General features: G+C 43.1%; 43 protein-coding genes and 3 pseudogenes (1 of these 46 running past the window's edge). 6 read left to right on the plus strand and 40 right to left on the minus strand.

The window, feature by feature from the left end:
• The 7 genes from clpB to WMO28_RS08320 all read right to left on the minus strand — a co-directional run.
• A protein-coding gene (clpB, locus tag WMO28_RS08290; RefSeq protein WP_178644464.1) for an ATP-dependent chaperone ClpB crosses the window boundary here: on the minus strand, positions 1–201 show its 5' end (the start). 2,382 nt of this gene lie to the left of the window's left edge; the window shows 201 of its 2,583 coding nt (coding positions 1–201); it begins with the start codon at positions 199–201; the stop codon falls past the left edge of the window.
• Between the two features lie 290 nt (positions 202–491).
• A complete protein-coding gene (locus WMO28_RS08295; RefSeq protein WP_349056650.1) occupies positions 492–725 on the minus strand; it encodes a hypothetical protein in 234 nt (77 codons plus the stop codon).
• A gap of 59 nt (positions 726–784) precedes the next feature.
• Positions 785–2,719: an ATP-binding protein gene (locus WMO28_RS08300; protein WP_349056651.1), complete on the minus strand. Its 1,935-nt coding sequence runs from the start codon at positions 2,717–2,719 to the stop codon at positions 785–787.
• Positions 2,720–3,200: 481 nt separating this feature from the next.
• Positions 3,201–3,746, minus strand: a complete 546-nt coding sequence (locus WMO28_RS08305; protein ID WP_349056652.1) for a hypothetical protein — start codon at positions 3,744–3,746, stop codon at positions 3,201–3,203.
• A 173-nt stretch (positions 3,747–3,919) separates the two neighbouring features.
• Complete coding sequence (locus WMO28_RS08310) at positions 3,920–4,702, minus strand: ZIP family metal transporter (RefSeq protein ID WP_178644468.1); 783 nt, start codon at positions 4,700–4,702, stop codon at positions 3,920–3,922.
• A 205-nt stretch (positions 4,703–4,907) separates the two neighbouring features.
• On the minus strand, positions 4,908–5,243 hold the full coding sequence (locus WMO28_RS08315; RefSeq protein ID WP_178644470.1) for a CHY zinc finger protein: 336 nt from the start codon (positions 5,241–5,243) through the stop codon (positions 4,908–4,910).
• A complete protein-coding gene (locus WMO28_RS08320) occupies positions 5,227–5,811 on the minus strand; it encodes a biotin transporter BioY (RefSeq protein WP_178644472.1) in 585 nt (194 codons plus the stop codon). The genes WMO28_RS08315 and WMO28_RS08320 overlap by 17 nt, the downstream gene beginning before the upstream one ends.
• A gap of 236 nt (positions 5,812–6,047) precedes the next feature.
• Here WMO28_RS08320 and WMO28_RS08325 point away from each other — a divergent pair, with 236 nt between their 5' ends.
• Genes WMO28_RS08325 through WMO28_RS08335 form a run of 3 tightly spaced genes read left to right on the plus strand, consistent with a single transcriptional unit; the run spans position 6,048 to position 7,160 of the window.
• Positions 6,048–6,254: a hypothetical protein gene (locus WMO28_RS08325; protein ID WP_173737344.1), complete on the plus strand. Its 207-nt coding sequence runs from the start codon at positions 6,048–6,050 to the stop codon at positions 6,252–6,254.
• A 28-nt stretch (positions 6,255–6,282) separates the two neighbouring features.
• Positions 6,283–6,633 (plus strand): hypothetical protein, encoded by a 351-nt coding sequence (locus tag WMO28_RS08330; protein WP_349056653.1) that lies wholly within the window; start codon positions 6,283–6,285, stop codon positions 6,631–6,633.
• Complete coding sequence (locus WMO28_RS08335; RefSeq protein WP_349056654.1) at positions 6,585–7,160, plus strand: radical SAM protein; 576 nt, start codon at positions 6,585–6,587, stop codon at positions 7,158–7,160. Before WMO28_RS08330 ends, WMO28_RS08335 begins: the two co-directional genes overlap by 49 nt.
• Here the strand turns inward: WMO28_RS08335 and WMO28_RS08340 are convergent.
• The 5 genes from WMO28_RS08340 to WMO28_RS08360 all read right to left on the minus strand — a co-directional run bounded on the left by WMO28_RS08340 (position 7,122) and on the right by WMO28_RS08360 (position 10,159).
• Entirely contained in the window at positions 7,122–7,421 is a 300-nt protein-coding gene (locus WMO28_RS08340; protein WP_349056655.1) for a TetR family transcriptional regulator, read from the minus strand. The genes WMO28_RS08335 and WMO28_RS08340 overlap by 39 nt on opposite strands.
• Positions 7,422–7,457: 36 nt before the next feature.
• On the minus strand, positions 7,458–8,306 hold the full coding sequence (locus WMO28_RS08345; RefSeq protein WP_349056656.1) for a DegV family protein: 849 nt from the start codon (positions 8,304–8,306) through the stop codon (positions 7,458–7,460).
• Positions 8,307–8,310: 4 nt separating this feature from the next.
• On the minus strand, positions 8,311–9,459 hold the full coding sequence (locus WMO28_RS08350) for an MFS transporter (protein WP_178644478.1): 1,149 nt from the start codon (positions 9,457–9,459) through the stop codon (positions 8,311–8,313).
• Between the two features lie 120 nt (positions 9,460–9,579).
• The gene (locus tag WMO28_RS08355) at positions 9,580–9,762 is read right to left on the minus strand and encodes a hypothetical protein (RefSeq protein WP_349056676.1); all 183 of its coding nucleotides are present in this window, start codon (positions 9,760–9,762) and stop codon (positions 9,580–9,582) included.
• A 34-nt stretch (positions 9,763–9,796) separates the two neighbouring features.
• On the minus strand, positions 9,797–10,159 hold the full coding sequence (locus WMO28_RS08360) for an MATE family efflux transporter (RefSeq protein WP_349056657.1): 363 nt from the start codon (positions 10,157–10,159) through the stop codon (positions 9,797–9,799).
• A 101-nt stretch (positions 10,160–10,260) separates the two neighbouring features.
• Between WMO28_RS08360 and WMO28_RS08365 the strand changes: the two genes are divergently transcribed.
• Complete coding sequence (locus tag WMO28_RS08365) at positions 10,261–11,406, plus strand: aldo/keto reductase (RefSeq protein WP_119239637.1); 1,146 nt, start codon at positions 10,261–10,263, stop codon at positions 11,404–11,406.
• Between the two features lie 55 nt (positions 11,407–11,461).
• On the opposite strand, the gene WMO28_RS08370 is transcribed toward WMO28_RS08365, so the two are convergent.
• The 4 genes from WMO28_RS08370 to WMO28_RS08385 form a co-directional block, all read right to left on the minus strand.
• Positions 11,462–12,073 carry a hypothetical protein gene (locus tag WMO28_RS08370; RefSeq protein ID WP_349056658.1) on the minus strand — a complete coding sequence of 204 codons (612 nt, stop codon included), beginning with the start codon at positions 12,071–12,073 and terminating at the stop codon, positions 11,462–11,464.
• A gap of 177 nt (positions 12,074–12,250) precedes the next feature.
• Positions 12,251–13,606 carry an MATE family efflux transporter gene (locus WMO28_RS08375; RefSeq protein WP_349056659.1) on the minus strand — a complete coding sequence of 452 codons (1,356 nt, stop codon included), beginning with the start codon at positions 13,604–13,606 and terminating at the stop codon, positions 12,251–12,253.
• A complete protein-coding gene (locus WMO28_RS08380; RefSeq protein ID WP_349056661.1) occupies positions 13,596–14,048 on the minus strand; it encodes a MarR family winged helix-turn-helix transcriptional regulator in 453 nt (150 codons plus the stop codon). The genes WMO28_RS08375 and WMO28_RS08380 overlap by 11 nt, the downstream gene beginning before the upstream one ends.
• Positions 14,049–14,197: 149 nt before the next feature.
• Positions 14,198–15,025, minus strand: coding sequence for a MerR family transcriptional regulator (locus WMO28_RS08385; protein WP_349056662.1), 828 nt, complete (start codon positions 15,023–15,025; stop codon positions 14,198–14,200).
• An 83-nt stretch (positions 15,026–15,108) separates the two neighbouring features.
• On the opposite strand from WMO28_RS08385, the gene WMO28_RS08390 reads away from it, so the two are divergent.
• Complete coding sequence (locus WMO28_RS08390) at positions 15,109–16,443, plus strand: MATE family efflux transporter (protein WP_349056663.1); 1,335 nt, start codon at positions 15,109–15,111, stop codon at positions 16,441–16,443.
• Here the strand turns inward: WMO28_RS08390 and WMO28_RS08395 are convergent.
• The 23 genes and pseudogenes from WMO28_RS08395 to WMO28_RS08505 all read right to left on the minus strand — a co-directional run bounded on the left by WMO28_RS08395 (position 16,440) and on the right by WMO28_RS08505 (position 41,161).
• Positions 16,440–17,870: an amino acid permease gene (locus WMO28_RS08395; RefSeq protein WP_349056664.1), complete on the minus strand. Its 1,431-nt coding sequence runs from the start codon at positions 17,868–17,870 to the stop codon at positions 16,440–16,442. The two genes, WMO28_RS08390 and WMO28_RS08395, sit on opposite strands and share 4 nt — an antisense overlap.
• On the minus strand, positions 17,798–18,142 hold the full coding sequence (locus WMO28_RS08400) for an amino acid permease (protein WP_349056665.1): 345 nt from the start codon (positions 18,140–18,142) through the stop codon (positions 17,798–17,800). Before WMO28_RS08400 ends, WMO28_RS08395 begins: the two co-directional genes overlap by 73 nt.
• Before the next feature lie 95 nt (positions 18,143–18,237).
• On the minus strand, positions 18,238–19,611 hold the full coding sequence (locus WMO28_RS08405) for an aspartate aminotransferase family protein (protein WP_349056666.1): 1,374 nt from the start codon (positions 19,609–19,611) through the stop codon (positions 18,238–18,240).
• Positions 19,612–19,755: 144 nt separating this feature from the next.
• On the minus strand, positions 19,756–20,976 hold the full coding sequence (locus WMO28_RS08410) for a PucR family transcriptional regulator (protein ID WP_349056667.1): 1,221 nt from the start codon (positions 20,974–20,976) through the stop codon (positions 19,756–19,758).
• A 48-nt stretch (positions 20,977–21,024) separates the two neighbouring features.
• Positions 21,025–22,236 (minus strand): annotated as a pseudogene (locus WMO28_RS08415) (AAA family ATPase).
• Between the two features lie 241 nt (positions 22,237–22,477).
• A pseudogene (locus tag WMO28_RS08420) lies at positions 22,478–22,750 on the minus strand (cupin domain-containing protein); the annotation flags it as partial.
• Between the two features lie 127 nt (positions 22,751–22,877).
• Positions 22,878–23,192, minus strand: a pseudogene (locus WMO28_RS08425) (carboxymuconolactone decarboxylase family protein); the annotation flags it as partial.
• 25 nt (positions 23,193–23,217) lie between these two features.
• Complete coding sequence (locus WMO28_RS08430) at positions 23,218–23,640, minus strand: cupin domain-containing protein (RefSeq protein WP_015533404.1); 423 nt, start codon at positions 23,638–23,640, stop codon at positions 23,218–23,220.
• Positions 23,641–23,926: 286 nt separating this feature from the next.
• On the minus strand, positions 23,927–24,310 hold the full coding sequence (locus WMO28_RS08435; RefSeq protein ID WP_015533403.1) for a DUF6262 family protein: 384 nt from the start codon (positions 24,308–24,310) through the stop codon (positions 23,927–23,929).
• Positions 24,276–25,793 (minus strand): tyrosine-type recombinase/integrase, encoded by a 1,518-nt coding sequence (locus tag WMO28_RS08440; protein ID WP_015535740.1) that lies wholly within the window; start codon positions 25,791–25,793, stop codon positions 24,276–24,278. The genes WMO28_RS08435 and WMO28_RS08440 overlap by 35 nt, the downstream gene beginning before the upstream one ends.
• On the minus strand, positions 25,786–27,537 hold the full coding sequence (locus tag WMO28_RS08445; protein ID WP_173740157.1) for a tyrosine-type recombinase/integrase: 1,752 nt from the start codon (positions 27,535–27,537) through the stop codon (positions 25,786–25,788). Before WMO28_RS08445 ends, WMO28_RS08440 begins: the two co-directional genes overlap by 8 nt.
• Positions 27,538–27,549: 12 nt before the next feature.
• A complete protein-coding gene (locus WMO28_RS08450; RefSeq protein WP_015533399.1) occupies positions 27,550–28,668 on the minus strand; it encodes a tyrosine-type recombinase/integrase in 1,119 nt (372 codons plus the stop codon).
• A 169-nt stretch (positions 28,669–28,837) separates the two neighbouring features.
• A complete protein-coding gene (locus WMO28_RS08455) occupies positions 28,838–30,814 on the minus strand; it encodes an ATP-dependent DNA helicase (RefSeq protein WP_349056668.1) in 1,977 nt (658 codons plus the stop codon).
• Between the two features lie 21 nt (positions 30,815–30,835).
• Positions 30,836–31,561: a DUF4240 domain-containing protein gene (locus WMO28_RS08460; RefSeq protein WP_055057434.1), complete on the minus strand. Its 726-nt coding sequence runs from the start codon at positions 31,559–31,561 to the stop codon at positions 30,836–30,838.
• A gap of 524 nt (positions 31,562–32,085) precedes the next feature.
• Entirely contained in the window at positions 32,086–32,580 is a 495-nt protein-coding gene (locus WMO28_RS08465; RefSeq protein ID WP_349056669.1) for a DUF3846 domain-containing protein, read from the minus strand.
• 56 nt (positions 32,581–32,636) lie between these two features.
• A complete protein-coding gene (locus WMO28_RS08470; RefSeq protein WP_055057436.1) occupies positions 32,637–33,077 on the minus strand; it encodes an ECF-type sigma factor in 441 nt (146 codons plus the stop codon).
• Positions 33,078–33,349: 272 nt separating this feature from the next.
• Positions 33,350–34,069, minus strand: coding sequence for a winged helix-turn-helix transcriptional regulator (locus tag WMO28_RS08475; protein ID WP_173827895.1), 720 nt, complete (start codon positions 34,067–34,069; stop codon positions 33,350–33,352).
• Positions 34,070–34,214: 145 nt separating this feature from the next.
• The gene (locus WMO28_RS08480) at positions 34,215–35,951 is read right to left on the minus strand and encodes an ABC transporter ATP-binding protein (protein ID WP_349056670.1); all 1,737 of its coding nucleotides are present in this window, start codon (positions 35,949–35,951) and stop codon (positions 34,215–34,217) included.
• Positions 35,948–37,687 carry an ABC transporter ATP-binding protein gene (locus tag WMO28_RS08485; RefSeq protein WP_173827897.1) on the minus strand — a complete coding sequence of 580 codons (1,740 nt, stop codon included), beginning with the start codon at positions 37,685–37,687 and terminating at the stop codon, positions 35,948–35,950. Before WMO28_RS08485 ends, WMO28_RS08480 begins: the two co-directional genes overlap by 4 nt.
• The gene (locus WMO28_RS08490; RefSeq protein WP_173827898.1) at positions 37,680–38,342 is read right to left on the minus strand and encodes a hypothetical protein; all 663 of its coding nucleotides are present in this window, start codon (positions 38,340–38,342) and stop codon (positions 37,680–37,682) included. The genes WMO28_RS08485 and WMO28_RS08490 overlap by 8 nt, the downstream gene beginning before the upstream one ends.
• Positions 38,323–39,816 (minus strand): ABC transporter ATP-binding protein, encoded by a 1,494-nt coding sequence (locus WMO28_RS08495; RefSeq protein ID WP_349056671.1) that lies wholly within the window; start codon positions 39,814–39,816, stop codon positions 38,323–38,325. Before WMO28_RS08495 ends, WMO28_RS08490 begins: the two co-directional genes overlap by 20 nt.
• Positions 39,816–40,556 (minus strand): energy-coupling factor transporter transmembrane component T, encoded by a 741-nt coding sequence (locus WMO28_RS08500; protein ID WP_050004278.1) that lies wholly within the window; start codon positions 40,554–40,556, stop codon positions 39,816–39,818. The genes WMO28_RS08495 and WMO28_RS08500 overlap by 1 nt, the downstream gene beginning before the upstream one ends.
• On the minus strand, positions 40,556–41,161 hold the full coding sequence (locus tag WMO28_RS08505) for an MptD family putative ECF transporter S component (protein WP_015533385.1): 606 nt from the start codon (positions 41,159–41,161) through the stop codon (positions 40,556–40,558). The genes WMO28_RS08500 and WMO28_RS08505 overlap by 1 nt, the downstream gene beginning before the upstream one ends.
• 294 nt (positions 41,162–41,455) lie before the next feature.
• Between WMO28_RS08505 and WMO28_RS08510 the strand changes: the two genes are divergently transcribed.
• A complete protein-coding gene (locus tag WMO28_RS08510; protein ID WP_349056672.1) occupies positions 41,456–42,454 on the plus strand; it encodes a helix-turn-helix transcriptional regulator in 999 nt (332 codons plus the stop codon).
• A gap of 162 nt (positions 42,455–42,616) precedes the next feature.
• Here the strand turns inward: WMO28_RS08510 and WMO28_RS08515 are convergent.
• Positions 42,617–42,760 (minus strand): CHAP domain-containing protein (locus WMO28_RS08515; protein ID WP_349056674.1); only part of this gene is annotated, 144 nt, incomplete at its 5' end.

Below are 42,760 nucleotides of genomic sequence, written 5' to 3' on the forward strand. Positions count from 1 at the left end.
AGCTTTCTTAACAGTGTCAACAAAATATTCCTTCTGAATCTCCATCTTCTCGATCAATTTGAGAATCAGGCTGTCTTCCTGTGTAAGTAATGTATACAGAAGGTGTTCTTCCTCGATCTCCTGGTTGCCATATTCGTAAGCAACCTTCTCCAGATCCTGGACAGCCTGTACGGATTTCTGTGTAAATTTACTGATATTCATAGGCTTTCCTCCTATTCTATGAAAAGCATTTCCGGCACTTTCGTTTCGGAAATGCTGTAGCTTTTTTCTTGTTCTAGGAGAAATATAACACTATTTGTTAGCACTGTCAAGAGGTGAGTGCTAATTATTTTATGAAGAATTTGTGAAGCCTTGATTTTGCAGGCTTCACAGGGATTTTTCACTTGCTTTCGCACTCGATTTTCTTGATTTGACCACATTTTTACGACAAATTCTTGAAAAAATATATTCGTCTGATTTTCTTACCACATTTTACGACAACGACTTCTGGTTTATACCACAGCAGGTATGGTTTCCGGCAGATTCATTTTAGACATCTCGTTTTCCACGTGAGACTTAGCCAATACTTTTGCCAGAAGTTCCGGATCGACTTCATCAGCAACAGGTGCATTATTATTTTCCTGCTGTACATACATCTGTGGATTCAGATTCTTTATCTCATAAAATGCTTCTGCAAAAAGCTCTGCAATTTTCCTTCGGTCATCATTCAGAATATGAGAGTACACATCCTTATCATTTCTTCATCACAATATGGACATTTCATGCTGATTTACCTCCTATAAGTTCAGATAAGATTTCGCATTATAGAGACAGATACCTCATCCATGTTAAACGGCTTTGAGATATGCCCATTCATACCAGAATCCAACGAAGCCTGAATATCTTCTTTGAAAGCATTAGCAGACTGGGCTATGATAGGAATGGTTGCTGCATCCGGACGTTCCCCGCTCATTGTTCGGATTGCCTTCGTTGCCTGATATCCGTTCATTTTTGGCATCATGATGTCCATCAGGATAATGTCATAAGTACCTGCAGGGTTAGATGCGAACAGTTTGACTGCATCTTCCCCATCTACAGCACGAGTTACACACATACCGGCATCTTCCAATAATGTCATTGCCAGTTCAGCATTTAAGTCATTATCCTCAACCAAAAGCACCTTAACGCCATTGAGACTGATATTCTGTACAGTCTTCTGTTCTGGAATTTCTTTTTCATCGGCAAGTTCCATGGGAATTTCGACTGTAAAAGAAGAACCACAATTCTTTTTACTTTGAAACGTAAGTGTTCCACCCATCAACTCCACATATTGCTTGGTAATAGCCATCCCCAGCCCGGTCCCTTTATACTGAGTACGTGCACCATTATTTTCCTGCGAAAATGGCTCAAACAGCTTTTTCTGAAATTCCTCGCTCATACCAACACCCGTATCTTTGACTGTATAGGATGCCACGATATGGCGTTCATCTACTCCTGGACGAGTACTCATTTCAAAAGTAATAGTACCACCATCTTCTGTGAATTTAACTGCATTATTCAGAAGGTTCGTCAATATTTCACGAATTCTGGTGGAATCTGTCATAACATAGAGCATCGATGGTCTGTTGCGATGTACTTCAAAGTTGAGATTTCTATCCAAAAGAAGTCCATCCATGATTGCAATCACACTATCAATTAATACAGGAAGATTCACGGGCTCAGGTGAAAAGGATACTTTTCCACTTTCAATACGACTCAAATCCAGTACCTCATTTAACAACAGCAGTAAATGATTAGAACTTGTTTTGACCTTTTGCAGACTGTCATGAATCTCATTTATATTCTGTTGGTGTAGTGCAATGTCTGTAAACCCAATGATGGCATTCATCGGGGTACGTATATCATGAGACATATTAAGCAAGAAAGAAGATTTGGCTCTGTTGGCAGAATCCGCTTTTTCTGCAGCATCTTCTAATATCATTTTTTGTTTGAGTTCTTCTTCTTTACGCTTTTTACAATAAAAGAAACAACCAATACACAATACTAACAGTACGCATCCGGCGATTATTCCCACAAAAAGAGACACTTGTTTTGTCCGCTCGACAAGACCATATACAGATTGCATATCCATTTCAATGCATAACGCACCAACAACTTCACTGGTTCCATTTGATTCATCTGTTACGGGATAGCAAGCTGTAAAAATAGGACCCCAGTTCGTATCGACGATGTCCTGAGAATAGACGGTCTTGCCAGAAAGTGCTTTTTCGATGTAAGGAATCATCTCATCCTCAATATAATCCCCTGGATGCCGAACATCTTTTGCTGTAGGATCAAGACCATCTACAACATAGATAAGTTTATTTTCTTCATTTTTGGTGGCCATATATAGATATCTGGTCGAATTCAGGGTCCGTATTTCATTTAGATAGGATGAAATATCATGATACATTTTTTTATTTTCATCGTCTTTGTTGCGAATTTCGGTAAACTCTTTCTTTCCAAGTCGTTCATTTACCAGCTTATGTATTACACCAGCACTTGCCGTGTCACGCTCAATTTCTGTCTCAAGTGCAATATTAGTGTATGATTTATGCAGAATAAATGTATATGCGGATGCTAATAAAATAATAGCAAGCGTCAAAAACGCAAAAAAGCCTACCGAATCCTTCTTAATTTGGGGCTTATATATTTTTCGTGGAGTGTGGGTCTTCCAATTTTCTTGCTCATTTTCCATCATACATACCTCATTATTTTTTATCTGTCATTGTTCCATATTTTCAGATCTGACACAATATAGAGCTTGTTCTAACTAAGAAACTGTGCCATGGTTAATCGCATTTTTATATTATATTTCAACTTTCTCATAAATGTCAACACACAGTGCTATCTTCGAATGTACATTTACTCCTTATTCTGACAAACAAGAATTTTACATTTCAATTACCATTCCATAACCATACTTAACATTTGGTAATTTCTGAAATCCAAACTTCTCATAAAATAATTCTTTGCCTTCTCTGACTTTTTCCCAATTATGGGAAAACTTTTTTTCGCTCCAAATAAAAAATGCATTCTGCCCTTTCCTTTCGGAATCAACAAAATGCCCTATATTTCCAGATCACTGGAACGTGATTTTCCTTTATTCAGTTGTTTTCTCTCAGCTTCTTCTCTTTCAATTTTTGCTACATTCAGTGCAAGCTTTTCCCGAATGGACGGCTTTACTTCTTTTTCTCTGGCAGTTTTAACTGACGGACAATTTTCCCTACTGCTTTTTCCATCGCATTTTCAATTTTCCTTTTCAGACCATCCAGCCTTTTTACCGCATACTCTTTTTCTTTCCGGGATGCTTTCCGTTCTGGACTCTGAATCCACTTTTTAGAATCTTCTGCCAGATATATATCATCCTTTCTGGTAGCCAGTACCACTTCCCTTGCAACTTGCTCCACCGCCTTGTCATATGCCTCACTGGATACCTCATCAAGCAGCGCCTCTACATCTTCAATACGAAGCGTTAGCTGTTTTAACTGCTGTTCCTGTTCTTCGATCAGATCACTCTGTCGGAAAATCCGGTCAGAATTAGAAAGGAATTTTTCTTTAAATTCATTCTCCTGCTGAACCAATTTTTCTTCCTGTTCCTGTATTTTCTGTTCATTTCCCCTGACCATAATCGACTGCTTTGCAATATCCAAGCGGTTGGCATTCACAATGTCAATCTGCTGTTCAATCGTTTCCTGTTGCTCTGCAATTTCTTCTTTCTGCTTCATGCGGATGCCCTATAAAAAATAGGGACACCCGCTTTTAACAAGTATCCCTATAATCTATCAATGATCTGATATCTCTCACTTCTTTGATCGTCATAGCACACCTCCCTGATATTAGGATACAACTTGGAGTCAGCTCCAGGTCAAGAGCTTTTTCACACGATCGCAAAATTTTATTACCCCAACGCCACATCCAGCACCATCATCAGTGAAAAGCCAACAGCAAAAAATATCGTTCCTATATTGGAGTGTTCTCCTGTGGACATTTCCGGGATAAGTTCTTCTACAACAACATACAGCATGGCTCCTGCCGCAAAACTCAGAAGATATGGCAGTGCCGGGACGATGAGTCCGGCTGCCAGAATCGTGATCACCGCTCCCACAGGTTCTACAACTCCGGACAGCATTCCTCCCACAAAAGCTTTTCCCTTTCCCATTCCTTCGGAGCGCAGTGGCATGGAAATAATCGCGCCCTCCGGGAAATTCTGGATCGCGATTCCAAGGGAAAGAGCCATCGCTCCCATCATGGTGATCTTCGAATTGCCGGTAAGATATCCGGCATAAACTACACCTACTGCCATTCCTTCCGGAATATTGTGCAGGGTTACTGCCAGCACCAGCATGGTCGTTCTCTGAAGTCGGCTTTTTGGTCCTTCAGCCTGATCACTGTTCTGATGAAGATGCGGAATTATATGGTCAAGCAAAAGCAAAAAAAGCACTCCTGCCCACAGTCCCACAACTGCCGGTATAAAAGAAAGTTTTCCCATTCCGTCCGACTGCTCGATCGCCGGAATAAGAAGACTCCACACCGAGGCCGCAACCATAACTCCTGCCGCAAAACCGGTAAGCGCCCGCTGTACCTGTTCGTTCAGATTTTTCTTCATAAAGAATACGCAGGCTGCACCTGCCGAAGTTCCCAGAAACGGGATCAGAATTCCATAAAACACATTCACATTCATTTATTTCCCCCTCCTTTTTTATTTCATATGAAGCAAAAACATATCGTTTGAAGCAACAACTTATTGTTTCTCACTCTATCAGTTAGTTATTTCTAACTCTAAATAAAGTATATCAGATTTTTATGCAAATAAAAAGAGCATACAGAACTTTTTTTCAAAATTCCATATGCTCATATATCACTATTCTTTTTTATTCGAATGTGCTCTATTCCCCACAGGCAAAATAAATATTTTCATGTAAGCTGCACCGAGGATTAAAATCGGCATGGCAGTAAGGGCAGCTGCCTTGCTTGTATTCCCCGCGGGTGAGCTTCCTCTTACAGCTTCCGCAGAGAACCGGATATTCTTCTTCCGGCGCTGTCGCTGCAAAGGGATGATCTTCGATTTCGTCATGACAGGAATAGCATGCATAATATTTTCTGCATTCTGCACAGAGTAATGCGGCTATATCAAGGCTGGTATGGTAATGCCTGCATCGTCCTTCTTTATCAAGTCCGATGCCGTGAATCTTAACATATTGTTTCTTATCTGTTTCCTGCATTGTTGATTCCTTTTCGGATCGGAATTGCAAGTAATACAGCAAGAACTGTAATCACGATATCTTTTGGAATGAAAGCAGTTAAAGAATATACAGCAATTGCTGAAATACTCATGGAACCGCCAACAAAATGCCACTGTAAACCACCGATGATCTCAACGAGCAGAAGACCGATCAGCGAAAATCCGATTGAGATCGCCAGATTTTTTGTTTTATTATCAGTCTTCGGACGGATTCCGCTGAGCCATGTCATAAACGGCCATGCCCAGATATATCCTCCGGTAACACCTACAATACTGCTGATTCCACCGGTGAAATTAGCAAAGATCGGAAGTCCGATCGCCCCCAACAGAACGTAAACCACAGTTGCCATCGTTCCAAGTCTGGAACCAAGCACTGCTCCTACAAGTGCCACACCGAATACCTGAATCGTGATCGGAACACCTGTCGGCATTGGCAGTGATATCTGTGAGATTACTGCCAGAACTGCTGCAAACATACCAACCAGTACCATCTCTCTGGTTGTAAACTTTCGCTCTGAAGCAGAGCTTTCTGCATAAGACTGATTCATAATAATGTCTCCTCTTCCCGTAAAGATTATGTGTTATGACTTTCTTTTTATATCACAACCGGAAAGAATTGTCAACCCGAGTTTTAAACTATGGTTTACATTCTTTAGTTGTAAACCTGGTAAATATAGACAAATCATCTCTTCATGTCTGGTCTTCAGATATCCCAGTCCCATTTGTCCATTGTTCATCCTAGACTTCTGCCTTAATATGTCCACATATTCATTGAACGAACGAGGTGATATTTCTGAAGCAGATAAAAATTGCATGTACCGGCTATATTCTGGTGTCCGGCGCTTTTGGCGTTATAGTGATCTTGAAAAATACACTTTTCTTTGCAGGCTGTGCACTTCTGGCCGAAGGATGTATGCGCCATTACATTGTAAAACATACCGCCCAGCTGCCTGACTATCATTATCTGAATGAGAAACAGCTATCAAAATAACTAATTTTTTACAAAGGAGAATATCATTATGAATGCAGCAAACACCTTAAAAAAGCTTGGAATCGAGCATACCTTTAACTACATCTACAAAGATCCCGATAAGAACATGTCAAAGCTGATGGACTGGGCAGATAAATTTTCCAAAGGTGGATTTCCTTCCCAGCGAAAAACGATCCGTGAAGCAATCGAAAACCCGGAACATCCTTATTATTCCTATATCCGCAAAATTTTTACAGATGTTGACCCTAATGTTGCCAAAACTCTTGCTGTCAATTTCTTTATTAATGCTACACTGGTTGGCTGGCCAAAGGAAAAAAGCTCGGTGTCTACATGTACATCTATACCGGTGGCGAACCGCTTGTACGAAAAAAAGACCTGATCCGTCTCTGCGAAAAGCATTCTGACTGCGTATTTTTATGCTTCACAAATGCCACTCTCATTGACGAGGAATTCGCTGACGAGATGCTCCGGGTAGGAAATTTTGTTCCTGCCATTTCTCTTGAGGGATTTGAAGAAGCAACAGACGGCCGCCGTGGTGACGGTGTTTACCCGAAGGTGACAAACGCCATGTCTCTTCTCCGTGAGAAAAAACTGATCTATGACATTTCCTGTTGTTATACCAGTGCAAACTATGAATCCATTACTTCAGAAGAATTCTATGATTCCATGATCGATCTGGGAGCATATTTTGTATGGTATTTTCATTATATGCCGGTAGGAAATGACGCTGCACCGGAACTCCTCCCCACTCCGGAGCAGCGGACCGGTGTTTACAAAAAGATCCGTCGATTCCAATATCCGCGAAAAAACCTTACTGGAAGCTCTGCGCTCCACGATGATGATAGCTTACCACCAGAACCAGCCAGTCTAACAGGCTTCCCACAAATATACATTTATAGGACTTGATTTTCTTTTCATGCACTCCTGTGCCATATAGGTGAGACAATCTGCCGGCGATTCAAGTGTTCCGTATTTTTGAATTACATCCGCCATCCAATCCTCGATAGAATCTATCATCAATGTCGGAATATCCTGAAAATGATAATAAAATGTATTTCGGTTAACCTGACAGCGATTTACAATATCCTGTACCGTGATCTTATTGTACGGCTTTTCTTCCGGTATTTCCCAGAATGTTTCCTTGATTATCTTCTTTGTATGAACCACACCTTCTACCTTCCTTATTATTTTCAGGCTTTGACTCTATTGCGAAATAAACAGCACGCCCAGAGTACCCGGTCCGCAGTGACAGGAAATAACTCCACCTGCACGTGTCTCAAGGACTTCTTTAAAAACTCCAAGATTTTCAAGATATGTGCGTACTGCTTCCACAACTTCTCTGTCACAACCGGAATGTGTAATAAAGACGCGGTCAGGACGGGCAGCCTTCAGTTCTTCTTCCATATCTTTCACATACGCTGTAATCACCTTTGAAAGTTTTCCACGATATTTCTTGGAAGCATCCATTGCACCATTTTCCACAACGATCTTGGGATGCAGCTTCAGAACACTTCCCGCCATGGCCGAAACAGCATTGCAGCGCCCGCCACGATAAAGATATACCAGCGTATCCACCACAAAACTTGCGCGTACTTTTGGCTTCAGATCTTCGATTACTGCTGTGATCTCTCCGGCAGTTTTTCCTTCCTGCGCCATGATCGCTGCTTCAATAACGAGAAGACCGATTCCTGTAGAAAGATTTGCCGAATTGATCACTGTCACAAGATCGGAGGCCTCCAGCTCTTCTGCTGCCAGACGCATAACATTCCCGGATGTGGACATACCATAGGAAATGGAAAAGCAGATAACCTCTCTCTGTTCACTGACATAAGGCTTCAACATCTCCACCGCATCCATAAGCGACGGTGCAGAAGTCTTCGGAGTTGTCTTATTCGCATCGGACCACGCAAATATCTCATCCGGAGTGATATCCCTGCCGTCCCTGTATTCCTTTTCTCCAAGCAGAATGTGAAGCGGCAGAATATCAATATCATACTTTTGTAAAAGATCCGGTGAAAGATCGCAGGTACTGTCTGAGATTATTTTTACCATAAAATTATTTCCTCCTGTTCAATAATTCATGCATATATGTCATTAACACAAGCAGGATCAGCAGATATACCGGCAATAACCGGATAGATATGTGATTTGCAATCAGACCAAACAGTGGCGGCATCAGACAGGTTCCTATGTAAGCACTTGCCATCTGCACCCCAATGATTGCCTGGGAACGTTCCGCTCCAAAATGTTCCGGTGTGGAATGAATGATACATGGATATACCGGCGCACAGCCAAGTCCGATCAGGGAAAATCCAATCAGAGAAGCGGTTTTTCCAAAAGGAAGCAGCATGATCAGGATTCCCGCAAAAATAATTGCCTGTCCCATCCGGATCATCTGTGCATCTTTAAGCTTCATGGCAATAAAACCATTGATACCACGTCCGATCGTAATACCAATGCAGAACATTCCCGCAAAAGAAGCGGCTGTTTCTGCATCCACACCTTTTGCCAGGTTCAGATAGCTGCTCGCCCAGAGCATTGTTGTCTGCTCCACTGCACAATAGCAGAAAAAACAAAGCATGATTGCCTTTGCCCCTGGAATGGCAATGATCTCACGAAGTGAAAGAGACTTGCTTTTTGCCTGTTCCTCTTCTGATCCACTCTGTTTCTTCCATTTTGGAAGGCTGAATACAAGAACAGCTGTGAGTACGATCTGCAGCAGAGATATGATCCGGTATCCACTGTTCCAGGTCGCACCTCCGGTAAGCACTGCTCCCATAATGTATGGTCCCAGTGTCGCGCCAACGCCCCACATGCAATGCAGCCAGCTCATATGCTTACTTGCATAATGTAAAGCCACATAGTTGTTCAGAGAGGCATCTACACTTCCTGCGCCAAGTCCATACGGTATCGCCCATAAACACAGCATCCAGAAACTGTGGCTGATTGAAAATCCCCACAGTGCAAAAGCTGTGATTCCTACACTTACTGCGGTTACTTTGCCTGTCCCGAATTTCTTCGTAAGACGGTCACTCTGCAGACTGGAAATGATCGTTCCAAACGCAATGATCATGGATATCATTCCCGCGTAAGATACCGGAACCTGGAATTCCGGATACATATCCGGCCATGCCGCTCCAAGAAGCGCGTCCGGAAGCCCAAGGCTGATAAATGAAAGATATATGATTCCTAATAACAAACTCATTTTTTGTTCCCCTTATTTTTTCATTTATATTTTGTTATTATACCTGATTTATCCAAGTAAATACAACCCTTACGGTAATATATGCCTCATATCTTCCACACATATTATTCTTTTCCTGCCTCAGATCATCTGGAAATTTTTCCACTTTCCGGATTTCTGTCTCCACAGGAAGATCACGGCTCTGACGATCCAGTCACTTACCATTGCAAGTGCAATACCAATCACTCCCATGCCAAATACGATGCCGAGAAGCCAGGATAAAAAGAGCCGCACTACGATCGTGGAGATGATTGAAACATACATGGTAAACTTCACATCCCCTGCTGAGCGCAGTCCGTTACTTAAGGCACCCGAAAAAGGATACGCTGTCGCATTGAAAACATTGTGGATCAGTACCAGCCAGATTACCAATGGTCACATTTGTCTTTCCAAGGTTTCGATACACAGCTGCACCGGCATTGTATATCGCCAGAGCCGGATAAGAATAGGCAGAGATTCGAAGATAAGTCACACAGGCATCCATTACAGGAGCCTCTACCTTTCCGAACAGAAGCTGCAGCATCCACCGGTTTCCCACCAATACAAACAGCATTATCACAACAGAAAAGCCAACTGAAAACAGCAGCAGCTGTTCCAGAAAAAGTGGAATGATCATCTCTTTTATTTTCTGATCTGTAAAAAGTAATGTTTTCTGCTCCATTTCTGCTTTCCTTTCTCTGTCTTTATGTTTTGTGTATCTATCTGAATTCTTACTTTTATGGTACAATAAAAATATTCTTGTACATAAGGAGGAATTCGATAATGAAAACCCGCAGATTAGGAAAAACAGATCTCCAGGTAAGCGAGATCGGCTTCGGCGGCGAATGGCTGGAGCGGCATCCGGAGGAGGAAAGCATTGAACTGATCCACTATGCCTCCTCAAAAGGAATCAACATTCTGGACTGCTGGATGGCGGACCCGAAATCCAGAGATATCATCGGAAAAGGAATCAAGGATAACCGCAGTCAGTGGTTTATCCAGGGACATATTGGTTCCACCTGGAAGGATGAACAGTATTTTCGTACCAGAGATATGAAATATGTCCGCCCTGCATTTGAGGATCTGTTAAAACGTCTGCAGACGGATTATATTGATCTTGGAATGATCCACTATGTTGATTCTGAAGAGGAATGGGAACAGATCCAGCATTCCGATTATCTGGACTATATCATGGAATTAAAGGACAAAGGTGTGATCCGTCACATCGGCATGAGCTCCCATAATCCGAAAGTAGCAGTCAAAGCAGCCGAATCCGGATATGTGGAGATGATTCTTTTCAGCATCAATCCTGCTTTTGACATGCTTCCTGCCAGTGAAAATATCGATACCATGTTTGCTGAGGAATTTGACTCCCAGCTCAAGGGAATCGATCCGGACCGTGCACATTTATATAATGTCTGCGAACAGAATGATGTGGGAATCACTGTTATGAAGGGCTTTGCCGGAGGCCGGCTTTTTGATGAAAAACGCTCTCCGTTTGGAGTAACCCTGACACCGATCCAGTGTATCCACTATGCGCTGACACGTCCTGCTGTCTGTTCCATTATGTGCGGATATGACACAAAGGAACAGATCGATGCTGCCACTGCTTATGAGAATGCTTCCGAAGAGGAAAAGGACTATGCATCCATACTTGCCAATGCACCACTGCATTCCTACCGCGGAGAATGTACCTACTGTGGACACTGCAAGCCCTGCGTATCTGACCTGGATATCGCAATGATCAATAAATTCTATGATCTGGCTACCATGCAGCCTTCCGTGCCTGCAACCATCCAGTCTCATTACGAGCTTCTGAAACATAAAGCTTCTGAATGTATCGGATGTCAGGCCTGCGAATCCCGCTGTCCATTCGGCGTTCCGATCGCAGAGCGCATGAAAAAAACAGCCGAATTATTCGGCTGCTAAATAATCCAAAAGGGTGCGAAGCTTTTTTGAACTTCTCACCCTTTATCATTATTGTTTACTTACTGCACAGCTCCACAAAATCTGCCGCAGCTTCCTTCTCATCCGCGCAATCTCCTGCTATATATTTATTCACACAGGAATACCATTCTTCCTGCATGGCAAAGGTAATCGTTCCTTCATTATAATCGTCCTGAAAATTATAGCCACGTATATATTCAATAAAATTCTGCGATCTCATAGATGCCGACCGCCCTGGACTTGGTCTCCTGCAGACGATATTTACCAAGGATTTCAAACCTGTCCCCTGTTCCTCACCTTTTGGATAATAGGCCGAATAAGCCTCATAGGAATCCATATCTATAATATGAACAAACCGTTCTTCATTGGTATTAACGCTGCGTAAAAAATCCAGAGCTTCTTCCATAGTCATATCATGTTCTGAAATATAGGCCGCCCAGTCCTTCACATAGCCCTTCTCTTCATTCAGATAATTCTGTGATACCCGCTTCATGGATTCAATTGTTCTTATAAAATCTGTTCTCTTGATCTCTGACTGCGATTTCGATATATATCCGGAGTAGATCCAGACCGAAATGATCATCGCCAGGATCAGGAAAATATTACACAGCAGCAAAACTGCCCGTTTCTTTTTATTTTTGAAATCCAATACTTTATCCCTACTTTGCGCTTTCGCTTAATATTTTTTAATTATACCATACGTATCTGTAAAAAATAACATATTCTATATGTGAATATAACGCCAAAAGCCGCACATTCCATACGGAACATGCGGCCTTATACACAGCTTCAGAGAACTGAATTTTATAAATAACTGTGCGAAAAATTACTGCTGTTTTTCGCTTTCCCTTCTCTGGGAACGGGTGAAATATATAAAAAATCCCACATTAAGTATGATTCCCACTGTTGTAGATACCGGCGCTGCCAGACCAATCTTTGTAAGGCTTGCATTCGGCTGAATACTCATAAAATATGCCAGCGGCAGTCGTACCAGAAGCGTCTGGATCATTCCCTGTGTCATAACCCAGATCGTTTTATTATTTCCGTTAAAGTATCCGACCATACTGAACATAATCGCCGTTACGATAGTCTCCGGCGCAAAACCTTTCAGATAATCGTATCCATTCTGGATAACTGCCGGATCGGTTGAGAAAAATCCTGCCAGAAGGTCACCTTTCAGCATGACAAGCATAAATACCAGGCAGCCTACGACCAGCCCCACCCCGATTCCGGTAAACATGGATTTCTTCGCACGTTTCGGTTTTCCGGCTCCTACATTCTGTGAGACGAAGGATGCCATGGACTGCATCAGGGCACTTGGCACCAGCATGGCAAAGTTTACGATCTTGCAGGCAACTCCGTATCCGGAGGATGCTTCCAGTCCAAGACGGTTGACAAAAGCACACAGTGCCAGGAAGGATACCTGTGTCAGAAACTCCTGAAGTGCCAGCGGCAGTCCGATCGCCAGAAATCTTTTACACTGGGAATTCAGACGGAAATCTTTTTTAGTAATTGTAAATGGCAGATCCTTTTTGAGCAAAAGAACGATCGCAAATACAACACTGAGCGCCTGTGCCAGAACCGTTGCAATCGCAGCACCTGCCGCATCCAGATGAAGTCCGGCAACCAGGATCAGATCTCCGAACACGTTTACGATACATGCGATCAGCACAAAAAGAAGTGGTGATTTACTGTCTCCAAGTCCTCGGAATATGGCAGCCAGAAGGTTGTATGCTACAATAAAGAAAATACCTCCACCGCAGATCCGTACATAGCTTGCAGTCAGATCAACAGCCTCTGCCGGTGCCTGCATAAGCACTGAGATCGGATGTGCAAAGCATACCATAACGAAAAGCAGTACAACAGAGATCATTGCAAATACAATGGCTCCGCCGCCGATGACCGCCCCGATCTGCTGTGTTTTCTTTTCTCCCAAATAACGGGCAATGAGAACAGTGATTCCCATTGCGAACTGGACAACTACAAAAGTAACCAGGTTCAGTACCTGACTTCCTGTGGAAACGGCGGAAAGTCCTGATGTGGAACCAAATCTTCCGACTACTAAAAGGTCCACAGCACCATAGGCCGCCTGCAGGATCAGCGCGCCAAGCACCGGCATCATAAATGCAACCAGTTTCTTCAGGATACTTCCCTGGGTAAAATCTGCTTTATCATTTGTCATAATGTTCCCTCCTCTCACACATCACCTGATAAAACTTCTCAATGGTGCGGATCATATTGTCTGCTTCCTCCTCTGAGATTCCTTCCAGATAAGGAACCAGGCCATTAAAGTAATTCTCGTTATACTTCGCGGAGAGCTTTTTCCCCGCATCTGTGACGGATAGGTAAGTGACACGTCCATCTTCTCTGGAAGCAGTTTTTTCCAGATAGCCTTTTGCTTCCATTTCTTTTACGGTTCTGGTAACTCCCGGTCTTGGGAGCTCCATGGCCTCACTTAAATCTGAGGTTCTTACCTGCATTCCTTTTTTCTCCAGCATCTGAATAAAATCCAGATAACGGATATACGATGGCATGACACCTTCCGGCAGCGGCGGAAGCATTTCCCGGATCCGCTTCGCCTGATAACAGGCATCAAGCATCTGCTTGATCTTTTCGTTTGTCATCTGCAAAAGCTCCTTATATAGTTATCTTTGTTAATTACCATTGATAATTATATTTGTTTTTCCTATTTTGTCAATATAAAAAAGCAGCTCTGCACAGATATTGGTTATCCGTATAAAAGCTGCTTTTCCATATTTGATTCTTTTATATTTTATTTATCTGCTTTTTCTGCGATCTTTATGGAAATTTCCGTGACATAATCTTCGATGCCTTTTGCCGTAAAATTATCTACAACATAGTATTCCAGATAATTTCCCTCTGTACATATATGATGCCCTTCCCTATACATATCCAGTCTTTTATACGCTTCGCCGATCGTCTCCCAGTGTCCGATATGATAAGCTGTGAGATACTCTCCCTCCGGCAGTACCCGAATCTGCGGATCCCGGATTTTCTTTGACAGAAGAAGAATCGCATTGTGGTATCCATCATAGATTCCCTGATTGATCTCCTGTGGATACTGCATATAGGCAACATCATAATCACACTCCGTATCCTGTCGTTCCAGCCTTTCCACCAGCTCATTGATCTTCAGGAAAAAGCCTTTATCTGTCATTTCCGTGACATCCTCATACAGATAATATCTTCTGGGATGATGGATCGTTCTGAGCTCCGAAAAATCACAGTTCTGTGCATACTGGATCTTATTTTTTCTCTGTGTCATCCATTCCTTCATAGACTGAAGCCGCCGGATCTCCCGGTCGATCTCCCTTTGTTTGATCTCAAAGGTCTTTATAAAATTATCCGCGCTTCTTTTTTCCAGAAAGGCTTTGATCTCCTGAAGCGACATTCCTGTTTTTTTCAGCAGCAGAATAGTGTCCAGGGTTTCCATCTGATAGATTGAATAGTAACGGTATCCGTTCTCTCCCAGTGCTTCCGGGCAAAAAAGTCCGATCTCATCATAATGAAACAATGTGTGTTTGGATATCTTCATCAGCTTCGCAAACTCTCCGGTCGTCATATAGGTATCACGAATCATAAAAATTTCCTCCTTGACTATAGGGTTACCCTATAGTATATGCTAGGAAAAGTCAAGAAAAAATATCATATAAGGAGGTTCCTATGAGTTCATCTATAAATCAGGATTTCACGGCCAAAGGCCTGTTGAAATTCGCTATGCCGTCTATCATCATGATGGTGTTCATGTCATGTTACACCATTGTGGACGGAATTTTTGTTTCCCGTTTCGTCGGAAGTAATGCACTTTCTTCCCTTAATATCGTATATCCGGTCGAGGGACTTGTTGTTGCGGTAGCTACTATGCTCTCTACTGGTGGCAATGCCATTATCAGTAATTATCTTGGGCAGGGAAAGCCCAAAGAATCCCGGGCGTTTATGACACAGTTTGTCGTGCTCGGACTTCTTTTCAGTGTCCTGATCATGGCCATCGTGTTTATTTTTCTCACCCCGATCTGCCGTGCACTTGGCTCTACAGATGCATTGCTCTCTGATGCTCAGATTTATCTGAAGATTCTGATTCTGTTCGCGCCTGCCTGCATGCTTCAGACCTTTTTCCAATGCTTTTTTGTCACTGCCGGAAAACCGCATCTCGGGCTTTTTCTTATGATCGGGGCCGGGATATTAAACGCTGTACTGGATTATGTTCTGATCGTACCGCTACATATGGGAATCGGCGGCGCTGCCCTTGCCACAGGAATCGGCCAGACCTTACCTGCTGTTGTGGGAATCATTTTCTTTTTCACACGCAGCACAGAACTGTATTTTACACCTTTTAAATTCAACCTTAAGATCATCGGTGAAGCCTGCTACAACGGTTCCTCCGAGATGGTGAGCCAGCTTTCCAACTCCATTGTAACCTTTTTGTTTAATATTATCCTGATCCGCCTTGCAGGCTCCGCAGGAGTTGCAGCTATCAGCATTCTTTTATACGGACAGTTTCTGTTTAATGCTTTTTATCTGGGACTGTCCATCGGGGTCAGTCCGGTGATCGGTTTCCAGTATGGAGCCGTTCAAAAATCCCGTCTCCGGAAAACCTATAAGATCATTATGATGTTCACCTGCATCTCCTCCGTAGTGATCGTAAGCCTCTCGCTTATCTGCTCACGCCCTATTGTATCCGTATTTACAAAAGACCCGGATACCTTCCGGCTTGCAGCGGATGGTTTCCGGATCTTTGCGATCAACTTTTTATTCAGTGGAATTAATATTATTTCATCAGGAATTTTCACAGCCCTGTCCAATGGAAAAATTTCTGCGATCCTTTCCTTTTCCAGAACCCTGTTCTTTCTGGTAATCTGCCTGTTTACGTTCCCGTATTTTCTGGGAATCACAGGCGTATGGCTGGCAGTTCCGGCAGCGGAATTCCTGACCCTTATCTTAAGCGGACGGATGCACTGGAAATATTTTCTTCAGAAAAATGAAAGTACATATTTCTAAGCTTCCTTCAGAAGTTCTTTCTCATCCTTCAGATCAAACTTCCGCTCTACCAGTTCTTCAATAAACTGAGCGGTTGCTTCCCAGCCAAGAAGACTGCTGTTTAAAAGGACATCGCGGGTATGACGGTCACCACGTTTTTTGCCTGTGATGTACTCGTGTCTTGCGTGCTGGGATTTTTCTACATTTTCCCATTCTTCCTCAGCTTTGTGCTGATTTAAGCCGGTCTTTTTCATTACGGCCGCAATCTCATCAGTCTTCGGTGCATAGATGAATATGTTCATCACATCCTGGCTGTCTTTCAGGATATAATCGCTGCTTCGTCCTACGATCACGCAGGAATTCTTTGCAAATTCATGGATAGCCTGGAACTGAGCATCAATAACTCGGTTGGAAAGGTTTGCGTAACGGACACCATAGGAGGTATCAAACGCATAACGGACACCGATCCTGGTATCTGCTTCCTCTACCAGTCCCTTGTCAACACCGATTTCCTGAACAACTTTATCTACCAGGTCTCTGTCGTAATACTCTATTCCGAAATAATCTGCAACCATTCTGGCGATCTCCGGACCGCCGCTTCCATACTCACATCCAACCGTAATAACAAAATGTCTGTCCGGATACTTTGCGTCAGGCAGTGCCACCGGTTCTTCCGGTGCAGCCTTTGTCTCATCTACAATAAAGATATCGCGGCCAAATTCCTCGCCGTATTTTTTCTTGGAATAAAAGTAGAAAAATACGCCAAGTGCAAGCCAGATTCCTACTACGACCCATTCCTGCCATACCAGTGCTGCGGAGAAGGATGCAGGAATGATATAGAGAAGTGTCATGAATCCGGCCATGATCACAGCCATCGCACCTACAAAGCCACCGGCTTTTACCTTGTATGGTCTTTCCATCTCCGGTTTCTTTTTCCGGAGAATACAGAAGGAAATGGACACAAACATATAGGCAATCACGCAGCCAAAAGATGCTGCATCAACCAGCCATACAAGAACGCCTCTTCCGAAGAACGGAGCTGCCACGCAGGCGATTCCGCAGAAAATGATCGCGGCTCCCGGAGTTTTGTTTTTTCCAAGCTTTCCGATCTTCTTATAGGGAACATCGATCTCCTCGGCTGCCTGTGGGATAACATCAAATCCAATGAAAAGGAACGGTGTCATGCAGGCTACCTTAAACACACTTCCCAGTGTATTTCCTGCTCCGCTTTCCCACATCTGGCCTGTAATATTTCCGGCATCTCCATTTACGGCAGAACCAACTACCAGAAGGATTCCGGCGATGGCAATGATGGCTGTCAGAACAGTCTGGAGGATCGCTGCTGTTTTTGCACCCTTGATATTGATGATCGTGATCAGGATCGCAACGCCCACACCAAGAATAATGGTCGTGTTGCCACATATCCCAGAATGATCATCCAGGTACAAACAAAAGACCCTGTAGGTCCCATGGCGCGGTAGCTGAACACATGCTCACCACCGCACTGCGGCATTGCAGATGTCAGCTCTGCATAGATGAGTCCCACAAAGAATACCATCACTCCACCGATCAGCATGGCGATCATGGAGCCGGCAAAACCGGCTGTTGTGATCCAGTCTCCGGAGTTAATGACCCAGCCCCATCCGATCATCGCTCCGAAAGCAATGACCAGGATGTCCCAGGCACCCATTACTTTATCAAACTTTGATTTCTGTTCCATATAAAACCTCCTCTTTTTCCCATCTATACAGACAAAAATCCGCTGCTCATTTTCCTGCATCCTTGCAGGCAGAACAGCGGATCTTCAGATTTTATTTATGCTTCCATTGCTTCTTTCAGAGATGCCTCGAAAATCTCCAGCCCTTTCTCCATCTGCTCATCTGTCATGGTAAGCGGTGCGAGGAAACGAACTACATTGCCGGCTGTTCCACAGTTTTCAAGGAGAAGTCCTTTCTGGATCGCATTCTGGATCAGTCTGGCTGCGAGCTCTGTAGCAGGCTCTTTTGTCTCTTTGTCTTTTACAAGCTCGATACCGATCATCGCGCCAAGTCCACGGACATCACCAATAACCGGATATTTTTCCTGAAGCTCTTTGTAGCGTTTCATCACAACTTCGCCGATGTGTCTTGCTTTTCCGGCATAGTCGTCACGTTTCATCACATCCATAACAGCCAGAGCTGCTGCACAGGAAACCGGGTTACCGCAGAAGGTTCCGCCGATGGTTCCTGCCGGTGCTGCATCCATGATCTCTGCTCTTGCTGTGATCGCTGAGATTGGAAGGCCTGCGCCAAGGGATTTTGCTGTTGTGATGATATCCGGTGCTGCACCTGCCTCTGCCCAGTACTCAGATGCGTAATATTTACCGGTTCTGCAGTTACCGCACTGAACCTCATCTGCGATCATCAGGATTCCGTTATCATCACAGATCTTGCGGACCGCTTTGACCCACTCGATCGGTGCCGGGATAAATCCGCCCTCGCCCTGGAATGGCTCTACGATCATACATGCGATCTCGCTTGCCGGTGCTCCCTCGTCAAAAATTTTCTGGAGCTCATCTATGTAATACTGGATTGCCTCAGCCTCTGTGTAGCCTTTTGGTGCACGGTAAACATATGGATATGGTGCACGGAAGATTCCTGCCGGGAACGGTCCCATGCCAATGGCATATGCTTTTTTCGCGGTCAGTGCCATGGTCAGGTTTGTTCTTCCATGGAATGCACCTGTGAAGCAGATCACGCCGCTTCTCTTTGTAAATGCTTTTGCGATCTTGATGGCGTTCTCATCACACTCGGCTCCTGAGTTTGCAAAATATGTTTTCTTTTTGTCTCCCTTACATGGCATGATCTCATTCAGTCTCTCTGCCAGTGTTACATATCCGTCATGTACATATACATTAAAGATCGTATGGAAATATTTCTCGGTCTGTTTCTTTACTGCCTCGATTACTTCCGGATTAGAGTATCCGATATTCAGAACACCGACACCACCGACCCAGTCAAGGAATTTATTTCCGTCCAGGTCTTCAAACATTGCTCCTGATCCCTGTTTGATGCAGATCGGATATGTTTTTCCACATAATGCTTTCGGGATTGCCTCATCTCTTCTGTCCAGAAGCTCTTTTGATTTCGGTCCTGGTACCTGTGCGGTTACGATCTCTGGTAATGCGGTTGCTAATTCTGCTGTTGTCATAATGTACTCCTCCTTCTATCTCCCGAAACAAAAAACAGACGCCAGATAAGTAATTATCTGACGCCTTTGTCATTTGTCTGTTGTTCTTTTTTGATTTAGCTAAATTATAGCACTTTTCTATTTGAAAGCAATATGCCCGGGGTATCATATTTTTTGTGCACGGTGCACAGTGTTTCGATATCTTCTGATCAGAAATGCCAGCTTCAGCCCAAGGCATGTGTCCAGATCTTCGAAATCGCAGTCCAGTATCTCACGGATCTTTTTCAGTCTGTAATTCAGGGTATTCCGGTGGAGAAACATTTCTTCTGCTGTTTTTTTGGCATTACAATTGCAATTTAAATAATTCTCCAGTGTTTCACTTAAGTTTCCGTTATTAAGTTCATCTGCTTTGCGTAGCTTTCCAATCTGTTCTTCCATATACGCATCCAGAATTCTGGGATCATACACATGCGAAAGCAGGGTGTAGATTCCCTGATTTTTAAAAAAGAATACCTGCCCTTTTGCCCCCGACGCTGCTGCAGCTCTGATTGCTTCTGAGGCCTCATTACGACTTTTTCTTACTTCATCCAGATAGGCCGTGCTGTTTCCCACTCCTATCGTGAGAAGCATTCCATATTCTTTTAGTGCTTTATCCGCAATTCTGTAAAGAAGTTTTTTTATCTCTTCTTCGGATTCTCTTTCTGGAATCAGTGCAAGAATGGAGCCTGCCTGTGGAAGGATCAGAAGCTCTTCTTTGATAATATCGGAAAATTCGCTTCGGATCATTCGCTTCACATTCCGTCCCACAGTCAGAGAATCTTCACTCTCACATCCGTTTTCTGTATTGCTTTCAAACGCAAACTCAGCCACAAAAAAGCTTCCCTCAAGATCAATGTTCAGGTATCTGGCCTGAGCCAGCACCCGTTCCCGGCTTAAGTGCTCCGCATCCAGAATGGACGAAAACAACTGTTCCGAAGCATTCCTGTCATTTTCTTCCAACACAAGCCTGCGGCAAATGATCTGTGACAGATCGATCAAGGGATATTTCTCCGGAAGTTCAAAAAGCGGGAGGCTTTTTTTCTCGCAATACTGCATCAGCTCTTCTGATATCTGCCCTTCATTGATTCCAAGGGCAGTAATACCATGTTCACACATCTGATGAATCAGTGACATTAATTTCCGGTGGTCATCCGTGACGCTTGGATTGGTCAGAACCACAAATTCACCGCCATGGATATAGTTTTCGATTCTGTATTCGCTTTTGACACATTGCAGACAGTCCGCAAAATAGATCCAGCGGACTAACTGGTGAAGGCCGCTCTTTCCTGCTTTCAGTTTCAAGTGTTTTGAAAGCTCCGGAATCTGCATCATCTCCTCACAATTCACGTTTGTTTCTTCCTCCTGACTATGCACTTCTCCGGTGAAACTGCATTATTATTTTGAATATTTTTCTATTATACATTCGTGTTCTTTTGTTTTTGTATCATAATTGACACCGACCAGCAGAAGGTTTCCCTGATATTCTTCCAATGCCCTGCAATACTCTTTGTTTTTTATCTGAGCAATTGCTCCTCTGGCATTTTTATTCCATTTTAATTCTACAACAAGTGCCGGTTTTTCTCTGAATTTCTTTCGAGGAATAAAAACAAGGTCTGCAAATTCCTTTCCGCCTGCAAGCTCACGGTGTACCGTATAAAAATTCCTCGCTGCATACAGGGCCAACAAAATGGTGTACCTTAATGCATTTTCATCATTGTACTGAATATGTGAAGTTTCGAAATGTGCCTGTCTGATTCCAGTAATTTCCAATCCTTCCAAATCGCATACAGCTGACCACCGATCTCGGACTGTAAACAGACAGATTCTTCTCAAAAGAATACCCGTCATACCAGCTTCTGATTTCTGTCAGATCCATATGGTACTGATCGCATAATTCCCGGACTTCCTCTTCTGTAAATCCGACATAACGTGCCAGTGGACCTGGATTGATCATGGAAAACTCGTCAAACATATTCAAAGCTGAATGTGTTCCATATTTCTTTATGGGAAGAATTCCTGTCATATATGCAAGATGAATATATGACTTGTCTTTCAAAAGATCTCTCAGAAAATCCAGATACTTCTCCTGTGCTTCCTTATCTTCTTTATATTCTCTGAAAATGCAGTCCCATTCATCAATAATGATCACAAATGACTGTTTTTTCTGAGCATAGATATCCTGCATACACTGGGCCAGATCTGTATCATCAAAATAATCTATCTGCGGAAATTCGGCTTTTAATTCCCGGATAATGAGAGCTTTAAATCTGTGGATCAGTTCATAAATATCCTTACTTCTGCTCAGAAATTCCAGCATATTAACCGAAATTGTATTGTAACGATTCAGATATCTTTCGAACTCACTGTTCTTTACAATCTCAAACTCCGAAAACAGTTCTTTTGAATTGCAGCCACAGCTGTAATATGCGGTGAGCATGTTCGCAGCAATTGATTTTCCAAACGTCTCGGACGGCTGACACAAATATACTTCTGCATCGTATGCAGGACTGAATTGGTATACGCAAGCAATCCTGTTTTATCAATATAAATGTCAGAATTGACAGCTTCTTCGAATTTACTGCTGTCCGGATTCAAATATATTCCCATTTGTGCGCCTCCTGTCACCGATATGTTTTCCACTCCATATGATCCATAACCTGTCATATTTCTGATATTTCACTTGAAAATATTTTACTATTTACTCAATAGAGTTACAACAAAAAAAGGCCGGAAGTATATACCCGAGACCATTAAAATATCATTTTCTGGAAACTCTGTCATACACTTCCGGCAATATAGTTATCGCCATCAGTGATTCAACTGTCTGTATAATTCGTTGATTTGTCATTTATTTTAATTTCCCATACTCTTCATCCGATACCGGCTCGCACCACTCATTGGAGCCTCCCTCACCTGGTACTTCCACTGCAAGGTGACTGAACCAGCTGTCCGGTGCTGCGCCATGCCAGTGTTTCACTTCTGCCGGAATATTGATGCAGTCGCCTGGTTTCATCTCAATGGCTTCTTTGCCTTCTTCCCGATAATATCCGCGCCCTGCAACACAAACAAGGATCTGTCCGCCGCCGGATTTTGCGTGATGGATGTGCCAGTTGTTACTGCATTAAACTGGACTCCCCCTCCGCAATCCCTTGTAGTTGCTAGCTTTAACGGCATACACATTTGTGCTTTGTGCGAATCTTTTCTGACGAGCAGTTTCTACCAGGTTATTTTTCTATTTCTTCCTCGTTCCAAACCTCTTTTGCAAGGTTGAATACTGCCCATCCCTTTGGCCATCCTGCATAGAATGCTATGTGGGTGATAATCGCTGCGATTTCTTTCTGTGTTACTCCATGATCCTTTGCATTCTGTAAATGGAATTTTAAAGAAGAATCTGTAATTCCCTGTGCCATCAGTGCTACGACTGTGATAATGCTTCTTGTCTTTAAATCAATATCTTCGTTGTTCCAATTCTCTCCGAACAGAACATCATCGTTGAAATGTGCAAACTCCGGTGCAAATGTTCCCAGAGCATTTCTTCCTGCTGTCTGTGTGATCTTTGCCATGATATCAACCCTCCGTCTTTCTTATTTATGGTAATTTGTCATACTCTTCTTCCGGTAAAAACTCAAGCCATTCATTGGAAGCTCCCTCTGCTGGAACTTCAACAGCCAGATGCTGGAACCAGCTGTCTTTCGCTGCCCCGTGCCAGTGTTTTACTTCTGGTGAAATATTTACTACATCTCCAGCTTTCAATTCACGAGCTGGTTTTCCTTCTTCCTGGTACCATCCTCTTCCACCAGTAACCAGAAGGATCTGTCCACCTTTATGATGGATGTGGTATGCATTGATTGTTCCCGGAGCGAAAGTAACCAGACCAACTGGTACTCTCTCTGTTGTAAGCATATTCAAATAGCATTCACCTGTAAAATACTTTGCGAATGCTACGTTTTCTTCACCGATTGGAAATACGTTACCTCCACCTAAGTCTTTTTTCATCTGTTCGATATCCATAAAAAATTCCTCCTTGCTCTTTTTATTTTATGGTACAACCTGAAGTAAGCTCTAGGTCAATAGATTTTGCAACTTTTTACATAAAGTTCATAATTTTTCTGTGACAGTTTGCATTTCAGGTACACTCTATTTCTTATCGGTATCATCATACTCCCATATTGCTTTCTATGTCCAATACCCATTATTATGGGTTGCTTAATGCCTTTTAAGCATAATCTGTTTCTATATCACAATGCAAAACAGATCTGCTGTATTCTGGCAGACCTACTTTGCATTATGATATAGCTTAAATCTGTTTGATAAGATTCAACTCTTTCTTGGATAGTGCTTTTTTTAACTTCTGGTTTTCCTTTATTAGATTCTCATTTTCGCTTTTCAGTTTCTGTAGCTGTTGCCGGAGCAGATTCATTTCCGCTTCCATCGCCTGACTGATAATGTTTCTCCTTGGATCCACCATACCAGCCTGCTGTTCCATTGCTGCATCAATCTCACCTCTTACAATCGGATTCTTGTAAAAGAATCCTCTAGATAAACCAGTCTTTTGCATCAGTGCTGGTACGGACACCTTTTCTCTCTCCAACACCATTGTCCGTATTGTCAGGACTGCCCGTTCCACTTTTTCTTCGCTCTTTCTTTTATTCAATTCCAGCATCTTGTCGTATTTGCTCATATTCTTCTCCCCATCCGTCCAGATTTGCTAAGATAATCTGTGACATAAGATTTCTTACTTCCCTTGTCTCATCTGCCAGTCTCTGATTGCTCATTTTCCGGTAGTACTGGACGCTTTTCACTCCTTTATGACCCAGGAGCTTTGCTATGGTCCAATCATCCACATGGAGTTCTGTCAGCTTTACCCCATAACAGTGCCGGAACATATGCGTTCCAAATCCGAATAATTTCCCGCTGTCATCTCGGATATCTTTTTCATAGATCATTCGAAGCACTTTATCCTGCAAGGTTTGGTAACTGATTGGTCTCTCCGGTTTGTTCTCGTCCGCAAAGATATAAATGCTTTCAGGATAATGCTCATTTGCATAACTGACTGCCTTTCCAATCAGCTGTGCCAGCTCCCGGCTGATCGGTTTTTCATATCTTCTTGTTTTCGGCTGGTATATGATAATCATATCCTGACGGTCATGTTTATAAAGGCAGTCTTTCCGCAAGGTCAGCGTGTCGGAAATTCTGGTTCCAAGCATCTGGTGGATGATCATTGCCCTTGCTATCTGCTCTTCCATTTTTACAATCTGGGCATTCAGTCTTTTCAGCTCACTGTCCGAATAAGATTTGAATTCTGCTTTCCGTTCTGGCGGAAAATCAGATTTTAAAAACAGTTTTGTAAGATGTGGAAAATCATAAATTTTTCCGATTGTTTCCAGCACATTTCGAAGCTTTAGCAGGTCATCCCGGATGCCATTCCCTCCGTTTGATTCTACCTTGATGTTGATTAAAAATTGTTCTATGATCTCCCGGTCAATCTCTTCGCAGGTGCTGATCTTGGAATGCTTTTCATCCAAATACTTTGAAAATTTATTCATGGCGGACAGTTCACGTTTTATACTGCCAAGGGCTTCGGTTTTCAGATGATGGTAAATTGCTTTTTTTACTTCTTCCCGAATATCTGGTTGCCGGATTCCTCTGAAATTTAGTGTCTTATGGTTGACAATCGGATTTGTCCGCAGGATAAGCGGAAGCCTTTCCAGATGCCAGATATCCTTTGCCAGCTCATTGGTTTCTGATCGGTCCAGTGTAAATTCCAGAAGGCTTTCAAAATACCGGATCAGGGCAGCTTTTTCCACCGATTCAGTCTGAATGTTCGTCACTTTATGCTTCGTCAAAGCCCTACCGTTTTGTATCATCCACATTTTCAACTGCTTTATCCAGAAGTCTTTTTCTCTGTCAAGCAGGCTGTTTTCCTGATGGGATGACTTCTGAAAAAATTCACATAAGCTGTTAAAATAATGCCTTTCCCTTTTTATGGTCAGGATGGATACCTGCGTTCCACGGTAGTAAATGTATTCGACAAATTCTGTCTGAAGCTGGTTTCCCGGCAGTTTATCCAGATCAAAATATTGTTCCTTATTCAGCTTTTCCTTTTGCTCATCGGTAGCCAGCTTATAACATTCCAGTTGTTGGAATTTCAGTTTATTATCCATGCTTCTCTCCTTTCTGCATACAGGCAAGCAGGCTGTTTTCCTCTTCCTCAAAGTATGCGTCATTTTCTTTAGCAATTTTTCTTGGCATATAATCTATATACTGCATGGTCATTTCCTCAAACGTATGTCCCAGATAGTCCCGGATGCTTTGGATTGATACGCCATGCTCATAAAAATTGGTTGCTACGGTATGTCGGTAATCATGAGACTTAAAAATATATTCTCCATTCTGTATGCCTATCTGGGAGCAGTATTTTTTCATCTGCCCCATGAAGGTGCTTTTGGAAAATGCTCCACCTTTCCGATTCCGAAAAATGTATGCTTCTTTTTCGGTAGGGTGTTTTTTCAGATAAACCTGCATCAGACGATACAATGTTACCGGAATGGGAACCCTTTTATAATTTTTCATTTTCACCTGGTAGACCTTCATCCAGCAGTCACCATTCTGGATATAATACGCATCCCCTTTTAAGGTGCAGACCTCACTGATCCGGAGTCCCACACACCAGAGATGTAAAAACATCATTCTCAGGTGTTCAGGAAACTGTGAGAGGTTTTGGATAATTTCCATATACACATCCTCTTCCACACTTCTGTCATGGTGGACTGGGATCTGTTTTTCCAAGTAATACGATGCATAAAACGGAACCTTTTTTATATACCCCTTTACTTCCAGAAATTTCATAAAAAACTGTATTCCCGAAACATTGGTATTAAATGTCTTTGCTCCCATAGCACCATTCTGCAAATTCTTTAAATATACATCAATCAGGCTGGCATCACACTTGATAACTTCCAGTTCGCTGATCTCCCGCAAAAAATTTCGAATGGTTCGGAATCTTTCGTACACCGTACTGAGCGCCAGTTCTCCGATTCCAATTTCGTACTTCATATATTCCTGAAGCAGCAATCGATTCTTGGGCTGTAGAACTTCCTGAAATGATATTTTTTCTATACTGTCACTCTGGTTTATTCTTTCTTTGGCAATACGAAACCGCTCTAAATACCAGATGGTAGCATCCCATCTTGTTTCATCAGTTTCTATAAAAATCACTTTACGGGCAGTTTCCACAATGCTCTTCAGTCGTTTTCGCCGTTGCTCTTTCTCGACTTTCTGCTTCAGGTAGTCCTGAAATGCTGTTTCCTGTTCCAGCTCCAGAAGCTGGATATCTGTAATCTGCTCCCGGATGCAAAATTCGTAAAAAAGCTGTAGCCCGGTCAGTTTATATTCCCTCAGTCTGGAAATTTCATAATTCTCCAGAATATATTCCAGCACGGTAAAAATCTGACGTTTCAGTTTCTCACTGGCTGCCGCTTTAAAATTCCAGACCATGTTGCTCCGACACCGTACCGTTTCCACACTCTTTACGATTACAGGATCTGAGTGGTATGGAACAAAAAGTATTTCATTTTTATATTTCCATTCACATTCCCTCTGTCCAGCCGGAGTTTTCATCCGTTCCCGGATGTACGCCTGCCGTATCCGGTCGAACGTTCCGGTATATCGGTAAATGTAATTTCGCTTTATCAGCGGTGTTATGTATAATTCAAATTTCATTCGCAGTTCATAATCTATTTCCGAAAGATGTTCTACCATCTCATCTGCCAGAAACAGCAGAATCTGTTCTGTAATGGAACTTCCTGCTTCCTCTTTTGCAAACTCCCGGATTTCTTTTCGTAGCTGCTCAATCCGCCTGCTCCGTTCTTGTTCTGCCTCTATAAAAGACTGTAAAAACGCAGGCATAAAAACCACCTCCTATAGCAATTCCTCAATCCCATACAGGGAGGAGTGTTTCTCGTAGAATTCCTGGCTGGCATCCAGCAGTTCATCATCCACAATGTCCAGATAATTGATGGTTGTCTGGATGTGGCGGTGTCCATAGGCCAGCTGTATCAGTTCCAGCGACCATCCTGCTTTTCTCCGCTCATTTCCAAAGTAATGCCGGAGCATATGAGGCGTGATCTTAATCCCTGTTTTCTTATCCATTCTTTTTAGCATGGAGTATACTGCTTCCACGTTCATTGGTTTTCCGATATTATCCCCGGAAATATTCACAAACAGGCTTGTCTGGTGCTGAAGTAGTTTTCGGTACTCTGCAATATACAGATTTAAAAAGCCGAAGGTATCTTTGCTGATCTTCGCACTTCGGTATTCTGCATTCTTTGCTCTCGCTCCATTTTCATTGTCCTCACGGAAATATACCCGGATTATGTGGTTCTGATAATCAATGTCCTTACTGTAATCAATTCCTAAGATCTCACCGATTCGGTAGCCTGTCTCTGCCAGAAGCAGCATGAGAAGCCGATCTCTTATATTGGTACACGCTTTCAAGATTTCCACAATTTCATCTTTCTTTGCTGCTCTCGCCTTATGCTCTTCCTCTTTTAAATAGCCTTTGAAACTCTTTGATCGTATGCTTTTCTTTACGCCTACTGCATCCACGGCTACAAAATAATTATAGGACAGGACTTTCAGCTCCCCGAACTGCTGGTACTCTTCTTCTATAAAAAGATAGAACCTGAACACATCTCTTAAGTATGCGTTGCAGGTTCCATTGTTTGGAGATCTGTGATTTTTATCTCTGGTATGCTTCCCGGCTTTCAGCCAGTATAAAAATTCCACAAAGTGATTTGTCTGTTCAACATAAGGCATTTGATATACGTCTGTCAATTCCTTTTTCTTTTCATGGATGTATTCCAGATAGTACAGGATTGCAAGTGCGGAGCGCCGCACCGTATTCGGTGAACATTTACTCCGTATCTTGTGCATCAGATATTTGGTTGGAAGCAGGACGATATCCAGTGTTTCCACATCTCTGATAAAGAAATAAACGGTGGAACCCTCTCTTTCTTTTTCCAGTTCATATCGTCTCATTCCTGCTCACTTCCTTTCCTCTAACGCTATACACAGTATACCCAACTCATGCCGATAAAGCTATCACAAATACCACCAATTCGGTCAAAACCGCTCCTGAAATACCACTAAACTTTTTGTCTTATTTTCTGTCCAGATCTGGGCAGAACCAACAACACCACGGATGTTATCAGCTGTAGTAACGCTCCACTTTCCGGCTTCGGATAAAGTCCTCTACTTCATCGATTTTTTCTGCCATCTGGCACTTTGGCAGGGCGTCCAGAACATCTCCCCGGTACTTTCCTTTCTTTGTCGCTCGGTGGTCTAAAATGGACACTACACAGGTGTCCTGCTCCGTCCGGATCGCCCGTCCGAATCCCTGGCGCAGTTTCTTCTGCATATCTGGAACAACAACATTTTGAATGTAGGATTCCAGTGATCGGTATTGTTCCCTTTGTGCTTCATGGATGGGGTCCGGTACAGCAAACGGCAATTTTACAATGATCAGGGACGATACCATATCCCCCGGAAAATCCACACCTTCCCAACAGGAGCCGGCTGCAAACAGAACGGCATTTTCCATCTTCTTAAACCGTGCGATTTCTTCCTGTGAGTTTCTCCATACCTGCACCATCGGGAACGGGATCTGATCCCGCAGGAGCTGCTGCACATTTCCCATCAGGGTATAAGATGTAAACAGTACCAGTGTATGCCCAAAAGTAGAACACACCAGATCACGGATCTGGCCTGCAAGTTGCTCGACCTCTTCCCGGCTTCCCTTGAGCGTCGCTTTTAAATTCTCAGGAATATAGAGCAGACAGTTCTCTCTGTAACAAAATGGGGATTCTGCTACACACTCCCGGACTCTGCTTTTCTTTTCCAGCCCGGTCATCTGTCTGGTCCTTACAAACCCATTTCCGGCTTTTAATGTTCCACTGGTGAGAATCGAGGGAAATCCCCTGTCCCATAAGGAATCATGGAGAAACCTTGGAATCTCTCTGCTAACAGCCATAAACACAGGATCTCCCCTGCCGTCTGGCTGAAGAAATAAAACGTATCTGGTATCCTTCTTCAGAAACCAGCCGAACAGCTCTTCCATCTCTTCCAGCCGCCGGAAGATCCAGTAAGGGACATTTCCAGCAAGTCTTTTAAGCATAAGACTGAGATTCCCCCTTACCTGCTCCAGAGAAGATCGGCACTTTGCCGGAAAATAGAAATTTTCTTTTCCAGCTATGTCATCTCCCATCCCGGCCTGATCCTTACGGATTTCCATTGAAAGTGTATTAAACCAATCCTGTAGTCTCTTACCTTCCGAACTTTTATGCTCCCTGTTTAAGAAATACGAGATTTCCTGCACATCCTCTCTTCCAATACTTCTCCCATCCATCTGGCTGGCAGCTTCTGGGAGCTTATGTGCTTCATCTACTACCAATGCTCTGTAATCCGCCAGCAGAGGCCGGTATTCATTCATCCGGTGCATGGCGTCTGCCAGAAGATAATTGTGATTGCATATCTGTATAAAAACTTCCTCTTTTTTGGAAACATCCAAATATTTCTGATAACGGCATCCTGCTTTCCCCGGACACTCCCTGGGGCAGAATTTCGGTACGCACACCAGCCTGCGGTCAAAACCGCTCAGGTTATGTACGGAATCTAAATCAAAGTTATGCCGGAGGGACTTCAATGCCTCCATCTGTGCCTGATTTTTATTCTTGTCCCGGACTGCCTCTAATCTCTGGGCCAGCCTGTAATCGCATACAAAATGTTCCTTTCCCTTGCGGACGACCGCTTTTAACTCTCCCTGAAGCAGATCTGCTTTTAACAGTACGTCCGATAAGAAAGGAACATATTCCTCTATGATGGCTTTCTGTAAGGCGATACTGGAAGTGGATACCACTACAGACCGCCTGTCACATCCCGAATAACCGGAATGCAGTACACTATATTTCCGCATCAGGATGCAGGCTGTCAGATAGGCATAGGTCTTTCCGATGCCGACTCCTGCATCACAGAGCGTGATTTCGTTTTTCATAAGGGCATCCAGCATTTCATGGCAGAGACGGATCTGTTCTTCCCTTACATGAAACCCGGCTTCCGGGAGAAGCTCCCGAAAGATCTGTTCCACTTCGCCATGTGCCCTTTTCTGATATTCATTTTTATAACACATTACTTCTCCTTGCCAGAAAGCTTATCTTACCGTACCCTTACGGACGAGTCTGGTCGCTTCCGGTGTATTCTGTCCCTGTTCCTGCATTTTCTTTATGGCAGCATTCCCTCTTGCCATCATCCTTCGGATATCCGTCCGGGAAACATTCCATGTCCTTACTTTCTGAGGAGCTTTCCTTACCTGCTCGGACAAATGGCATTCACAGAGTTTCGGATATACCACCATTGCTTCCGGTAATTCCAGCGGATACTCGATCATGGGATGGTACACAATATCCCGGATCACCTGCTCATAACATTCCATCTGCATTCTTGCCGTACTGTCCTGATAGATATTTTTCCCTTTCATGGCACTGTAGACCTGCGATGAGATGTATCCCAACGCTTCAAAACTACAGTACCCATACGGAGTCACGCCGGAAAGGGAATCCGGATCTTTTAAGGCATTCAGATAAACTTCTTTTCCCTGGGCGATCAGCCACATCCGAAAATCGGAAAAACTGTCATCACTGCACCCTGCTTCCATCATAATACCTGCCGCTGTCCATAAGCCGTACTTATAAGCCGCATCCCGGTAACTGTAAACAAGATTGTGGAATTGGAGGACATCCTCCGGTGTCATATAGAAGAGCTGCTGCTTGATCCACACTGCCGAAGCATCCAGATCGGTGCCGCACACTTCCTTTGCTTTTTCAATCAGATTCCAGAATTGATCCTTGCTCATTCCACTTCTTTTTGTTTCTTCCATCTGTTCTCTCCCCTTGATGTGACGTTAATACCACAAGAATACGGCTGTAGTCTCCCACAGCCGCATGGTATCTGATATCAACGACACACTTCTTCATTGATTTCTTTTTTATCTTGCTGTTCCGCATTTGACCTCGCACCCCCGGAACTATCCCTGTATTTCTTCTGGGAAAGGGGACACTACAGGCGGGCGGCTGGCCTGCCGCCGCTCACAGATGTCCTAGGGGTCTTTCTGATTACAACCCGGAGTCCATCTTCCGCTCTCTGGCTGGTAACGTGTATCATTATCCCCCGTCCGTGATCCTGGCGAAAGGCTGCCACCGCCTTATTCACAGCTATGCTTTCTCGCTCCAAGTCTAAGAATCTTTACCCTATACTTAATCATGGCGCTCATACTGTCACGCTTCTACGGTTGGGAACGTACCTGTAGTGCCGATATTCACTTGCCAAAGAACAGCCGAGGGATGTCCCTCTGCTTACTAGCCGATGGCAGTGTATTTTTTTATTCACTTCACAAAAAATATTTTATCTTGCATCCCCGGATCTGTTTTTCTTCTTTGCCGGATTCTTTTGTTTTTCATCGTTCTTACGGCTTTCTTTCTGTTTTTTTGCTTCTTCCGGCGGCATCTTCATCACATGGAGTTCTCCGTTAAACAGAGTAAAAATTTCCGGTGACTGGTATTTTTCTTTAAATTTTTCAATCTGCCCCGGTGTCAGCGAAGTAAAATCATCTTCTGTCAGTCCTACCACAAGGAATGTTCCGGCAATGGCATCATAGACCTGTCCTCGGTCATCGTACAATGCCCGATTTAACGGCAACCCCTCAAATTTTCCATTGCCGTTTAAAAGAATTCCAACCTCATCCTCAAACGGATAAGTCATCTCAATGTCACCGCCTACTGCCTGCTGCAGATCTTCCAGCTCATTGGGGATGCTTTTGACATAGGGTGCTTTCATCGGCTCGACTACCAGTACCGTCATCATTTCTTCCTGCATTTCGGACACTTCTTTCTCATCCATCGTATCAATCCTCCTGTCTATTCGTTCTGATAATCAGCCGATGAGAGCCTTTTGTTTTATTCAAATTTCATGGACTTTTTGATTTTCTCCCGTAACCTCCGCAGTCTTGTATAAACAGTCTGCTCCGGCAGTTCCATGTGATGGCTGATCTCCTTTGGTGCATATCCCATCATCTTCAGAACAACCATCTGAAGAGTTTTCTTGTCAGTCGATAACAGGATCTGGAGCAATTCCTCATTCTCCACGGTATCGAGCAGGGCTTCCACACTCTCTGGCTGAGACTCTCCTGATTCTTTTTCTTCCAGAAGCAGTTCCATACAGTCCAGAAGTGAGGTCTGATGTTCCCGGAATCTCCGCTCTGCGTTAAAATCGTTCCAGTCATACTCCCGGAGCTTCTGGATCGTCTCTTCATCCACACCCTGCTCACGCAGGATCTTCTCTTCCTCTGCTTTCCACTGGTTCCATCTATATTCTTCTTTTGCTTTGTTATAAGCCACTTATCTTTTCCTCCGATCTGAATTTTTGTGAAATCAAATCGGAGTGTGGCGGTGATCTGGCTCGTTCTTCCTGTCCACAGGAATGGCCGGCATCTCTGCTGTTTCCCTGCAAACACGGATCTCCTTTGTAATCATATCTTTACAAAGGCACAGTGTATCGGATGCACCTGTCAGTTAACGGTCAGAAACCTGTCAATTGACGGTCAATTTTTATCACCTTCTTTCCAGCACAAATAAAATAAGACGAACAATCTTTTTACGGATTATTCGCCTTACTGCTGTTCGTTTTCATTATTCAATTCAAATTTGTAACCTATATCCCTGACACTGACAATGCAATTCCCGGCACCGTCTTCAACGACATTCAACTTTTTTCTCAATCGCTTTACCAGACACCAGATGATATTTTTAATATCACCAACAGAATAATCTTTCCATACAAGCTGGTAAATCTGTTCAAATGTGTATACTCTCATCGGTGTCACCGCTAATAAGTATAAAAAATTATATTCTTGTCGTGTTAAATGTAACGCTACATTATTCCAAAATACTTTATGTTTCTTATGATCCATTACAAGTTTTCCCTTATTAATCATCGTTTCGGATTGCTTTTGAGTTATTTTTTGTTTATTATTTCGTCGTGCCAATGAAAAAATCTGCAGATCTACTTCTTCTATAGTGCTATTTATATCCATTACACAATCTGCACCAGCGTATATTAATTCTTTTTTCCATGACATACACAATAAAGAGGAAGCATCCGTCAAAATAATAATTGGTATCTGCGTTATTTTTCTAATAGCAGATATAATATTACTTATGTTCTCTTTATAAAGGATCACTCCTATTATAAGCACATCATAAGAAAATAAACTCAAATTATGCAGTAAAATTTGTAGATTTTCTGCATAATCTGAGTTTACCTCATTGAATAGTTTTTGATATGATTGATTGTCAAAATATGCTAATATTTTGTATTTTGTGTCTTTCATATTTCTATTTTAAAAAAGCAACACTTTCTATTTCTTCACAGGAAAATCATCAAATGCATTGTCATTTTTTGCAAAGCACACTTTCTTGCCGCATGCTCTGATATTCGCATGTGATCAGGTACAAATGTGGGGCATTCATATTGCCCTATAATTTCCAACTTTTAATGGATTTTTCTTTTTCCCACATAGTTTTATAAAGAGGCACTGATTGTAATAATTCATCATGTTTTCCGCAGCCCTGCAAAAAACCGTCAGATAAAACAAGTATCTGATCTGCATTTTGGATATAGGACAAAGTGTGTGATACAAGGAACACCGTCTTGCCCTTAATCATTTCTTCTATGCCCTTCTGTATTGCTACGGCATTTTCGGCATCCAGACTGGAAAGTGCCTCATCCAAAAGAATGATCGGAGAATCTTTCAAAATTGCCCTCGCAATAGCGACGCGCTGACGCTCACCGCCGGAAAGACTTGCGCCGCCCTCGCTGATAATCGTTTGATAGCCCTGTGGGAGCTTTTCTATAAATTCGTGACAGTGAGCCTTTTTTGCCGCCTCTATTACCTGCTCATCCGTTGTGCTCTGGTTTCCCATCCGGATATTATTCATCATGGTATCCTGAAAAAGATATACTTCCTGAAAAACGACACTCACATGACGCACCAGATCACTATGCTTTAATGCTGCCGCATCTTTCCCATTCAACAGAATCCGCCCGTTTTTCGGCGTTATAAATCCCGGAATTAAATTAAGCAGAGTGGATTTGCCGCTTCCAGAAGGGCCAACCAATGCAGTGATCGTTCCAGGTTTAGCTGAAAAACTTACATGACTAACTGCTTCACGCTTTCCATCATAGCTAAACGATACATTTTCAAACCGTACATCGGCTTGTATATCTGCAAACTGTGTAGTTCCCTGTTTTTCATTTTCAGTCGGCAGGTTGTTGATTTCTGCTATGTTATCCAACGATGCGTTTGCAAGATTCATCATGGCAAAGGAACCCATCAGAGCTTCCAGCGGACGGTAAAAAATAATGCCCATAATTGCAAAAAACAAATAGGTTGCCGGGGTTAATGAACCAGAACGAACCATTGCAATGCCAACACCCAAGCTCAAAAACAGGCCCAGATTCAGGCAGATCTTATAACCCATGCTCCAATTCGTCAGCGTCGCTTCATAACGGTCAGAAGCCGTGCAATATCTGTCCACCTGATTCTCCACGAGCTTACCGGATTGCTCCAGCCGGTATGCCTTGATCGTTTCCATGCCCTGTACATATTCCAGTGTGGAATCAATCATTACCACCTGTGCATTTTTCTTCTGCTCTCCCAGTTGAACCATGCTCTTTTGAAACTGCTGGTAGAGGATATAGCCGGGGATGATCCCCACAAACAGAAGAAGCGCCATACGCCAGTCCACACTAAGCAGCATCAGAGCAAATACAACCGTCATTATCATGCTGGAAACGAAACCGGCAATAATCTCCATGATATTCATTTCCACGAAACTTAAATCAGTTGTAAACAAAGATGTAAGCTGGCTGATCTTGTCTTTTGTAAAGTAGTAGAGCGGAAACTGTTTGATTTTCGCCGCAATCGAAAGACGTTCATCCCGCATCATGGCATAAGATACCGGGCGCTGCTTTACAATCGTAAAGTAATAAAAAATAAAATGCAGGACAGTATAAACCAGAAACATAAGGCTATACTGTATCAGTTTTTCCCTTGTAAACGAGCCGCCCAAAATATCTTTTATCGCAAGGAACAGCATGAAATATATCGCGCCCTCACAAATTGAGGTCAACGCCTGAAACAGCCACGCAAGATAAAGCTGCTTTTTGCGCTCGCCTGCAAGGTCTAAGAATTTCCGTATCATAGCAATCATGCGTTTACACCTCCCATTTTCCATTGATCGGATTGCTCAAAGGCCGCCCACATATCCTGATACGGGGAGCAACGTCTTATCAATTCATCATGTGTGCCGCAATCAATCACTTTGCCTTGTTCCAGAACCACAATCGAATCAGCTTCCTTGATACTAGAAAGACGGTGCGCTATTACGAGTACGGTTTTTCCCTCTGATAATTTAGCCAGCGCCTTTTGCAGTAAATCTTCATTGTCGGCGTCAATGTAAGCCGTTGCCTCGTCAAGAATCACAACCGACGCATTTTTCAGAATTGCCCTTGCCAATGTGATTCTCTGTTTTTCGCCACCGCTCAACTTGGTTTCCTTGTCTATCACTGTGTCATAGCCCTTTGGAAGCCGCATAATAAAGTCGTGACATACGGCATCCTTTGCTGCCTGCATCATTTCTTCCTCCGTGGCCTCTGGGTTTCCCATCATAATGTTTTCCCGGATACTCTTTTTGAACAGGAACGTATTCTGGGTCACAAAGGAGATCTGGGACATCAGATCGGATAGCGGAATCTGGTTCAGCGGTACGCCTCCCAGGCAAATCTGTCCCTCGGTTATATCCCAAAACCGGCAGATCAGGCTGGCCGCCGTACTTTTACCGCTGCCGGAAACACCGACGAGCGCAGTTACTTTTCCGTCAGGAACAGTAAATGAGACATCTTTTAATACCGGCTGTCCTTCCCCATAGGAAAATGTAACGTGTTCAAACACAATCGTGTGGTCGGAAAGTTCTGCCTTCGAGGTCGTATCCGCCATTTCATCCAGCTTCAGAATTTCGTCTATCTTTTTTGCAACAGAAGCGTTCATGCCGATATAATCAAAGTTATTAGAAACAGTTTCCAACGGAATCAGCATGGCAAGCCCCATAAACAGATACATAATATAGCTGGCCGCTGTCACGCTGCCGGAGAGGTACATCAAACCGGCAAGTGGAAACAAGAACACAAGGTTGCTGTTTAAGTCGGCATGATTAAAAGCAACATATTTCAAGCAGCTTTGGAACCACTCTGTTACAACGGTGCTGTAAGTGCGGATGCTTTCTGACAGGCGGCCATAAGTGGATTCGTCGGCGGCAAATATCTTCAGTTCTTTCATACCGTTGACATATTCCACCGTCTTAACGCTGACGTCGGCAAACGCCTGATTAAATTCGTCCATTTTTTTCATCTGAACGATAATCATAAGAATACCGACAAGAATAAACAGAACGACCGGAATCAGCATGATACCGGCTACCCTAATGTCCAATATCGCCAGCAGGATTTCCATACATAGCGGTACAGCGAGACCAGAAATAATCTCTGGAATGTTATGGGCGTAAAATGTCTCCAACTGTTCCATATTGTCCATAATGATCGTTTTGACCTGCCCGGATGCCGTTGTTTTCACATAGCCCATTGGTAAACGGGCAATTTTACGGAACAGCTTTTTACGGGTTTCCCCCAAGGTCTGGTAGGCTACCTTGTGAGAGATTTTTGTGCCGGTTCCAAACAGCAGATGTTTCAAAATGATTGCTGCGGCAATCAGGCACACATATTGAAAAAGATTCTCTGTCCGTTCATTCAGAAAACAGGTCACAATGCCCCAAACGCCCAAATAGGGCAGGATGCCGCACAAAACAGACAGGACGCAGCAGATTACCGCGCCGATCAGGCGACGCTTATTTTTCTTATCAATTAGTCCAAACAGAGCTTTTACATCACTCATTACAATTCATCTCCTCCTTGCGGAATAGTGAAATTCCAAAATCTGTCCGATACTCCATTTTGCCAACTAGGTATAGCAATAGTTCCATGACTTTAATACGCATAAGGTAATTGCGGTACTGTTCCGGCAGCAAGAGCAGTTCGGTAAAAATATGCTCCACGCTTTTTGTCGCTGGTGCTATAAAACAGCCGCCCGCTGTAAAAAGCCCTTGAAAATCCATGTCCTCGTCAAACGCGATTGTCCCCAGCATGATATTCAGGCTGTTTATAATCTGCGGCAAATAAGCCACCACTGAAACACCAACAAAAGGGTTTTTCCCAAAATCACAGCTTTTCAGGTGGCTTGCACCATTGAAAACAGAAATATAATGGTCGCTCATAACCATCTCCGGCTGGTTGCTGAACAGCATATTCACTCGCCCATGAAAGCAATAGGTGACTTCAATAAAACGATCCTTACATTGGATGCTCTTTTGAATTGGAGTTGTGATATGAACATTGCTATAAACAATTTCAGCACCAGGCATCACTTCAAAGCTCTGCATGGTGCCTTTCCCAAATTTTGGAGAAATTGTATATATCTTTGAATCCTTTTCAACGGAACAGTTACCGATCAGCTCATGGAAGAACAGGAGGTCATTTTCCATTCTCCTCAAGGTTCTGCCTCCTTTCTGACCGCAAGAAAAAATCGCGTAGTCGATGCAGATTGTCGTAGGAAAGTGGGTAATCTTCCTGCTGTTTTCCGTTATCTAAATGAATCACTCTTGTACAGGCTGCCGCTAAAAATTCGTAATCATGGGTTACAACAAAAATTACCTTTCCCATTTTAGAAAGCGTTTGAAATAACCCTGCAACCTGAATCATGCTGTCATAATCAAGTCCGCTAGTCGGTTCATCAAAAATTAAAACATCCTTACGGCATACCATACTTACTGCCACGGCCGCACGCTGCTTCTGGCCCCCGGAAAGTGTATTGGGATGATGCGTACGGTACTCATAAATACCCAGCCGTTCCATTGCCTGTTTTGCTGCATCCAGATCAGGATGCTTAATTCCAAATACACATTCCTTTTCCAATGTATCGGCAAATAACTGATAGCTTACGTCCTGCATCACCATATAGGAATGTTTTAATCGGCTCTTTGCGTTCAGTTCTTTACCATCCCAAAGAATCTTTCCCGTACAGTTTGTGTGCAGACCGCATAGTGATCTGGAAAATGTAGATTTTCCGGCTCCATTATGGCCGATAATTCCTATGATTTCTCCCGGTGCCGCACTCAAATTCAAATCGTCCAGAACCAGCTTTTTCTTATAGAACAAGGATAAGTTCCTGACTTCCAAAATCGGCTTTTGAGAATTTTCAGCAAAGGCCCTTGGCTGTACCTTTGACAAATCTAAAGCGCGAAGTCCCATACTATGCCGCTGTTCTTCAGGAGTAGAAAGAAACTGACTTGGAGAAAACACAGCAGATATAGCCCCGTTTTCCATATACGCAATGCGGTCAACTAATTCCCTTAGATAATAAATCCTATGTTCTGCAATTAGAATGGTCTTGCCTTGTTTCTTTAGGAGTTCAAGTGTACGCCGCAAATCCTCAATAGCATCCATATCCAGATTGGACGATGGTTCATCTAACAAGTAAATACTCGGAGACATAGCATAGATGGACGCAAACGCCACCTTTTGTTTTTCACCGCCAGACAATTCAAATATGCTTCTCCCCGTCAGATGTGCTATATCTAAATCCGCAACTGTCTTTGAAATGCGTTCTTTCATTTTTTCCCTTGGATAAGTCAGATTTTCCATTCCAAAGGAGATTTCACTGTCTGTATCTACATTAAAAAATTGAGAGCGTGGATTTTGGAATACAGACCCCACATACTCGGACACTTCATATATGGGATAATCCTGTATATTTTTACCGTCAACATAGGTTGTTCCGGTGACTTCTCCCGGATAAAAGTATGGAATCAGGCCATTCACAAGACGGGTCAATGTGGTTTTCCCACAGCCGCTTCGCCCACACAACAGCACACACTCGCCTTTGTTGATTGTCAAATCAACATCGCGCAGTCCGCCATTTTGTAATGATTCCTGATAGGTAAAAGAAACCTTGTCAAAACGGATCATTAGCCTGCACCCCCTTTCAATTTCAGCCAGATTGACACTGACATAAACAAAGTGAACAGGATAAAGCATACGGCATCCGCAACACTAAAGTGGATTTCCTGCAAGCAGGTTCGGGGCTTCGGATTTTCCAGCCCCCTTGTAACAGCCGCCGCCGACAATTCATCCGCCACTTTCAGTGCTGACATCATCATCGGAACATAGATACATTCCACTGTTCGGGCCGGATGGGTCAGCAGACTTTTGACGGTTGGAGCTACATCGCGCATCCGCATGGCGTCGCTGATATAGCCCCAATCCTCATGCACCATAGGAAAATAGCGGAGCATGACCGTCAGAGGAATAACCATTGCTTTTGGCATATGAATACGGTTCATGGCCGCCATAAATTCATTTACCCTTGTCGTGCTGACTAAAATACCTCCGAGCATGGCACAAGGAAAGATTTTACGGATAAATACGGTAAATGTTACAATCGCAATCTGCAAAGTCCCTGTCAAATAATTTGTTCCAATGATATGCAGAACAACCATTCCCGCATAGACAGCAGCCATTCTTACCGTAAACCGCTTTGCTCCTACAAGGATGCCGAGAATCACAACGCATACAACCAGCGCAATCTCATAGAGTAAAGAGGGCGCAAGGAACAACGCAACATTTCCGACGATCAACAGATATAGTTTTGTGCGAGGGTCTAAATGTAATGTGGCAAGTGTGTCTTTTGTTTGCAGTTGCATCTCCATTACACTACTCCGGCCTTTTCAAAATGCTTTTTCAATAGTTTCTGGCCTACAAGACCGCTGATAGCAGCACAGATCAACACGCCGATAATCATTGCCGGGAGCATCCAGTTTTGCGCGGTTGAAACCATTGTGTCCATATAGGTCTGTTCTGTTCCCTTTTCTACCAAATATTGCACATAGGCGTCGCGGTCAAACCAAAGCATACCGTAGGAGAAAACTGGGCTGAGAACAAAAATCATGTAGGACAACAGGTTACGCCCTTTGTTTCTAAAGTTCCCGGAACCGGCCAGCAGATCGGCCACAACGCCGAGAATACAATATGCCAAACACATAGACCAGTACATACCGAGTACGAACAGTACACCTCCTACCAAAATACCGGTGACAATGATTGGGCCATGCTTCGGCACCTTCGCCAGTATCAGCATATAAACCGGGCCGCACAGCAGCGCAATAGACAGCGGGCAAAGGAAAGTCAGTACAGGGAAGAACCCAAAGATAGCCTCGCCAATCATGGCGCATACCATGTACAAAGCAGCAAGGATGCCGGTGGTAATCAAATCACGCACAGACAGCCCTTTTTTCATTTGTTGTGAATTAGACATTTTCAACGTCCTCCTATTTATTATTTGCTGGCAGAAGCCTCATTGACCTACGCACAAAATCGTGATAGAATTGCTGTAATTAGAGTCAGCTAACCAGCCAGTAATGTCATTCTACTCAGTGATTTTTTGGGTGTCAAATCCGGCAAAAAAGGTCAAAACAGGAGTTAAAAGTGGAAAAACAACCGGATATATCAGTGCTTTTTGTGGTTTTGCTGACAGCCTTTGCGACATTTTGGAGCATAAAAAAAGATACTGCGGATTATTCCGACTACATAAGAAACGGGGGTGAGCAGGATGCAGACCGATTCTACACAGGCCGCGCACGAATTAGGGGATGCTTCTTTTTATCTGCATGATTATCATTTTCGACAGGATAATCATAATGGAATCTGCACCTTGCAGCCGCAAAACAGACAAGGCTATGGAAATATCTATCAGGTTCAACCGACAGATGGATTATTCCTGTCAACCGGAAGCTGGATACCATACGCCTCAATGGAACGCAAATATGAGATCAATCAAAAGCTGGTGAAAATTTATTATTTGGAATCCGGCGGTGTTACCCTGATCCAGAATGGGCGGAAAGCCCAACCTATCACAGAGGGAATCCACCTTTATCTAAATAAGCCGTCACAGGGGCGAGTATTATATCAACCCAATATACCAATCAGCTATGCGTCAGTTTTGCTGTTTGAAGATTACATAGAGAAAAATCTGCAAGACCGTTTTACCCCGGACGATTTTGACTATGCAGAGGTTTATGATTGGAAAGCTTTTGATTATAATACCCCGGAAATTGGAACCCTGTTTTTGCAGATACGGGATAAACTGATTGCTGGCGAAACCTCCCGTCTTTACTACGAAAGCAAAGTAGGTGAACTGCTTTCTATTGTGGCAGGCAACTTTCATAAACAGCGACAGGAGATAGCATCTAAACACCAGTCTCTTTCCAAACAAGAGAAAAAGGCGCTGGAATCTGTACGTCTGGCTATTGAACAGAATATTTTGAACCCGCCAGAACTCTCGCAGCTTTGCAAAATAGCAGCAATGGGACAAACTAAACTTCGAGAATCATTCAAAAAAATGTATGGTGTTCCTATTGGGACATACATTCGACAATCCAAAATGAAATATGCTTCACTGTTACTTAAAAAGAATGAATTATCAATTTCATCTATAGCCAAACATTTAGGGTATCAAAACGCAAGTAAATTTTCTAGCGCTTTTAAAAACTATTTTAATCAATCGCCTGAAATTTATCGAAAAAATAATTATAATATACGTAAAGATTAGAATCACTTGCCATTTTTTTAGAAATTTTTTAATTATATTATCACAAAAAAGAGGCGCTAAGTTTGCACCTCTTTTATTGTAAAATTCATACTCATTCTCTAATTTGTTTTTTTAAGGTAATCTAAACTATTGAAGACGCTCTAAAAATCAACATATTAATTTTCAAAGTATGCCGTATCCCATGATCGTTCCGTTATTGATATCATAGCTTCTCTTGTTCACGGCATCACTGGAGTTTCCCTCTACCGTATATACGGTACTTCCCTCAGTTTTCTCCACGATTCCCACATGGTCTGAGGTTCCGTC

Origin of the sequence: Blautia aquisgranensis (assembly GCF_040096615.1) — a bacterium.
In the GTDB taxonomy this organism is placed as follows: Bacteria; Bacillota; Clostridia; order Lachnospirales; family Lachnospiraceae; genus Blautia_A; species Blautia_A aquisgranensis.

Bases quoted from the DNA above. Each gene is read 5' to 3' on its own strand.
- WMO28_RS08300 (WP_349056651.1), bottom strand. From the start codon at position 2,719: ATGATGGAAAATGAGCAAGAAAATTGGAAGACCCACACTCCACGAAAA.
- WMO28_RS08305 (WP_349056652.1), bottom strand. From the start codon at position 3,746: ATGAAGCAGAAAGAAGAAATTGCAGAGCAACAGGAAACGATTGAACAG.
- WMO28_RS08310 (WP_178644468.1), bottom strand. From the start codon at position 4,702: ATGAATGTGAATGTGTTTTATGGAATTCTGATCCCGTTTCTGGGAACT.
- WMO28_RS08315 (WP_178644470.1), bottom strand. From the start codon at position 5,243: ATGCAGGAAACAGATAAGAAACAATATGTTAAGATTCACGGCATCGGA.
- WMO28_RS08320 (WP_178644472.1), bottom strand. From the start codon at position 5,811: ATGAATCAGTCTTATGCAGAAAGCTCTGCTTCAGAGCGAAAGTTTACA.
- WMO28_RS08330 (WP_349056653.1), top strand. From the start codon at position 6,283: ATGAATGCAGCAAACACCTTAAAAAAGCTTGGAATCGAGCATACCTTT.
- WMO28_RS08335 (WP_349056654.1), top strand. From the start codon at position 6,585: ATGTACATCTATACCGGTGGCGAACCGCTTGTACGAAAAAAAGACCTG.
- WMO28_RS08345 (WP_349056656.1), bottom strand. From the start codon at position 8,306: ATGGTAAAAATAATCTCAGACAGTACCTGCGATCTTTCACCGGATCTT.
- WMO28_RS08350 (WP_178644478.1), bottom strand. From the start codon at position 9,459: ATGAGTTTGTTATTAGGAATCATATATCTTTCATTTATCAGCCTTGGG.
- WMO28_RS08355 (WP_349056676.1), bottom strand. From the start codon at position 9,762: ATGTATGTTTCAATCATCTCCACGATCGTAGTGCGGCTCTTTTTATCC.
- WMO28_RS08360 (WP_349056657.1), bottom strand. From the start codon at position 10,159: ATGGAGCAGAAAACATTACTTTTTACAGATCAGAAAATAAAAGAGATG.
- WMO28_RS08365 (WP_119239637.1), top strand. From the start codon at position 10,261: ATGAAAACCCGCAGATTAGGAAAAACAGATCTCCAGGTAAGCGAGATC.
- WMO28_RS08375 (WP_349056659.1), bottom strand. From the start codon at position 13,606: ATGACAAATGATAAAGCAGATTTTACCCAGGGAAGTATCCTGAAGAAA.
- WMO28_RS08380 (WP_349056661.1), bottom strand. From the start codon at position 14,048: ATGACAAACGAAAAGATCAAGCAGATGCTTGATGCCTGTTATCAGGCG.
- WMO28_RS08385 (WP_349056662.1), bottom strand. From the start codon at position 15,025: ATGATTCGTGATACCTATATGACGACCGGAGAGTTTGCGAAGCTGATG.
- WMO28_RS08390 (WP_349056663.1), top strand. From the start codon at position 15,109: ATGAGTTCATCTATAAATCAGGATTTCACGGCCAAAGGCCTGTTGAAA.
- WMO28_RS08400 (WP_349056665.1), bottom strand. From the start codon at position 18,142: ATGGAACAGAAATCAAAGTTTGATAAAGTAATGGGTGCCTGGGACATC.
- WMO28_RS08405 (WP_349056666.1), bottom strand. From the start codon at position 19,611: ATGACAACAGCAGAATTAGCAACCGCATTACCAGAGATCGTAACCGCA.
- WMO28_RS08430 (WP_015533404.1), bottom strand. From the start codon at position 23,640: ATGGATATCGAACAGATGAAAAAAGACTTAGGTGGAGGTAACGTATTT.
- WMO28_RS08435 (WP_015533403.1), bottom strand. From the start codon at position 24,310: ATGAGCAAATACGACAAGATGCTGGAATTGAATAAAAGAAAGAGCGAA.
- WMO28_RS08440 (WP_015535740.1), bottom strand. From the start codon at position 25,793: ATGGATAATAAACTGAAATTCCAACAACTGGAATGTTATAAGCTGGCT.
- WMO28_RS08445 (WP_173740157.1), bottom strand. From the start codon at position 27,537: ATGCCTGCGTTTTTACAGTCTTTTATAGAGGCAGAACAAGAACGGAGC.
- WMO28_RS08450 (WP_015533399.1), bottom strand. From the start codon at position 28,668: ATGAGACGATATGAACTGGAAAAAGAAAGAGAGGGTTCCACCGTTTAT.
- WMO28_RS08455 (WP_349056668.1), bottom strand. From the start codon at position 30,814: ATGTGTTATAAAAATGAATATCAGAAAAGGGCACATGGCGAAGTGGAA.
- WMO28_RS08460 (WP_055057434.1), bottom strand. From the start codon at position 31,561: ATGGAAGAAACAAAAAGAAGTGGAATGAGCAAGGATCAATTCTGGAAT.
- WMO28_RS08465 (WP_349056669.1), bottom strand. From the start codon at position 32,580: ATGGATGAGAAAGAAGTGTCCGAAATGCAGGAAGAAATGATGACGGTA.
- WMO28_RS08475 (WP_173827895.1), bottom strand. From the start codon at position 34,069: ATGAAAGACACAAAATACAAAATATTAGCATATTTTGACAATCAATCA.
- WMO28_RS08480 (WP_349056670.1), bottom strand. From the start codon at position 35,951: ATGATTGCTATGATACGGAAATTCTTAGACCTTGCAGGCGAGCGCAAA.
- WMO28_RS08485 (WP_173827897.1), bottom strand. From the start codon at position 37,687: ATGAGTGATGTAAAAGCTCTGTTTGGACTAATTGATAAGAAAAATAAG.
- WMO28_RS08495 (WP_349056671.1), bottom strand. From the start codon at position 39,816: ATGATCCGTTTTGACAAGGTTTCTTTTACCTATCAGGAATCATTACAA.
- WMO28_RS08500 (WP_050004278.1), bottom strand. From the start codon at position 40,556: ATGGAGATGCAACTGCAAACAAAAGACACACTTGCCACATTACATTTA.
- WMO28_RS08505 (WP_015533385.1), bottom strand. From the start codon at position 41,161: ATGTCTAATTCACAACAAATGAAAAAAGGGCTGTCTGTGCGTGATTTG.
- WMO28_RS08510 (WP_349056672.1), top strand. From the start codon at position 41,456: ATGCAGACCGATTCTACACAGGCCGCGCACGAATTAGGGGATGCTTCT.